Here is a 46,193-nt window from a genome sequence, read left to right as displayed (position 1 = left end):
ACGGCCCGGGACAGCACCTCACCAAGATCTTCATCAGCCTTCTAGGGCTTGTTGCGGAAGTCCGTACGGATGTGTACTTGTCCGCAGTGGTCGATCTCGACGACACGCGGCACTCGGGTGCCGGAACGCGTCCTGGCAGAGCCGGGCATCGCGCCGTCAGTGCCGTCGACTAGGTTCTCTCCGTTCGGCCCGACAGGCGGGCCGCCGAACTGGGAGGACTCGTCGCCGTGAGCATCCACATGCACATGCGCGCCGTCGCGGAATCCGAGATCCGGGACGACCACACCTGGCTTGCAGCGTTCATGTGGGAGGCCTGGGAGAACCACCCCGACGAGTACGCAGCGGGCATCGCCGAGTCGATCGACAAGGTCTGGGGCTCCGTCAATGACCTCTATGCCGCTGCCGGTGTCCTCGATGCGGATGCCGACGACTCTTGGGAGCTGCCGATTTACGGCGGGCGGCCGGTGGCACACAGCGCCGGTGCCGACCCCTCCAACCCGCCCCTGGGGATCCTGGAGCCGCCTGGGGTGTCACAGGCCGCAGGCTTCCTCGCACGTGTCTCGTTCGACGAGCTGTGGAACGTCGCCGGTGCCAAGCTCGTCTGGGCCGGCTGGGACGAGGCGCAGGTCAGGCAGGAGTTCCTTGACTATCACAGGGGCCTCCAAGGGTTCTATGGGCGGGCGGCTGCAGCAGGCCATGCCGTGGTCAGGGCGGTGTGGGCTTGAGACGTGGTCGCGTGCCGGTCACAGCCATTCGTTGATGGCGGCGACCAGCACTGTCGCTTCGTAGCGGACAGCAAGTTTGTCGTATCGCGTGGCGACGGCTCGGTGCCGCTTCAGCCGGTTGATGCCGCACTCGACGGCGTGCCGGGTCTTGTAGTCCTCCGGGTCGAACTTCGGTGGACGGCCGCCGCGGGAGCCGAGCTTCCTTCGGTTGCGGGCCTGGTCGACCTTGTCAGGGATGGTGCAGCGGATTCTACGTCTGCGCAGGTAAGCGCGGTTTTCCGGGAAGCGTACGCCTTGTCGGCCCGCACACGATTGGGGCGGACGCGTGGCCGGCCCGGCCCGATGCGAGGCACGCGGACTTTCTCCAGCACGGGTTCGAACTGCGGGGAGTCTCCACGCTGTCCTGCCGTCACCACAATCGACATGGGCTTCTGACCTTGCTCGACAGCCAGGTGCAGCTTGGTGGTGAACCCGCCACGCGACCTTCCTAGCCCGTGATCACGGGGCTCGGCGAACATGCCACCCGGCGGTTCCTTCTGCAGGTCGCCCTGCTTCCGGGCGCCGGCCGCATGCTGATGGGCGCGGCAGATCGTGGAGTCGACGCTCAGGTCCCATGTGATCGCACCCTTCACGTCGGCCAGGGACTGGAGACGGATGAGGATCCGATGCCAGGTGCCGTTCCGCTGCCATCGGCGGAACAGGTCGTAGACCCGGCCCCATGGCCCGTACTCGATGGGCACGTCCCGCCACGGCACACCGGTACGGACCCGGAACCGTATGCCATCGATCAGTCGCCGCCGAGGCCAGACAGGCGGCCGCCCCGCCCTGGCACCCTTCGGCAACAACGGCTCCAGCACCGCCCACTGCTCGTCCGTGAGATCTCCCCGACCCATGAGACGTGATCATTCACAGCCCAAGATCCACTTTCGATACACGGCCTAGCCCCAATGCCGTGATGCCGTTGGCGATGTACGCGCTGGCTTGGCCGCCTTCAGGTCTGGCCCGTTGCGGGCTGCTGCAACAGGCGGCAGATGCCCGCGCGCAGGGCGAGGGTGCGCTGGCAGGTGCGGCAGGTGCCGGTGCGGGGGTGGTTGCGGCGCCAGGCGCGGCAGCCCTGGCACAGCCAGCTGGTGGTTCGGGTCACGCCCCAGGCCAGGCAGTCGAGGCAGGAGTCCACCTGCTGGGGTGCGTACTTGTGGCAGCGCGCGCACAGTCCCGCCGAGTAGTAGCCGGTCATCGATCCGCATCGGCGGCAGGGCGGCGGGATCAGTGGTCCGCCGGGTGCGCACTGGTGGCAGTAGCGTCTGCGGCTCGGGCTGATGGCCGGCCGCTTCTGGCACCGGGGGCAGGTGGGAGGCCGCATCGGCGGCCGGGGCGGCTGCGCCACGGTGAACAGCGGCGGCTGCACCACCGACCGGCGCCGCCGCGGCGGCGGCCGCCACACGGGCTGGCCCGTGGTCGTCGGCGAGCCGGCCTGCTTGCGGGTGCGGAAGGTGCCCATCTGGGAGGCAATCGACTGGGCGAGGCGTGTCTGCTCTTTGCCCCAGCGGGTCTTCGCCGCGGTCAGGTCCTCACGGAGGCGGGTTTCGACTCGTGCGCACTCGTCTGCGGTCCGGCACTGGAGGTGGGCTTCGGTCAGGCGCTGTTCGACGGCAGGGAAGTGGGTCCGGGCGTCGACGGCGGCCGACTCGTCGAGCAGGGCACGGGCCGCGTCACGGGCGCGGACCGCCGTCTCCATCTCGCCCGAGAGCCGACCCAGAGCCTTGTCTGCCTTCGCACACGCGTCTTCCTTCTCGGCGATCTCCTTGGCGATGTCTTCCAGACGGCGGGAGATCTCGTCAAGGTCCTTCGACGCGGCCTCCAGGCGTTGCTTTTCTTCGTTCAGTTCGGTGATGTGCCGGACGGCGGCCCGCCAGTCGATCTCGCTGTAGTCGTGCATGGCCGCGAGCTGGGCCAGGACCTTGTCGAGGCTGATGCTGTCCTCGTGGGCGGCCGCCAGCGCCTGCTTCTTCTCCGCGAGGCTCCGCTGGGCTGCGTGGACCCGGCCCGCCCGGTCGAGGAGCGCGTCGATCTTCGCCTGGTTCGTCCAGCCCAGCACGTAAGAGCTGCGATCGTCGATGCGGGTGGTGTCGTTCTTCTCGTGGCGGCCGCGTGCACCCTTGATCAGACCCTGACGGGTGATGGCCAGGTCAGCGCGCCGGAAGTCCTCCATCGTCTCAGTGCATTCGTGCGAGGCGAGGCGTTCCAGTTCGCCCGCGAGCCACTGGGCGAAGGGCGAGTCCTGCCTGACCTCGAGCTTGGTGAACAGCGCGGTGGAAGTGGTGTGCTGTGAACGTCGAGGAGGGAGCTTGTCGGGGACGCGGAAGTAGACCAGCTTGGTCCCGAGGTGATGGTCGTTGATCCAGCCGGATACACGGCCGTACTGGTCACCGGGAACGAGGAGGGACAGCGCGAACCCCCGCAGCAGTCGCTCGGCGGCGCCGGCCCATGCCTGCTCGTCCTCGCGGACCTGGATGAGTTCGCCGGCGAAAGGAAGTGTGACTTCTTCGATGCCGAGCTCACGGCACAGGCGAGTGCGCAGCTCCAGCTGCTTCCTGGGGATGTTGCTGCGCCGCGAACGCAGGCTGACCAACTCGTCGTTGAGGTCCTTGGCCTGCTGCCGCAGACGGTCGGATTCGACCGCGTTTTCCTCCAGGGCCTCACGGGTGTCGTGCTTGGCCGTGGCGACGTCTTCCTGCGCACGAGCGATGTCACGACTGGTTTTGAGGGCCAGCGAGGCCGCGGAACGACCGCTGAACGTGACCTGACCTGCGTGAATCTGGACTCAGAAGAGACCGACCTCGGCATGCGAGGCGCCACAGGTCCCCGAAAGAGCAATGGTTAAAGGACCGTTTGCGTTTTGGCATGGACATAAAGTCGCTCACCCGCGTTCGTGCAGGTCAGCGAGTTTGTGCGCCGAGCGCCACCAGTTGGCGGGCCAGGCGCAGGGTGGTCGCCTTGGGTAATCCGGCAAGGGCGGTGAGCGACAGTTCACCGGTGCCCGGACCGAAGCATGCCAGGAGACGGAAGGCACGTTCCAACACGGGCTCACCAGGGGTTCGATACCGAGCCGGGACGTCACGGTGTCCCTCGGCATCGGCGACCTTTGCGCCGTTCATGCCTGAAGACACGGTCGGCGCGACCGGCCCGGTTCCGGGCCGGAGCGTTGTGTGAGATACCCCAAACAGCCACGGACCGCATGGACTACCCGCTGTCAGCGGGCCCCGTGGTGCGGGCGTTGCCGCTCCTCGGCGCGGAACCCGGCGGGGGTAGGCGCAGGTTTCGAGCCGCCCGTACCCGCTCGTCCCGCTGTACCGGGCGGACGGTTCTGCCCGGTAAGCGGGTGGCGGTGCTCGGGGTCCTCAGGGGCTGAGCGGGGACGCTTGGGGCGGTGTCCTGGTCACTTCGCCGTCGCGGCGGCTGACATTGAATCGGCAGTCGGCAGGGTCTCGGAGCCGGCCGCGGAGATCTCGCCGACGTCGGCAGGCAGTGTCTCTTCTTCCGTGTCCGCGGGCAGCGGGTTGTAGATGAGGGCGAGGTGCAGTCCGTAGGCCCAGTGCCAGACGAAGACCGTGAGGATGTAGTTCCAGCCCAGGTCGAGGCTGAGGAATCCGGGGTCCGTGTCCCGGGCGGGGCCGTAGATGCGGGGGGTCATGAACGCCACGCTGATGATCGCGAGCAGCGTGCCGAACACCAGGCCCTTGGCGAGGTTGCCGACGACGGTGTTGCGCCAGGGCAGGAGGGGATGCAGGGCGCAGGCGAAGACGACGGCGAAGACGATGCCGTCCAGGTAGTGGAAGGCGCCGCCGACGGTGAACTTCTCAAGAGGGGAGGCGAAGGGCACATAGACCCAGCCGTTGGCTGTGTTCCAGTCGAGTCGTGTCAGTCCGACGCCGGGGAACCAGTAACCGAAGATCGTCGCTACGTGGGTGGCGATGACACCGCCGACCAGTGCTGCGGCGACGCGGTGGCGGGTGGCCCACAGGCGCCACCAGGCGGTTTCATCGTTGATGCTGCTGAGGTGTGGCATGGGTGCGACTCATTTCTGGGCGTGGGCATGGGCGTGCGCGTGGGCGGTGGTGGGGGGAAGCTGCTGCGGCGGACCAGGCCCGCTGTGTCAGGGCCAAGTCCACGTGAAGGACCGGGCGTGACCGATGCCGGTGCGGTGCTGGGCTGGAATGCGATGGCCGCGTGGTTGCAGGATCGCCGACCAGGTTGATTCCGATTATCGGAGTGCTTATATTGTTTATCGGTATCGACAGTGTGAGTCGGGAGTCCGGCCGCGTCAACACATCGGTAGAACCTTGTTCACGTGGCCGCAATGAGAGCCGTGTTCGTCACGTGGGACCGAAGGGGCGATCTGGTGCCTGAGATTTCCAAGACCGCGGATCAAGCGCTCGCGCTGCTGCTGAGCATTGGTGAGGAGGGCGGGGCGACCGCGGCCGCGTTGGCCGACCGGCTCGGGATGCACCGCACCGTCGCCCACCGGCTTCTGGCGACGCTGGAGATGCGCGGCTTTGTGCGGCGTGTGCCCGACGGTTACGACCTCGGATTTGTGCTGCGGCGTCTCGCGGCGCAGGTGGAGCCGGAGATGCTGCAGGTCGCGCGCGCGATCATGGAAGATCTGAGTGCGGCCACCGGTGAGGCCACGGTGCTCAGCCTCCGTGAAGGGGACGACGCCGTGACGGCCGTCCTGGTCCCGGGCACCCGCCACATGGTGCGCGTCGCGCTGGAACCCGGGTTCCGCCACCCCTTGCACACCGGGGCGGCCGGCCGGGCGATCCTCGCCCACCTGGAGGATCGCGTCCGCCGGCGGATCGTCAAGGCGGGCCCGGATCCCGAAGTCCTGAAGGCGCAGCTTGAGGAGGTCGTGCGCCTGGGGTACGCCCGCTCCCACGACGAATTGCAGGAGGGGCTGTGCGGGATCGCGGCCCCGGTCGTCGGCAAGGGCGGCCTGGTGGCGAGCCTGAGCCTGGTCGTTCCCCTCAGCCGCGCTGATGACCTGCAGTCGTGGGCGGGTGACGTGGTCGAAGCGGCCGCGCGTCTGCGCGACGAGCTGGACGCCGACGCGCAGAACCACTGACGGCACGTGACCGTGTCGGTCGGCTGGGTGCGGCCCGCCAACCGACATGCCACTGCGTTGTCGGCCCCGCGAGCCGCGCACGGCGGGTGCTGCAGTGCGGACTTCGCAGGCCAGCGCTGGCGTCGGCGCCCGTTCCGGGGACGTCCGGTTGCATGACGTGAGAAGAGTCCCGCGGCATCAGGTGAGCGATCCAGACTGCTGAAGTCCGATTATCGGTGTCACTTGTCCTATTAACGAGATCTAGGTACGCTCTCGGGAGAGCCGAGAAGACTTCTTCCCGTGGAAGGGGCACGGCGGACGCGCCCCTTTTTTTGCCCGTACGGGCGGTGCCACCCTCCGCCCAGCAGGCATGAGGGGCGCCGGGCCCGGACCGAGAGACATGCCATGCGGCGACATCCATCGCATGGCCCCGTGACAGCCAACCGGCCACGCGGATCTCGACAGCCCGCTCACCAGGCCAACGCCGCTCGGCGCCTGCCCCGGACTCGCGCCGCACCCCGCGGCGATCATCACTAAGGAACCAGCCATGGCGTACTACCGCCGCATGGGTGCGGTCCCCCCAAAACGGCACACTCAGCACCGTCGCGACGACGGCGGCCTCTCCTACGAGGAGCTGATCGGGGAGGACGGCTTCTTTGCCGACTCCTCGTTGCTCTACCACCAGTTCATTCCGTCGGCGATCGTCGCCAGCAGGCCCTGGGAACCGCCGGAAACCGGGACTGTTCCCAACCACCCCCTCAAGCCACGCCACTTGCGGCTGCATGACCTCTTCCCGGGGCAGGACTGGAAGGCGGCGGACGCGGTGACCGGCCGGCGCCTGTTGTTGGCCAACGAGGACGTGCGCATCTCCTACGTCGCAGCAGGCAGCCCCTCGCCGCTGTACCGCAACGCCATCGGCGACGAGTGCGTGTACGTCGAGAACGGCAGCGCCCTGGTGGAGACGTCGTTCGGCAGTCTGGAGGTCGGGCGGGGTGACTACCTCGTCGTGCCCCGCGCGACCACTCACCGCTGGCTGCCCACGGGCTCCGAGCCGCTGCGCGCGTACTGCATCGAGGCGAACAGCCACATCACCCCGCCGAAGCGGTATCTGTCGCGCCACGGGCAGCTGCTGGAGCACGCCCCCTACTGTGAACGCGATCTGCGGGGACCGGACGGGCCGCTGCGGGTGATCGACGAGGGCGAGAGCGAGGTCCACGTCAAACACCGCGGCCCCGGACCGGGCGGTGTCGCCGGGACCGTCGTCACCATGCCACATCATCCCTTCGACGTCGTGGGCTGGGACGGCTGCCTCTACCCCTACGCCTTCAGCATCGGCGACTTCGAACCGCTCACCGGCCGGATCCACCAGCCGCCGCCCGCCCACCAGGTGTTCGAGGGGCACAACTTCGTGATCTGCAACTTCGTGCCTCGCAAGGTCGATTACCACCCCTTGGCGATCCCGGTGCCGTACTACCACTCGAACGTCGACTCCGACGAGGTCATGTTCTACTGCGGTGGCCAGTACGAAGCCCGGGAGGGGGCCGGAATCGGGCAGGGATCGGTGTCACTGCATCCGGGCGGGCTGCCGCACGGGCCGCAGCCGGGCGCCCACGAGCGCAGCCTGGGCGTGGAGTTCTTCGACGAACTCGCCGTCATGGTGGACACCTTCCGCCCGTTGCAGCTGGGCGCGGCGGCGGCCGACTGCGAGGACCCCGAGTACGCCTGGACATGGCTGGACCAGGGCGCCGAAGGGCGGCGGCGATGACCGCGGCCCCGGCGGCAGTGCCGCTGGTCTACCAACTGGTCGACGATGCGGGGCTGTTCCCGCCGGAAGCCCTCTCCATGGCGGCGGCCACGGCCCGGCACCGCAGGGACCGCGCGGTGCGACATCCCGCGCTCACCCACCGGTTCCTCTGCCCGGCCGACCGCCTGCCCGAACTGGTCGACACTCTCGGCCCCGAGGACCACTTCCGCCTCGGGCTGATCACGCGGCTCGATGCCGCCACGCTCCGTGGTGTGCTGCCCCGGCTGACGGCCGACCCTCGCATCCAACTCGCGGGAGTCGAGGGACCGTTGCCGTCCGGAACGGATCATCCGAGGGCTGCGGCACAGCGGGCACTGGCCGCACTGCGCGAGATACCCGCGCAGGTGCCGGGATATGTCGAGGTGCCGCTCACGGAGGACCGGCCGTCGATGCGCGCTGTTCTGAGCGTGCTCGCCGATGGCGGACGCGCGGCGAAGGTGCGCTGCGGCGGAATCCATGCCGTGCTGTTCCCGAGCAGCGCGTGGCTGGGGGCCTTCGTGCACGCCTGCGCCACTGCCGGCGTCCCCTTCAAGGCGACCGTCGGCCTCCACCAAGCCGTTCGCCATCGCGACCAACGGACCGGCTTCACTCACCACGGATTCCTCAACCTGCTCCTGGCAGTGTGCCGGGTCGTCGACGGCGGCACCGTGGACGACGCGGTGGCGGCGCTTGAATCCACCGACGCGCAGGCGCTGGCCGCCGAGGCACACCAGCTGTCCCCCGGCACGGCCGACGCGGCCCGGGCGCTGTTCGTCGCCTACGGCTCGTGCAGCACCAGCGAGCCGCTCGACGACCTGCGCGCCCTCGGCCTGGCGGAAGGGGAGGGCGCCGTATGACCCGCTCCTGGGTGCCCGTGCCCGACGACAGCGACTTCCCCGTGCACAACCTTCCCTACGGAGTGTTCTCCCGGGCCGGGGACCAGCCGCGGGCGGGCGTGGCCCTCGGCGACTTCGTCGTGGACGTCTCCCGACTGGACCTGCCCCATGCCGCCGATTTCGCCACCACGACCCTCAACGCCTTCATGGCCAGGGGATCCGGCGCCTGGCGCGCGGTGCGCTCCCGGCTCACCGAGCTGCTGACCGATCAGACCCACCGTCACTCGGTGGCGCCCCACCTGATCCCCCGCGCCGAGGTGGCCCTGCACCTGCCCTTCGAGGTGGCCGACTACGTCGACTTCTACGCCTCGGAGCACCACGCCACCAACCTGGGCCGGATCTTCCGGCCCGCGCAGGAGCCCCTCACCGCGAACTGGAAGCACCTGCCCATCGGTTACCACGGCCGGGCGGGCACCGTCGTCGTCTCCGGCACGCCGGTCGTGCGCCCGCGCGGGCAGCACAGGGCCGCCGGCGGGGCCGGTCCCTCCTTCGGGCCGTCGCAGCGACTGGACATCGAGGCCGAGGTCGGATTCGTGGTCGGCACCCCGTCCGCGCTGGGCGCGCCCGTCCCCGGATCGGCCTTCGCCGACCACGTCTTCGGCGTCGTCCTGGTCAACGACTGGAGTGCCCGCGACATCCAGGCGTGGGAATACGTGCCCCTCGGTCCCTTCCTCGGCAAGTCGTTCGCGACCTCCGTCTCCCCCTGGGTGGTGCCCCTCGACGCGCTGGCCGCCGCACGCGTCACCCCGCACCAGGAGCCGACACCGCTGCCGTACCTGACCGAAGGACGGCGCTGGGGCCTGGACATCACGATGGAGGTCCGGCTCAACGGGCACGTGATCTCCCGCCCGCCCTACGGCACCGCCTACTGGACGCCCGATCAGCAACTCGCCCACATGACCGCCAACGGCGCGTCGCTGCGCACCGGTGATCTCTACGCCTCGGGCACCATCTCCGGGCCCCGCCGCGATCAGCGCGGCTCGCTCATCGAGCTGACCTGGAACGGCAGCGAACCCCTCGATCTGCCCGACGGTTCACGCCGCGCGTTCCTCCTGGACGGCGACACCGTGACCATCAGCGCCGTCGCACGCGGGGCGGACGGTACGAGGCTCGGTTTCGGAGACGTGACCGGCACCATTCAGCCGGCCGGCTGACACCTTACGGAGAGCACATGGACAAAGTCGTTTCGTCTCCGGCGGCAGCCGTCGCCGACATCCCCAGCGGAGTCTCGATCGCGGTCGGCGGCTTCGGCCTGTGCGGCATCCCGCGGGAGCTGATCGAGGCCCTGCACAGCACCGGAGTGGATGACCTGCACGTGGTCTCCAACAACTGCGGGGTCGACGACTGGGGTCTGGGTCTGCTGCTGGCCGACCGGCGGATCAGCAGGATGACCAGTTCATACGTGGGCGAGAACAAGGAGTTCGCCCGCCAGTTCCTTGCCGGGGAACTTGAGGTCGAGCTGATCCCGCAGGGCACGCTGGCCGAGAAACTCAGGGCCGGCGGGTGCGGCATACCCGCCTTCTACACCGCATCGGGGGTGGGCACACCCGTCGCCGACGGCGGTGTCCCCTGGAGATACCACGCCGACGGGACATTGGCCACGGCATCGCCGCCCAAGGAGACCCGCCGTTTCGCCTTCGGTGGGAGAACACGGGAGTACCTGCTGGAGGAGTCACTCGTGTGCGACGTCGGCCTGGTGCACGCCGCGGCCGGAGACCGCCACGGCAACCTGGTCTTCCACGCCTCGGCCCGGAACTTCAACCCGCTGTGCGCCATGGCCGGCCGGCTCACCGTCGCACAGGTCGAGGAACTCCTCGAACCCGGCGAGTTGGACCCGGACCAGATACACCTGCCGGGAGTCTTCGTCCAGCGCATGGTGGTGGTCGGCACCGACACCGAAAAGCGGATCGAACGCACCATGGTCCGGCCGCGCGAAACGGCACAGGCCGGAGGAGCCGCATGAAACCGGGCCTGACACGCGAGCAGATGGCGGCCAGAGCGGCCGCCGAACTGGCCGACGGCGCCTACGTGAACCTCGGCATAGGTCTTCCCACCCTCGTGCCCAACCACCTGCCGCCGGGCGTCAACGTGGTGCTGCAGTCGGAGAACGGCATCCTCGGCGTGGGCCCCTACCCCTACCCGGGAGAAGAGGATCCCGACCTGATCAACGCCGGCAAGGAGACGGTCACGACCATGGCCGGAGCCTGCTACTTCGACTCCGCCACCTCCTTCGGAATGATCAGAGGCGGCCACATCGACACCGCCATCCTCGGGGCCCTGCAGGTCTCCGCCGCCGGCGACCTGGCGAACTGGATGATCCCCGGCAAGATGGTCAAGGGCATGGGCGGGGCGATGGACCTCGTCCATGGCGCGACCCGGGTGGTGGTGCTCATGGAGCACACCGCCAAGGACGGTTCCCCCAAGATCGTCAGTGAGTGCACGCTTCCCCGCACCGGCCGCAACGTGGTCCACCGCGTCATCACCGACTTGGCCGTGCTCGACGTCACGCGCGACGGACTGGTCCTGCGCGAACTCGCCCCCGGCGTCAGCGTCGACGACGTACGCGCCGCGAGCGAGCCCGCGCTGCTGCTCCATCCGCGCCTGCAGCAGGTCTGAGCAGACATTCGCGCCGCCACATGTAAGGACGAACATGCGCAACCCTTCCCACTCGGACCCTGCTGAGGCCGCCGCGCTCTACCTCAGCGACCTGGACCATGAATCCCTGTATTCCAACGCCGAGTTGAGCCACGCGATAGCGGAGACGGTGGCCGCGTTCGGCGATCACGAGCAGGTGCTGGGCACCTATGCGGACGCACTGGCAAGCGGCGAAGCGGCCTCCCAGGAAGTGCGCCGGCGGCGGCGTTCCTGGGCGCTGCGCATGGCCGACGAAATCGCCCGCACTACGGCGCCGCGCGCCCGGCCTGGCGTGCCCCGGCCGGGCGACGTGACCGACGCGGTGCTGACGAGAAGGGCCTCATGACCATGGCCGGTGCGCCCCCGTCACCACCCCGCGAGCCCGTCGAAACGTATGCGTACGAGCAGATTCGCGCCACCGGCGAGTACCGGCAGCTGCGCCGGAGGCGCCGCTCGGTCTCGTTCACCGCCACCGCCGTCATCCTCACCGTCTACCTGGGCAATGTCCTGCTGGCCAACGAAGCGCGAGACCTCATGAGCTCCACAGTGGCCGGCCACACCACCGTGGGCCTCGCCCTGGGACTGGCCGTGTGCATGGCTGTACCCCTGGCGGCCTGGTGGTATCAGCGCCGCCTGGCAACCGACCTGGACCCCCTGGCCGACCAACTGGCCGCGGCCCTCAAGTACCTGAGAGGGCACCGTTGAACAGCACCCACGCGCTCACCTCGTCCGAGCAGCCCTATCCGGCGTTCGCCATCTTCGTGGTCTGCGTCGTCTGCGCCCTCCTGCTGTCCGTGTGGTTCAGCCCGCACCGGGACACGACGGAGGACTTCTTCATCAACAACCGCAGACTCACAGCGGCGCAGAGCGGACTCGCCATGTTCGGCGAGTACATCTCCGCCGCGGCACTGCTCGGGGTGCCCGGGTTGATCGCCCTGTCCGGGTACGACGGACTGCTCTACCTACTCGGGCCGATCATCGCCCTGACCATCATCCTCTTCCTGATCGCCGAACCGTTCCACACCTCAGGGCGATTCACCATCGCCGATGCGGTGGCGCGCCGGCTGCGACCACGTCCCGTGCACACGGCCCTGGGCATCTCCACGCTCGCGGCCTCCATGCTGTACCTCATCGCGCAACTGGTCGGAGCGGGGGCGCTGGCCGCTCCCATCCTGGGCCTCGCCGGCCCGGCAGCGCAGCGCGCGCTGGTCGCCTCCCTCGGCATCCTGATGATCCTCTACGTGGTGATCGGCGGCATGAAGGCAGCCACCGTGATGCAGTGCATCAAGGCCGTTGTCCTGCTGGCCGGCAGTGGCCTCCTGGCGATTCTGGTGCTCGCCGAATTCGGCTGGAATCCCGGCGCCCTGCTCACAGCGGCGACACGAATGAGCAGTGCGGGAGACGCACTTCTCCGGCCCGGTCTGCTCTTCAACGACGACCTGACCGGCCAACTCGACGTGTTCAGCCTTCAGTTGGCATTCGTCCTGGGCGCCGCATCCTTGCCCCATCTCCTCACCCGCCTGTGCGCGGTGCCGACAGCACGTACAGCGCGATCCTCCGTCCGCGGAGCGGCCGTCCTCACGTCCGTCTTCGGTCTGATCGTCGTCGTACTGGGCTTCGGCGCGACAGCCATACTGGGAAGCGACGCCATCCCGCACCCCGGTAACACGGCCACTCTGCTACTGGCCGAAGCCCTGGGCGGCCCACTCCTGCTCGCGATGCTGGCCTTCGTCGTATTCGCCACGATTCTGGCGGTGGTGTCCGGCGTCATGCTCGCCGCGGCGACGTCCCTCGCTCACGACATCTACCGTTCGACCATCAAGGCCGGCCGGACATCCGACAAACGGGAACTCTTCGTAGCCCGAAGCGCTGTGGTGCTGATCGGCGGCACGGCCATCACCATGTCCATGTACGTCCAGAACATCAACGCCTCGCTGCTGATCGGACTCTCCTTCGCGGTCGCGGCCTCCGCGAACCTGCCGACGCTTCTCTTCACGTTCTACTGGAAGGGGTTCACCGCGACCGGTGCCGCCTGGAGCGTCTACGGCGGACTGATCTCGTCACTCGGCCTGGCCGTCTTCTCGCCCGCCGTGTCCGGAAATCCAAGGGCCCTTCTGCCAACCGCGAACTTCGCCTACTTCCCACTGCAGAACCCCGGCCTCGTGTCCATCCCGCTCTCCTTCCTCCTCGGCTGGCTCGGATCGACCCTCGGCAGGGAGCGGGCAGACGAGATCAGTTACGCCGAATGGGAAGTCCGCACCCTGACCGACACCAAGGCGACCCGACCGGGTCACTGATCGCCTCCACCGAGCCGAGCGGTCATCGTGAGCACTGCTGTCTCCCTCACCTGGCCGGGGGCGGTATCGCGCAAGTGTCCATCAGTGGCACGTCGGCAAGTCTTCCTTCGCGTAGGCGACTTGGCTGTCAGTTGCTCGGCTCGCGCCGTTCCTCATGCCGAGGAGTGGTGCGTACCCGCGCGCCGCCGGTGCGCTCGGAGAGCCCGCGGGCTGGATCGAAATGGCTAAAACGGGTCTACGACGTGGGCGTTGCCCGCTGTGAAGCCTGTGTGCGGTCATCGCAGTGAGCTGGATCACTGAAGCCGATTTCGCGGTGATGTTCGGCGGTTGGCGCGCGCTGGAATGGTGGGGTCACCTCTGTGACAGGTGTGCCTCACGTGACTTTCTTCTGCGGCTCTTTGCCGGCCTTCTGTGGGGTGGATACGTCGTGAGTCGTCGTACGTCGCATGCGTAGAGACCGCTGAACCTGAAACGACGGGCGTGGCTGACGCTCGGTGCCGTGGTCCTGGGAGGCGGGGGCGTGGTGACGTACGCGGTCGCCAGCCCGTCCGGCGACCCCGGTGCGGCGGGCCGCGCCAAGCGGCCGGTGAAGGTCTACGACCTCGCGCTGAAGGGGTCCACGGGCGACCGGCGGGAGCTGCCGCGCACGGACACCGAGCAGTTCTCGCTGGTCGGCGTCTCCTGGACGGGCGCCGTCAAGCGACTCGACGGCACCGCGCAGGTGCGCACCCGCGCCCTGGAGAGCGGCGAGTGGAGCGCCTGGCAGGACCTCCGAAGTGAACATCGACCCTCCGGAGGACCGGGATGCGCGGCGCGTCCGAGCCGGCCAGCCAACGGCCAGTTACGGTCTGTTGCTGATCAGGTACCCGAGATAGCCTGTTCTGTGCCCTGTACGGCACAACCGGCGACACACGAGGGGGATCGTGGACGGGCGCGACGTGCGCGGGCACTACGAGGGGCTGGCTTCTGAATACGACGAGCACTGGGTCTACGGTCCGGACTACGTTCCCTGGATGTCCGGCAGGATCGCGGAGGTGCTGCGGCTTGTCCCCACGGACCGGATCGCCGACGTCGGCTCCGGTACCGGCCTGTTCGCCAGTGAAGTAGCCCGGCAGCTCCAGCCCCGTCATCCGATTCTGTGCGTTGACCCTTCCGAGGCGATGCTCGGCCAGCTCGGGACGCCGCCCCCGGCCGACCTGACGCCGATCGTTGCTTCCGCCGAGGACATCGCCGAGGCTCGTGCGCGCCTGCCGTACGAGCAGCTCGATGCGATGTGGTTGAAGGAGTCGGTGCATCACGTGGCCGATCCTGCGCACACGCTGCGCGGCCTGGCCGATCGGCTGGCGCCCGGAGGCCGGTTGCTGGTGGTGATGCTTCCGGCCACCATCCAGTACCCGCTGTTCGAGGCGGCCCTTGCGCGCTTCGAGGAGTTGCAGCCGGACCCGGCCCTCATTGAGGGACACCTGCGTGCTGCCGGGCTGGAAGCCGGCCTCAGCTACGTCGAGCATGAGCTGCGCATCGACCGGGACAAGTGCCTCGGCATGGTGCGTGCCCGCTACATGTCCCTGCTCTCCACCTTCAGCGACAGTGAGATCGAGAAGGGCATCGAGGAGATGCGGGCCGCTCATCCGGAGCCAGCCCTGGTGTTTCCGGACCGGTTCGCGTTTGTCCTCGGTCGGCGCGGTGGGGAGTCCGCGTGAGCGCCTTGGTCGATGAACGGCTGCGGCGCCTGCGGAGCGAACTCGACGATCACTCGCGGATCGCCGATCGTCTGGGGCTTGATCTGGAACGGCCGTTACGGTCCCTCAACGACGGCTATCCCGAGAACGCGGTCGCCCTGGTCGGGAAACTGACCGAGAAGCTCCTCAAGGAGCTGTGGCGTCATCACGGTGTCGAGGGTGACCCTTCGACGAAGGCCCTCAACGACCTGGTCAAGCGCTGCCGTCCGTACATCCGCAGCAGCACAGTCGTGGACGCGCTGGAGGACATTCGTCGGCTGCGCAACCGGTCCACGCACGACGGGTACGACATCAGTGACGAGGACGGGCTGCTGGCGGTCCGCAGGCTCGTGGACGTGCTGGTCTGGTTCACCAACACCGGGAGCGCGGCCCTGCTCGGGGGCGAGCCCCATGGTGCCCGAGGTGGCGCGCCGCTGCGAGTTCCTCGCCGGGCTGTACGTCACCCTCGGTTACCGGCAGGCGAAGGGGTTCGGGAGACGATTCACCCGGGTGAAGTCCTCTCCTCTCGGGATCAAGAACCCTGCCGAAGATGCGCGAGAACATCGGCGAGAGCCAGCTCGTACTGGTCCTTGTCCTTTTCCCAGTGCGCCATCACCGAGGCTGCTGCCTCGGCCATCTCGCTCGGGAGCTCTGCCTCCCTGAGCGTGTCAGCGACCTCCTGCATCTCGGGGCCCCATCGCCATGCTCGTGCGGCCACGCTGGGCAGGTACTCCGGATCCGAGAGGATCTGCGACGGCATCCTCCGCGCCTCCTCTGTGAGCAGGTCGGCGACACCGTGGGCATCAGCGAGGGCGTGCGAGACGCCGGCCAGGGTGCGGGCGGACTTCTGGAAGCCCGCGAACGATGCCTTGAGGGCTGCAGCAGAGCCAACGTGTCCGCCTGCGCTGCGCACTTCCACTGCAGATTCCTTGAACAGGGTGCGCATGAGTTCTGAGGCTCCGTCGTCACCGGCGACGTACAGTCGACACGACTGACCTGCCCTGGGTGGAGGACCGAAGATCGCCCCGTCAAGTACGACGGGGGCCGGGCGGATTTCGCTCGCAATTCGTTCCATGCGCTGTGGGCTGATCGCGTTGGGCAGACCATCACCGTGCCGGGCGCCGAGCGGGTCGACGTGCCCGCCGTCGACGACTCCGAACTGCCGCAGGAAGTGAAGACCGCGGCCCGTCTGCAGGAGGACCTCCGGGCCTGGGCGGAGAAGGAGCTGCTGCCCATGCGGATGCAGCAGGCCGAGCGGGTCGCCGTACGCGGTGGCGACACCGTAGCTCGCCGACGGCGGCTCGATGGACGTCCTCGATACGGCCGGACAGCTCGCCGAGCTTCGGCAGCGCACCGATCACCTCCTCGACCGGATCGCGGTCAACTCTCGTCTCACCTCGGCTGGGTTGGGACCCTCGACCCCACCGCTCTGCCATCCGGATACGACCTTGAACTGGCCCTCGGCCCCCTGGACTCCCTGATCGGGGAGATGCGGCTGGTCCGTGACCACAAGTACACGCTCCTGCTGAAGTTCGTCGCCCGCCTCCACCAGGCCGGACGCGTCTGGCCAGTGGGAGAACTCCCGGCCGCCCGGCTGGCGTTCAGTCCGCTCACACCCACCGACCAAGCGGCGGTGCTCGACCTGGTCGTCAAGGCCTACGCGGCCGGGGTCATCTCCCTGGAGACCGCGGTGCGGATGCTGATGGACGCCGGATTCCCCATTGACAGCGCAGCAACCGAGATCGACCTCATCCAGGCCCGCGCGTTCGACGCCGCCGCCCGCCTCGCCGACGCCACCGGAGACAACGCGGCCGTGCGCGAGTACCTCGGCCTTACTGAAGATGCCAGTGAGACCGGGCCCGCGCCCCTCATCCCCACACCACCCCTGGCCGACGCTGCACCAGTCGTGAACCCGGACGACGACACACTGGAGTGATCTGCTGCCCCGCCGTCGGGCCTGGGAGAGTCACGGCACCTGCTCGTGTACCAAGGAGAATCGCGGTGCGCTGCGACACTTCAGAGTGTCAAAGTGGGCGATGGGCACTAAGGAGACGGAGACGGGATGCTCGATTTTGACTCCTCCAGGGCTGTGGTCGGCCTGCCCGAACGGCAGAACCTGATCAAGGCTGTGCTGGGAGCTTCGCCCGCCGATGAGAAGCTGTGGTTGGAGTGGAAGTCGACGCTGGAGCTGAACAAGGCGGCTGGGCGTTTCACGGTGGCGAAGGCGATCTTGGGCTTCGCGAACCGGATGCCGGATGTCGCCTCCCAGTGGGCTGAGGGCCATGCCTATGTCTTGGTGGGCGTCGAACCCGGGAATCTTTGTGGCACCCCTGAGTTTGACCCTGCTGACCTGTTTCCCTGGTTGACCCAATACACGGGGGAGAGACTGCGCTTCGACGTCACGTATGTGCCGTTCGATGCCGGCGCGGGCACCCAGCAGGTGATGCTCGTCGACGTGGTATCGCCACAGTGGGGCGACCCCATCCACGCGCTGCAGAAGACGTACGACACCTTCCAGAGCGGCACGGTGTTTGTCCGGCTGCCCGGGAAGTCGATGCCTGCGCGGCCTGCCGACATCGACGCTCTGTCGGCGAGGCTGCTGCGGGGTGAGCGGCAGATGGACATTGAGCTTGCCCTGATGGACGGCGCCGTAGTGGATCTCTGGGTGAGCGAGTCCGAGTTGGAGGAGCTCTTGGAAGCGCGACGTCGGGAGCTGCTGGCGTCGCTGCCGCAGCCGCGAACACCGGCGCCACGGCGTGCCGATCGCCTGACCATCGGCGATCTTGCCGAGCTCGCTGGCTCGGGACAGCAGTTCTCGTTGGCCCGGGACATGCGAACCCCAGAGCAGTACCGAGCGGAGGTTGAGTTCTATATCAGCAACTGCCGTCAGCAGATACCTGCCGCCATGCAAGGCATGGAGGCACGTCGACATGCGCCTTTGCGATTCCAGCTGCAGAACCGCTCCGATTCCATGCTTCGCCAGGTAGAGGTCATCGCCAAGTTGGCACCCGCCTGCAAAGCCGTGCTGGCCACCTCACGAGACGCAGAGCGCACAGAGGTCCCGTGGCCGAAGCCACCGATTTCCTACGGCAAGAAGACTTACATGTCTGCGGTCGGGGGATTCTCAGACCGCTCGTTCAGCTTGCCAGGGTCGCGGTATATCAGACCATCCGTGCCTCCGACGCCAGAGCGACCGGGGATCCGCTCGACATCCGAGGCTCTCACGATCCGCTTCCCGGCTGTCGATCTCCGCCCTCGTACCCAAGTGCTACTGGACCCCATCACTCTGTACGGCCGCGATCTCCCCTCAGACGTCGCCCTACGGTGGACAGCCACCTGCACTAACCTCGACGGCGTCGTCGCCAAGGACCTCACTATTCCCGTCCGGTACACCACCGTCCCTCTCCGCGCGTGACGGCCTGTGGATAACTGCAACCGCGCCACCGTCCCAGCGGCGTGCTGGGTCGTACAGGCCTTCCCTGCGTGGGAGACGATGCGACTGATCGGGGCCCGCTGGAAGCGGGCCCCGATCAGCGTTCATGGTCAGTGGCCGTCGTCCGCGAACAGGTCCTTGCCCTTGTCCCAGAACCACTTGCCGAGCTTCGACCCGAAGCCCATCGCCGTCCCCCCACGGACCGTAAGAGCGACACGGCGGTCGGCGCAGCAGAACCACGGCCGACGACCGGCGTGAGTATCCCGCTCGCCTACGCCGACCTCGCCGGCGGGCCGCGCTGCCCGGCACGCCGGCGAGGGGGCCAAGACATGCAGGTCGTTCAGTCGCGGCCAGAGCCCGAGCCATAGAGTGCGGCGATGTCTTTGGACGTCGCCCACCGGCTGTAGGTGGGCGACTGGGGCCAGCCCTCGGGCGAGTCCTGCCATTCCTCCTGCCGTCCGTACGGCAGGAGGTCGATCAACGCGAAGCTGTGACTGAGCTGCTCGGTGCCCCGACCGTTGGTGTGCCAGGTGCGATAGACGGTGTCGCCATCGCGCAGGAACACGTTGACCGCGAATCCCCCGTCGGGCGGTGCGCCGACGTCGGCCCCGAATGAGCTGTTGGCCGTGGAGTACCACGTCATCCGGTTGCCGACCCGCTGCCTGTAGGCGAGTGCCTCCTTGATCGGGCCCTGGGTGACGATGACGAATCGCGCATCGTAGTTGTCCAGGAACTCCAGGCGGGTGTACTGCGAGGTGAACCCGGTGCAGCCCGGGCACTGCCATTCCTTGCCTGCGGACCACATGTGGTTGTAGACGATCAGTTGCCTCTTGCCTTCGAAGACGTCAGCGAGCCGAACGGGGCCGCCTTCGCCCTCGAGGGTGTAGTCGGGCATCTCGACCATCGGCAGGCGCCGACGCTCGGCGGCGATGGCGTCAAGCTCCCGCGTCGCGGCCTTCTCCCGGGCTCGCAGCGCCTGGAGTCGGCGCTCCCACGTTGCGGCGTCGACGACGGGTGGTAGTGCGTGGGTGGTCATAGTCCCCTCACAGAACTCGTGCGCAGCTTTGGCGTGTGCAGAGGCAGACCCCACCGGGCCCCGGAACTCATCGGTCGCCACCACCTCACAATGGGTCCCGTGGCCCATGTTCCGATCGCTCGTCATCTGCTGCGCGCCAGGGATCTCGCGGACGCCCGCTACGCCGAGGCACTCACCGTGGCCGACATGGCTGCGGCCGCCGCGCTGTCCCCTGCCCACTTCAGCCGCAGCTTCAAGGCCGTGTTCGGCGAATCGCCGCACCAGTACCTGCTGACCCGTCGCCTGGAGCGGGCCGCCGCCCTGCTGCTCGCGACCGACTGGACGGTGGCCGCAGTCGGCGTCGCCGTCGGTGTGCGCAGCATCGGTTCGTTCACGACGAGTTTCCGGAGGATGTACGGGATGACCCCGCAGGCGTACCGGGCGGCGCACCCGCCCGCCGCACGGCATGCGCGCATCCCCCGCTGTGTGGCGATGACCTACGGACGGCCACGGAACCGCACGTTTCGAGAAGACACGGCGTGGCCGGCTGCTTAGCGTCGATGCCGGCAACCGACCGAGGAGGGGCCATGACGACGATCGACATCGCCAATGCGCAGTTCTGGGTGCACGACCAGGATGCGGCGCTCGACTTCTACACCAAGAAGCTTGGGTGGGAGGTCCGGGCGGATGTGACGATGGAGGCATGGAGCTTCCGGTGGCTGTGCGTCGGCCCGCCCGGCGGGAACGGTCCGGCCCTGGTGCTGATGCCGGTACCGGGACCGCCGATGCTGGACGAGGCGAGCAGTGCCCAGCTGTCTGATCTGGTGGCCAAGGGTGCGGGCGGCACGCTGTTCCTGGAGACCGACGACTGCAAGGCCGCGTATGACGAGCTGTCCGCCCGTGGCGTCGAGTTCAACGACCCGCCGACCGCGCAGCCGTACGGTATCGACACGTCGTTCCGGGACCCGTCGGGCAACAACGTCCGGCTCACGCAGGTGCTGGAGTTCGATCCGGAACGGCACTGACCCGAATCCGCAGGGGATTCAGCGCACCCTGCTCCGCTCAGTCCTCACCGCCGCCCTGGTTGAGAGGGACGAGGCCAGTGCGCTCTGCGTTGGGCACCCACCGCAGGTCACGAGGACCGTTGAAGATGTCGCGAGGGAGAGGGACAGCGGTGGGGCTGATGGTCTCGAAGATCTCAAGGAACACCTCGTCCCCCAAGGGGGCGTCCGTGGCGCTGGCCTCGGCGAACGAGGCCGACAGTGCCGTGACGTCGTCGCCGAAGTCGGCCTGGTGGGTATCGAACCACTGGGCCGCCCAGGCGGCGGCGTGGTCTTCGCGTCGTACGACGGCGACCGCACTGATGTACGGGTGATCGTTGGTGAGTTTGCCGTTGCGGCCGGCGACCGCCTGGAAGTCGCTGAGCGAGCCGTCTGCGAGTACAGGTGCTTCCATCCGGAAGTCTCCGTACATCGCTGAGATGACCATGTGCGGCGAGTCGATCGGGATGGGCCGCCCGGCGGGGTTGTCCAGGACGACCACCAGGGGCCAGCCGCGGTCCTGCAGCCCACGAAGTTGCCCGGCCGCATTGGCGATCTGTCGCCGGATCGGCCGGAGCGCCTCCTTCAGGGACCGAGCCATCAGTTGATTCGGCACCGCATCGGTGAACATGCCGTAAGTCTCGAACGCCTTCACCTCGGCCACCACGGTGTGCCCCGCGGCCGTGACCAGGAAGTCGGGACGCTTGTCGATACCGAGATCGGGCTCGACCGCGAAGGTGTAGCCCCGTTCGTTCAGGTAACGGGCGACACGCGCTTCGGCAGCCGCGCCGGCGTCGAAGGTCTGCACAACCTCATTTTGAGGGGCCCGGAGGGTGCGTGATGCCGCGTAACCTGGGACTGCCTGGCCGGGAGTCTTGGGTCGGCGCTCGGGTGGACGTCGGCTATTCGGGGGGACCGGAGTCCGGGCGTCCGCGGTAGCGGCGGAGGGCCAGAGCCACCAGGAGGAGCAGTCCGAAGATCACCGCCAGTGCCGGCACGCCGATGCGGTCCAGTGATTCGGCGGTCCACCGCTGGACCGTGCCCCCGGCGTCGACCACAGGGTCGGTGACCTGGCCGCCAGGTACCCGCCGACGAACTCGACGGTGCGCACCGCCCGGGTCCAGCCGGAGGACTGCCGGCCGATCCCTCGCACCCAGGTGATGGCCACCGGTGCCATGGACGGCAACATCATGGCCGCCATCATTGTCACCCAGAGCAGGAGGAACAGGGGCAGAGCCATCCTCATGGTGCCGGGCTCGACGCCCATGTCCCGCGCCTGGCCGATGGTGAGCGCCCACGCGGGTGCCGCGATCAGGACGACGAGGAGCCAGGCGGTCGAGAGATCGCGCTTCGGCAGCAGTCCACTGCCGGCTCCCGTCGGCGCGGGCGACCGACTGGGTGCGAAGACGCGGGGCCGGGTGGTGTGCATCGGCGTGTCCTCCTGCGGATACTCTCAGGAGACCATGCCTCCACCCACCGTGCGACCTCCGCCCGGTGTCATCTTCGGTAGTCCGTCGCCCCAATGCGGGGCCTGTGGATTCGAGCAGACCGTGACGATGGCGCTTGGCCGACCTGCGGGTCACCGGAGTCCGAGGCGCTGTGCAGCAAAGACCTTGGTCAAGAAGGCCGTGTAGGTATCCGGCAGGCAGTGCGCCTCTACGATGACAGCCAGCCCGCCCCGGTGGATTCCCCCGTACCACCGGGGCGCGGTTGTACGCGGCGGGCCGCGGGACCTGGTGCTTCCTCCAGGCGCTGAGGTTATCCGGCTTCATCCCTGAGCCTGGCCGGGTCCAGGACAGTGACGCGGCCTCGGGCGAGGCGGATCAGGTGGCGGTCGGCGAAGTCGCGCAGCACCCTGGTGCAGGTCTCGCGTGAGGTGCCCGCGAGGGCGGCGAGCTGTTCGTGGGTGAGGGCGATCGGTGGGTGGCGTGCGCCGGGCCGCAGCGGACCGGCGGGGGGCTGGGCCGTGGTGAGGGTGATCAGCTTGGTGGCGATGCTCCCCCGCAAGCGGGAGGTACCCCCAGGGCGACGGACTTGAAGACGCTGTCGGACAGGCGCTGTTCGAGGTCCGCCAGGCGGTGGCCGAGGATCTCGGTGATCCGGGCGGAAATCCGGGCGTCGGACAGCAGGAACGTGTTCACGTCGACACGACTCATGACGCACACGACCGCGTCGTCGAGGGCTTCGGCGTAGCTGTCGTACATGCGCTGCCCGAGAAGCACCATCTCGCCGAAGATGGTGCCCGGCGTGATGATCGCGGTGGTCAGGGCGCGGCCGTCGGCGGAGACGCGGAAGATGCGGACCCGGCCGCGCTTGAGGATGAAGAGCACTTCGCAGGGCTGGGTGGGCGAGTAGAGCAGTTCCCCGGCCGCGTAGGTCTTCATCGGTGCCGCGGCGGCGATGGCCTCCATCTCCTGCTCGGACAGGTCGCGGAAGATGTCGACCTCGGACATGCACCAGGTGCGGTCCAGGTCGTCGTCGCGCTCGATCGTGCGGTGCGTCTCCTCGCGTCGCCCCGGTGCCCAGGGCGGGGGTGCTGCACCCCAGGGCGGGCTGGCCAGTCTCTGGGTACCGTCAGCCAGACAGTAGGGCAGGACTGCGTCCGCCGGGGTGCCGCCGCGCTGTGCAGCACCCCGTGGCAGGCCGACCGGTCCGTCGGGTGACGCGGGCGGTATCGGCGTCATCGCCCGGGAGAACCGGTCTGCTTGCCCATCGCCTGGGCGATGCCGGAGTAGGTCAGCCCGGCCAGCAGCCCGAAGAGCAGGTGGCCGCCGAGGCTGGAGCTGGTGACGTCATTCCACTCGAAGACCGGCATGCCCATGTTGGCGGGCATGATCCACAGAGCGCCGACGGTCCACCACACCGCGCCGTAGGCCAGTCCGAGCACGACGGCGGGGGCGAGCTTCTGGGCGTACTGGCCCAGCAGGATGCCGAAGCCGACGCCCGCGAAGAGCGCGATGGCCAGGTGGATCAGCCAGCCGACGAAGGCGTTGGTGGAGCCGAGCAGCCCGGCCACCATGGTGATCATGGCGGTGTCCGCCATCGGCCGGGACACCGACATCCAGATGCCGAAGCCGATGCCGCCGACCAGTCCGGCCGCCGCGCCCCACACCGCATGGACCGGGATGACTGCCGTGGTGGGAGATACCCGCAAGGTGGTTGTCATCGTGAGGTCCTCTCCTGCTCTGAGTGTCCTGCTTCCTTTCGATTCCGACGCTAGGAGGGGTGTACATGGCAGGTATGTGAGCGCGCTTACGTACCGGCCGGCAATCCGTCGGTTGTGGTCAGCGTCGCCGATGGGGTTCTGGCTTCGGCCGAGCGATCGCCGTGCGCGTGGCTGCCGCCCGGTCAGTGGGGTGTCGGAGCGGTGACCCAGAACGCGTGCTTGGTGTGCGTGCGCCCGTTGAGCAGGAGCTCCAGCTCATGGCGGCCGGGGCGGATGGTGCGCGTTGTCATCCGCGGGCGGAGCAGGTGCCGCTTCGTGAGCGTGGCCTGCTCGTGTCTTGCCAGGGAGAGTCGCTTGAGCTTGTAGACCTTGCGGCCGGTCAGCCTGCCCTGGGTGTCCGGGTAGTGAAGGACGTAGTCGGCGATCACCTCGGTGTCCTGCTCGGCGCGGATCGTGAAGGAGAACTCGAGCTCTGAGCCGAGCTCGACCCGGTCGGGGAAGCTGAGCTTCGAGACCGTGACGGACGCTTCCACGGGCACGCCCAGCAGCTCCAGTGCACGAGGGCTGCCCTGTTTGATCAGGGATCGTGTGGCGTGACGGACGACGTAATCCATTTCCCTGGCAGCCTGTTGGCCGGACCTTCGCCACCGCTGGAGCGTGTCGACGGCCAGGTCAGGGTCCAGTTTCGAGATGTCGTTGACGTGGTTGGCCACCGAGCGGGTCACAAACCGCGTGGTGTCGACGTACAGGCTGTCCAGAAGCGGCACCGCGTAGTCCACCGGAGTCCCGAGCCTGGTGGCCCAGGGGAGCCTGGGCCGGGTCCCCTCGCTGCACAGACGGCGAACGTGGTAGTGCTCGTCGGCCGTCCACCGGGTGAGGGTCACCAGGGTCTCTTCCGGGAAGGCGTGGATGAAGGACCTTACGGCGAACTCGGCGGAGAATCTGGTGGTGAGCTCGCGGAGTGCGGCGAGGGAGAACACGAGGTCTTCCCGCGTGCAGCCGTGGCGCGCGACGTACTCGGAGTACGGGGCGTAGATGAAGTCTCCGAAGTCGCCGTCGAGCAGCTGTGGGTCACAGGGGGCGGGCAGCGAACGCAGCATGACGTTCACCGCCCGCCGGTAGTCGACCGGCAGATGGGCCTCCAAGCAGTCGGTGATCCACGAGATGCGCTGCTTGAGTTCGAGCTCCGGGAGCCGTGACATCACCGCCTTCTCGAACGAGACGGCGTCGAACGCCCGGTGCGCGCAGCCGAGTTGTGCGGCGATCGTGGCGACCTTGTCCCGGTTGAAGAGCTGGTCCTTGAGCAGAGATTGCCGACGGTACATCACTCGTAGCTCTTGAGGACCTCGAACACGCGGGGCGCGCCGACGTCATCCATGAGCGAGAAGAACGCCGCGCAATCGTCGCTGTTCTGCTCGGCCTCCATGACGCGTTCCATCGCCGCATGGTCCGAGAAGAACACGATGTCGGCATAGCCGCCGTCCGGGACGCGGACCAGGATCCGCCGGTGGATCCCCTCCTGGTTCTGCACGAACGTGTCCTCGAAAGCGTCTGAAGTCTTGAGCAGTGTTTCCTCGCTCACGCCGGGCTTGAGCGTGAACGGCGCCAGTGCGATGTACATGATGCGCCTCTCCCTTCCGTCAGCATCGACGCTACTGGCGTACCTGACACTCACTGACATATTTTGTGCCGGTGGAGGACTCAGGCGGCTCGCGAAGCCGGGCCGGCCGGCTGGAAGCGCTGAAGGGTCTGCTGGCCGAGCGGGACTACACGACCGCCGCGGAGCTGGCGGACGAGCTCGGCGTGAGCGTGCGGACGGTCCACCGGGATCTGGCCTTCCTGCGCGATCTCGGCATGCCCGTGGACAGCGACCGGGGCCGGGGCGGAGGACTGCGCCTGGAGCACGGGTGGTCGCTCGGCCGTGTGCACCTCAGCGAGACCGAGGCCATCGGGCTGCTGCTGAGCCTGACGATCGCGGAGAAGGTGGGCTCTCCGCTGCTGCTGGACGACGTACGCTCGATCGCCCGCAAGATCGCCGCATCGTTCGCCCCGGCACAGGCCCGGCGGATCCTGGCCATCCGCAAGCGGATCCTCGTGGGCGCGAGCGCCTCAGCCCTCGTTCTCTCCTCCTACACCTCGCCGAGCGCGGAAGTCGCCAAGCCCTTGCTGGATGCCTTCGCCAACCGGCAGGTCGCAGTCATCAGTTACGAGGACCAGCATGCCCGGGTCACTGAGCGGGAGATCGAGCTTCAGTACCTCTACTACAACGTCCCTGTCTGGTACGTGCTCGCCTGGGACCGTCTGCGCGACGATGTCCGCTCCTTCAGGATCGACCGCATCAAGACGATCCGGCTGCTCCCGGAGACGTTCCCGCTCCGGCGTGAGGAGCGTTTTCTCACGGCCGGGGAGCCGGACGCCAGGGCGCTGTGAAGCATTTCGTGACCGAACCTCGGCCTCAGCCCCACAGTCAGGGCCTCGGTCGCTCCCCATCCTTTCTCCCGACGGCACGTTCCACACACAACGTCATGAGCCGCACCTAGGCTGCTTGGGAGTTCTCCGCGACGAGAAGGGCGTAGCCGAGGGCGCCGTCGGAAACGGCGGTGCGGGCCGCGTTCAGGACGGCCGGGGCCGCGTCCAGGTCCGAGGATCTCGGTGTACTCGGCCAGGGGGCGGGCGTCGGCGATGCAGGCGATCCGCGGGGCGAGGGTGGTGAGTTTGGGTGGCAGCCTGTCGGGGGCGGCCGTGACGTCGGTGATGCCGAGTCGGCCGCCGGGTTTGAGGACCCGGGCGAACTCGGCGGCGGCCTTGGCCTTGTCGGGGAAGGTGCACAGGGCGCACTCGCACACCACCGCGTCGAACGTGCCGTCCGGGTAGGGCAGTTGATCGGAATCCCCGGTGGTGAAGGCGACCTGCTCGGTGAGACCCGTGGCCGCGGCGGTGCCCTGGGCGAGGGCGGTGTTGGCCGGGGAGTAGTCCACGCCGTCCACCCGTACGCCGTAGGCGTCGGCGAGGAGCAGCGCGGTGGTGCCGCGGCCGGAGGCGACGTCCAGCACTCGGCCACTCGCGGCCAGGCCGAGGGCGTCGGCGAGGCGGCGGGTGAGGGTGGTGCCGCCGGGGTGGCAGGAGTCGCCGAGGAGCAAAGCGACCACGTCCGAGGAGTACGCCGCCGCGCAGCACGCCTTGAGGTCGTCGTCGCGAGCCATCATGCACTCCCTTCGGTGCGCATGGTCTTGGAGCTATAGGGGGTGTCGGCCAGGCGGTCGGCGAGGGGCAGCGCGTTCGGGGCGACGTCGGCGACCGGGACTCCGGACATCGCCGCCCGGATCTGCTCGCGGTAGCCGACTGAGTTGTACGCGCAGAACGGGATGAGACGGCCGTCCGGGGTGATCTCCTCGACGCAGCACTTCATCAGCTGCTTGACGTTGAGGGTGTAGGGGTCCTGGAAGTCCTGGACGACGATCATGAACGCCTTGTCGTTCAGATCCTTCACCGCTTCGGGCAGGTCGATACCGCAGGCGTCCGCGCAGTCGAGGGCCTCCGCCGTGGCGCGCAGTTTCTCCTCGGTCGTGGCGGTGCCCATGAACGCGGAGGCGGACCAGAGCTTCTCCAGGGCCTCGCGGATGCCGGCGTCGGGCAGGACGCGATTGGAGACGTAATCGAGGTAGTCCTCCACGTTCAGCAGGCGCGGGACGGGGATGACGGTGCGGTTGCCGGGTTCCCCGTCCACGAGGAGGTAGGTGACGGAGCGGCAGGTGGGGAAGCAGCAGGGCACGGGGAAGAAGTCGCCCTTGGCGAACCACTGCGGGCGCTGGGCGTTGATGAGCCGGATGACGTCGGGGTTGGTGAGCCGCTGGAGGGGGTCGAACTCCAGGTGCCGCCCCGAGTGGGTGACCGGCTGGAACGCCACCGAGCGCACGGCGGGTGGTCGATGCCGTATTCGATGATGTCGCCCAACTCGTGTTCGTTCAGGCCGCGTTCGACAACGGCGACCAGGGTCACGGTCAGTCCGGCCTCGGCGCAGTTGTCCAGCGCCCGCTGCTTGATCGTCCGCAGGTCCCGGCCGCGGATCTCCAGGTGGGTGCGCTCCTCGAAGCCGTCGAACTGCAGGTAGATGTTCACCGAGCGGCCGGGCGTCTGGTTGCGCTTGCCGAGTTCGGAGACGAAGCGGTGCTCGGTGGCCAGGCGGATGCCGTTGGTGTTGAGGGTGACGTTCTGGATCGGGCGGGCCTGGGCGAGGTCGATGAAGTCGAGGATGTGCTTGTGGATGGTGGGCTCTCCGCCGGAGAACATCACCACCTCCGCCTCGCCCTCGGAGGCGACGAAGGTGTCGAGCATGGTCGCGCACTGCTCGTGGGTGATGGCGTAGCCGTCCGGCTGGTGGCCGGAGTCGGCGAAGCAGATCGGGCAGTCCAGGTTGCAGCCGGTGTTGACCTCGATGATGCCCAGACAGGCGTGCTGCTTGTGCTCCGGGCACAGCCCGCAGTCGCTCGGGCAGCCGTCCTTCACCTCGGTCTGGAAGGTGAGGGGGATGGTGCCTGGCTTGTTGAACCGTGAGGAGGACAGGTTCTCCTCGGCGTCTCCATAGACCTGGGCTTCGAACTCGCCCTGCTCGCGGCACTGCTTACGCAGGTAGAACTTGTTCTCGCGGATGTTGACTTGCGCATCGACCGGGGTCTTGCACATCGGGCAGATCGACTTGGTGAACTCCACGAACACCTCCTCCCGGTCCTGCTTCGCTGGAGCGCCGTCTGCCGCTGCCGACGGGGCCGGTCGCACCGGATGGTTCACCGTCATCGTCTCCTCGCCTTCGCTTCGCCGTGGTCGTACGCGTGGTCACCGATGCTCTTGCGCTGGGCGGGCCAGGTACCGGACCGGCGGGTGCCACGCAGCAGCACGGCGGCATACAGCAGGGTCAGCGCGTCCTGGACCAGCACGAACCAGGTGAGCCGCTGGGTGAGGTACACGCCGAAGCAGCCGCAGTTGTCCACCGCCGGCCCGCGCACGTACGCCTGCACCGCCAGCCCGCTCCACACCAGCGATACGGCCGTGTACACCCACACCGGCGCGAGCGCCGTCGACCTCGGCCGGGCCAGGAACCACGCACCGCACACCGACTCGCCGACGATCAGCAACACGCTCAGCACGGTCGCGGCGGCGCCGTGCACGAGGCCGTACGCGCCGAGGATGACCGGCATCTCGCCCAGGGAGACGAGCTGACCGATCCCCATCGCTGTGTAGATCGCACCCAGTGCGAGCCGGAGCGCCATGCCCACGACGCTACGGCCGTACCGCGGCCGAGAACTGTAAGCGCGCTCACCGAGACTGCCGGGTGTCAGGAGCTGGCGACCGTGGCCTCCTGCGGCGCGCGTGGTGAGGACGACGCCGCTTGCGCTGCCGACGGCGCCTGCCGCGCCCGGCACCGCTGGCCACGTGGGGTATCCCTCTGGCCTCCTGAGTCGGATGCCGCGCCGGATCCCAACGGAGCGCGCCCGCCGACGATCACGGCCATGCTGGAGGCGACACAGCACCGGCCGAAGCCGGAACCTGAGGCACGAACGCACGAGCACGAGGCGGTGACGCGATGGCGATCGATGTGACGGTGCGGCGGGTGATTCCGCTGCCGCCCGAGCGGGTGGCGGGCTACGCCATGGACTGGCGCCACGACGCCGAGTGGACGCAGGGCATCCGTAGGGCGGAGCTGACGCGGCAGGCGGACGAGGGCGGGTTCGGGACGGGCGCCGAGGTCACTCGCACCGCTCGTTTCCTCGGCCGGCGCATCGACTACGTCCTGCGGGTGGCCGCGTACGAGCCGCCGCGGCTGCTGGACATGGTCTCCGTGGCTGCGCCGATGCCGATGCATGTCACGTACTCCTTCGAGCCGCACCCGCGCGGTACGCTCGCCGCCATCCGCGTCCGGGGCGGACCCGGCGGCCTCCTCCGCCTGGCCGCGCCCCTGTTCTCCCGCCAGGTCCGCTCCTCCCTCAGCAAGGACCTGCGCGACCTCGAACGCAGGCTTACCGAGCAGCATGGAGGCGTCTGATGGCGTACGACGAGGGACTGGCTGAGCGGATCCGCGAGCGGCTCGGCGTGGATCCCGGCTTCACGGAGAAGCGCATGTTCGGCGGGATCGCCTTCCTGTACCAGGGCAACATGGCCGTCGGCGTGACCGGCGACGATCTCATGGTCCGTGTCGGCCCCGATGCCACTGACGCGGCGCTGGCCCGGCCGGGGGCGCGGATCTTCGACATGACGGGCCGCCCGATGCGCGGCTGGGTCGTGGTCGAGGGCACGGCCGTCGCCGAGGACGACGCCCTTGGCGCGTGGATCGACGAGGGACACGCCTTCGCGGCAACCCTGCCGCCCAAGTAGGAGCCGTTTCGCTGAGCTGTGGGGGGATCATCCGCCTGGTTTCGCCGCCGTCTTGGGCGGCAAGGCGCGGGCGTGGGCGACGGCCCGGGCAACCCAGTCGTCGAGTGCCGATCCGGCCAGCGCCTCGGACGTCACGAACACCATGGACTTCACCGGTCGGCCGGTGAAGTCCATCGGGCGCACGCCCGGGAGCTGCAGAGCCTCGACGGCTCCTTCCTCGCCGAGTCGGACCATGAGCTCGTCGCGGACGACACCGCAGAACATGTGGCCGCCGAGCAGAAAGGCCAGTCCGCCGAACATCTTGCGTTCGCCGAGGTCGGGGGCCGGTGGCAGGGCTTCCCTGACCCGCTGGGCGAGGGTTTCGTCGTAGGGCATTCATGCCTCCCGTGCGTCCATGTCGGAAAGGTGATCGGGCAGACCGAAGAGGCGGAAGAGGTCGGGGTCGGTGAAGCCGGTGATCTCGGCGATCGTCTCGCCGTGCACGGTGAGGACCATGATCCCGTAGGCGGTCGCCCGTGACCCGTCCGGCTCGCGCACATAGGCGGCCAGGGCGGGCTGGAAGTTCGCCCGGGTGGGCACCAAGTTGATTTGAGTCAGGTCGCCGCCGGCGGGGACCGTGGTGAAGAAGGTGGCGATCGCCGGCCGGCTTCGGTAGGCCATCGGGTAGGGCGGCATCGTCAGCAGCGCGTCATGGCTGAGCAGCTCCACCAGCGCGCCGACGTCTCCCGCCTGCCAGGCCGCGGTGAACCGCTCGGCCAGCGCGGCCTGCTGGGCGTACGTCGTCACCGCACCGTCACCGCGCAGACGTCCGCTCGCCCGCTGCCGGTCCAGTGTCGCGCGGGCCCGCTGCAGCGCGCTGTTCACCGAGGCGACGCTCGTGTCCAGCAACCCGCTGGTCTCGGCGGCGGAGAAGCCGAGCACGTCGCGCATCAGCAGGACCGCGCGCTGTCGCGCCGGAAGGAGCTGAAGGGCTGCGAGGAAGGCCAGTTGGACGCTCTCGCGCAGCTCATAGCGTGCCGAGGGATCATGGCGGTCGTCCAGCGGGGCGAGCAGCTCGTCGGGGCAGGGTTCCAGGGCTGAGACCTCCACGCCGTCGGCGTTGGAGGGCGGCACGTCCTGTGGCGGCTGCACGAGGGGTCGGCTTTCGGCCCGGGTGCGGGCGGTGAGGCACCGGTTGGTGGCGATGCGGTACAGCCAGCCGCGTACCGACGAGCGTCCCTGGAAGGCGTCCAGATGGCGCCACGCGCGCAACAGAACCTCCTGCATGACGTCCTCCGCGTCCTGCACCGAGCCGAGCATCCGGTAGCAGTGCACGTGCAGCTCTCGCAGGTAGGGGTCGACCAGGGCGCGGAAGGCGTCCTCGTCACCCGTGCGGGCCGCCACCAGCAGCTCGTCCTCGGACAGGGCGCCGTTGAGCGGCGGCTCGCGTCTCACGGCGTCCATCCGGTCAAGCTACGCCTCAGGCGCGGCGCCCTGGGCCAGGGCAGCGCGGAGCGGCTCGGCGTCGTAGATCAAATCGCCGCGGACGATCCTGCCGTCCTCGATCTCAAGGATCTCCGCGGAGGTCATGGGCGGCACCGGCAGGTTCATCTCCCAGTCGATGATCGAGCACACCCGTGTCCCGTCCACGAACTGGTGCCGGATCGCGAAACGGGTGACCAGCGGGCCCGCCTGGGCGGCCATCGCCCGGTACCCGTCGGCCGACTCGAAGTCGGCCACCGGACCCCGGAAGACGAAGTCGTCCGCCAACGGCACCCCGCTGAAGTCGCCCTTACCGCCGCTCCACGCCGCGTAGTACGCGTCCACGGCTTCCTGGACTCTCATGATCCCTCCACGTTGCCGGAGTCGAAGGTCGCGGGACCACGCAACAGGCCCCTACCCATACAGACCCTGGGCGCCCCTCCCGACTCATCGGCCGGGGGAGAGAACTCAAAGGACGGAGACAAATACGCGGCCAGAATCCAGGGCGGCCGCACGGAACCGGGAAGTGTAAGCGCGCTCACTGAACAGATTCCCGCCACGCGGGACGATCGGCTGTGGACAACCGTGTCGTCGAAGCGGGTGATGCACGGTGAGCGATACCGGTCCGGGACAGCCGAGACGAGACCGCCGACAGGCCGTGAAGGGTGCCGGGGTGATCGGAGGCGTCGTAGTCCTGCTCGTGGGCGGGGGCGTCATCGGCTGGCAGGCTGTCTCGGACCGCTCGTCCGACCCGGTCGCCGCGGTGCAGCCGGGGCAGGACCCCTCACTGGAGGCGCTGGCCGAGGCTACGGTCTCCGGCGGACCCGGCAAGGACGGCATTCCCTCCATCGACCGGCCGCGGTTCGTGTCCGCGCGTGGGGCCACATTCCTCGCCGACGACGAGCCGGTGTTCGGCCTGGAGCACCGGGGCGAGGTGCGGGCGTACCCGCAGCAGGTGCTGGTGTGGCACGAGATCGTCAACGACACCGTGGCCGGCGAGCCGCTCGCGGTCACCTACTGCCCGCTCACCGGCACGGTGGTCGGGTTCTCCGCGCCGCCCGGCACGCCTGAGCTGACCTTCGGCACCACCGGCAGGCTCGTGAACTCCAACCTGCTGATGTACGACCGGCAGACCGGCTCCGAATGGCCCCAGCTGCTCGGTACCGCGATCAACGGCCCGCTCAAGGGCACGACACTGGACACGGTTCCCTTGGTGTGGACGACCTGGAAGCAGTGGCGGACCGCCCATCCCGACACCGAGGTGCTGTCCACCGCCACCGGTGCGCTGCGCAGCTATGGCAGCGATCCGTACGGCTCCTACGACGCCTATCCGGACCGCGGCGGCTACTACGCCAAGGGCGGCCCCCTCTTCCCGGTGCTGGCGACCTCCGACCGGTTCCCCGACAAGGAGGTCGTGATCGGCGTCCGGGACGGTCAGGAGCAGCTCGCGATCCGCAAGGAACTGGTCCGCAAGGAGGGCGCCGTGCAGGCCACCGTGGCGGGCACGCGGATCGAAGCGCGCTGGGACGAACCGTTGGGCACCGTCCGCGTTCTGCAGCGCACCGGCGACCGGTGGCAGCCCGCCGACCACCTCGATGCCATGTGGTTCGCCTGGTATGCGTTCCACCCGAACACCCAGGTACGGCAATGAACCGGCTGCTGACGGGCCTGGCGAGGACCGGAGATGCCTGGGACGCCATGACCGCCGCTGCCATGGCCACCCCTCACCGCCTGCGTGCCGCCCTCACCGTGCCCCGCCACCGCAGGACGGGACTGATCGCCGCCGCCGTCGTGCTGGTGGTGTACCTGTTCTCCATCGGCGACCTCGCGGTCTCGGCCTCCGGCCGGTTCACCGGCGTCCCGATGTTCCAGACCGCCTGGGAGCGGGTGTTCCACGTCAGGGCGCCCTACCTGTTCGAGCCCGTCGTGGCGGTGCATCCGTCGGCCCACCTGGCGGTGTTCGTCAGCCCGCTCAACCTCCTGCTCGGAGGGATCGTCGCCGCCCTGGTCGGCTGCAACATCGCGGTCGCCGGACTTGCCGCCCGGCAGGCGGCGGCCTGCCGGACGACCAGTCGCCGAAAGCGGAGGGGATACGCACGGCTTCTTGGGATGCTCCCGGCGTTCCTGCTCGGCTTCGCCTGTTGCGCACCGACCATCCTGCTCATCCTCGGTACCGGCACCGCCGCAGCGCTGCTACCGGTGCTGATCCCGTTGCGGCCGGTCTTCTACCCGCTCACGCTCGTGCTGCTGACCGCCGCCCTGGTGGGTCAGTCCAGGGAGCCGAGGGTGGCGAGGATGTCGGCCGGTTCGGCGCGGCGGGTGTAGTCGGCGTCGACGAAGGCCCAGCGGATGGTGCCGTCCCGGTCGATGACGTAGGTGGCGGGCAGCGGGAGGGTGCGCGGGTGGCCGCCGTTGACGCGCTGCAGGTCGAAGCCGAGCTTGTTGTAGACGGCGGCCAGGTCGTCGGGGAGGTCGAAGGCCAGATCGTACCGCTTGGCGGTGTCGGAGCCGAGGTCGCTCAAGACGTCGAAGGCAAGGTGGTGCTTCTCGGAAGCCGGGGAGCCAGGCAGGTCAGGGCCGGGCACTCGCCCTCATGCACGCTGCGGCGGCCTGTCCCTGAGCCGGCGCAGCGCGATCAAGGCCTGCATTGCGGCGGCCGGGCGCAGCACTACCGGGCGCGGCGCCTGCGCCATGCGGCCCCGGGTCAGGCTGCACGCCGTGACGGTGACCACCGGTGCCGCCCATACGGCCAGGGCCGCGGCACGCAGATAGCGGTTGGGCTCGTGCCGCATGACCAGCCAGGTCCAGAACGCGGCATCCGCCAGGTGGTCGGCATACGTGCCGAACGGGCAGACGGCGTGTCGGCGGCGGGCAAGGCGGCCGTCGGCCACGTCGGTGGCGATCGCCACGATGCCGATCCAGCGAACGTGCCGGGTGCCCAGCACGGGGAGACTGGCGCGGCACAGTGTCAGCACATCCGCCACCGACAGACGGCTGCGCTGCTCCAGCATGCCCAGGTGGGCGGCGGCGAGGGCCCAGCTGACGGTGATCCAACGGCGGCCCTGCCCGCGGGTCAGGAGGAGGACCGCGCCGTGCAGGGCGGTGACCTCGGTAAGGGCTCGGGGGCGCCGCGCGGCCTGGACGGCCGAGCGGCGTGCGGCCCGCCCCAGGAACCGGGCCCAGCCCGCCGGGCGCCAGCCGTCCTCGCGCAGCGCGGTCAGCAGCGCATCGGTGGCTTCCCGGCTGCCCATGGTCACCACGGGATCCTCCGGTCGGCTGGGCAGCTGACGCCGCGGAATCATGCGCTCGTCGGTGGCTGCGCGCCGGAGCCCGCATCGCCGCCGTCGGTGTGGAGCAGCGTCTCGCCGAACGCGCGCAGCCGCACGACGGCCTCGTCGGAAAGTGCCTCGTGCCGGATGAGCGACTGCTTGATCTCCCGGTACACGGCCACCTCCAGACCGCAACGGCGGCAGTCCTCCAGATGTGCCGCCACCCGCCGAGCGGTGATCTCGTCGGTCTCCCCGTCCAGGTAGGACTGCAGCACCCGAGCCACCTGCATACAACTCATCCGGCGCCGCGCGGCTTCACGGCGCCGCCAAGGCCACCTGCTCACATCACACCCCGCTTCGGTGCCAGCCCCGCCGCCAGACGGTCCCTGATCCGCCTGCGGGCCCGGTGCAGCCTGCTCATCACGGTCCCCTCCGGCACGCCGAGCAGCTCGGCCGCCTCCGCATACGACAGCCCGTCCACATCGACCAGCCGCACCACATGCTGGTGCTTGACCGGCAGCGCGGCCAGCGCGCCGTCGACCACCGCGTCGAAGCACGCGCCGACCACGATGTCCTCCGGACTCGCCCCGCCACCGGACGCGGGCCCGGCCAGCCGGTCGAGATCCGCATCCGGGGCGTCCAGCAGCTGCGGCCTGCGCCGCCGGTGCCGGTTCACCTCGGCCCGGCGCATGATCGTCAGGAGCCAGGCACGCGGATGCCGTCCGTCGAAGCGGTCCACGGCCCGATACGCCCGCAGCAGGGTGTCCTGGACGAGGTCCTCGGCATCGGCGGGCTGGGCGGTCAGCGTCATCGCCACCCGCAGCAGCACCTCCACCTCGGGCAGCACATACTCGGCGAACGCCTTGTCCCGTGCCGTGCCGACATCCGGCGATGGTTCGTCCACGGCGAGGAAACCCTCCTCCCGCAATCAGACATTCCAGAAATGTTCCCCGTAGGTGACCGGGTTCCCCAGTCATGGCAAGCACCAGGACATGCGTATCCCCGCCGCGGCCAGGGGGACGGTGGCTGCGGCGCATGGTCGCCGACTGCCGGGAGAAGCGCCGGCACCTGCGGCTGCGTGGCTGGATCGAGGCGTACGTGGACAACCAGCTCACCGCTGATGGCAGGCATGGTGACGGTTGGGGCGGTACCTCCGTGCCGCCCCAACCATCACGGCGTTGCGATCAGGCGGTGGTGCGGAAGGGGCCGGTGACCTCGTAGGTGATGCCGCCGGAGGAGCTGCCGGTGGTGCCGCGCTGGCTGGAGAAGTACAGCCGCTTGCCGTCGGGGGAGAAGGCGGGGCCGCAGATCTCCGAGCTGGACTGGCCGGTGATGCGCAGGAAGGGGGCGACGATGTCGTCGGGGGTGATGATGCAGATCTCCATGTTGCCGCCGTCCTCGGCGACGAACAGGTCGCCGGAGGAGCTGCCGGTGACGTTGTCGACGCCGGTCAGGGGTGCGGTGCCGTTGGTGACCAGGTTGTCGTCGTAGGCGAGTTCGTAGGTGCTGTTGAGCAGGTTGAGCTGCCAGACGCGGTTGTCGCCCTTGGTGGTGAACCAGACGGTGTCGCTCGCGTAGTGGCAGCCTTCACCGCCGTTGAAGATCTTGGCGTCGGCAACCTGGTCGCGGGTCACGATGGGGGAGCCGTCGGGGTCGGGCACATTCGTCCAGGTGAAGGAGCCGGAGGTGCCGGTGCCGGCGACCAGTACCTGGAGGGTGCCGGAGGACAGGTTGCCCCAGGTGGTGGGGATGAAGCGGTAGAAGCAGCCGTCGGACTCGTCCTCGGTCAGGTAGATGACCTTGCGGACCGGGTCGGCTGCAGCGGCCTCGTGCTTGAAGCGGCCCATGGCGGCGCGGCGGACGGCGGCGTTCACGCCCCAGGGGTCGGTCTCGTAGACGTAGCCGAGGGACACCTCTTCGCAGGACAGCCAGGTGTTCCACGGGGTGGCGCCGCCCGCGCAGTTGCGGTTGGTGTTGGACAGGATGCGGTAGGCGCCGGTGACGGTGCCCGAGGAGTTGAACTTGACGGCGCTCGCGCCGCCGGTGGAGGAGATCTCCGAGTTGGAGACGTAGATCCAGCCGGTGCCGTCGGCGAAGCAGGCGCCGCCGTCGGGGGCGTTGTGCCAGGTGTAGGAGGTGCCGGGGACCGTCTGGCTGGAGCGGGCGATGACTCTGCTGGTGAAGCCGGACGGCAGCATGATGCCGTTGGCGTCGGCGGCCAGCAGGCCGCCGTACGGGCTGGTGCCGTTCTGGGCCGGGGCCGCGTAGGCGGCGCCGCGCATGAGGGTGCCGCCGAAGACGGCGGCCGAGGTGCCGATCACCGCACCGCGCAGGAAGTTGCGACGTTCCACAGGTACTCCTTCGTCAAAGAAGGGCGAACGAGGACTGGTTGAGCGCCGCCGACTGGTCACAGGGAACGTAAAGCCCGCTGACAGCGAGGGTAAGGCTCCCCTTGACCAACTCTTCCCGACCGACTGGTGAGTAGATGTCGTGCAGAAACGATTGGCGTGCCACCAAATGAACGCCCCGGGCGTCCACCGCAAACTGCTGGATACACGTCGTTCGGAGATGAACCAATGGCCCTCGACAGGGCGGACAGGGCGGACAGGGCTTCAGGCCGGCGAAGCGGTGCTGACTGCCGCTGACATCCGAGACGAGGCAGCCGGAGAGACGCGTACGCCTCGTGCCGCAGCCGGATCCAGGATCGGCCGAACGGCTCGAAGATCTCGCGGCAGCGGGCTGAGCGACGTGTGCCGGCGTGTTGTCAGGCTGGTTCCCGGCCCAGCAGCGTCGCACGCCGGTAGTACTCGTACAGCCCGTCGAAGACCGGCTTGGTGACGGCCATGGTGTGTTCGTCGTCGCCGATCATGGACAGTCCGCGCAGGACGACGTCGAGGCCGGGAGCCTCGGGGGCGTCGAAGCGTTCGTCGTCGAGGTCGGCTTCGTGGATGATCTCGGCGATGCGTTGCAGGGCGGGGTCGGCGGTCAGGTCGTAGCGGCGCAGGATGGTTTCGAAGCTGCAGTCGCCGTGGTGGTGGCCGAGTTCGACGCCGCGCATGTCGAAGGGCGTGGCGTCGGCGGGGACTTCGGCCGGGTCGGTGACGAAGAGGAACTCTGCCTGGGGGTCGACGAACCGGCGGATCAGCCAGACGCAGGCGGCGCGGTTGATGTGGATGCCGGCGCGGGTGGCCCACTTCATGCGGAGTTCTCCTCGGAGGAAGGCGAGTACGTGTTGACCGGGCGCAGGGCCGCCACCGCGGCCTCTGCGGCGCGGCGCTGCGGCGGGGGGAAGTAGTCGCGGCGCTGGACGCGGCGCAGTTCGGCGCGGAGTCGGCGAACGGTTCGTTGTCGTTCGTCGTCCGGCTGGTCGCGGGCGGCTTCTTCGGCCTGCGCCCGTAGCGCCTCGTACTCTGCGGCGCGGGCGTCGGCCATGGCCTGGGCGAGGCGGCGTTCCTCGGCGATCGCGGCCGGGTGGGCGATCCAGAGGGTGGCGTTGCCGCCGAAGTCGGTGATCTCCTCGGCGATCCACTCCAGTTGCTCGCGGGTGCGGGCGTCGGCGGGCAGCGCGACCAGGCCGTCGCTGATCTGCGCGACGCCGAGGCGCTTGAGCTTGCGCCAGACGGTGATGCGCGGGGTGGAGGGCTCGCGGGGGAGGCGGTAGGAGAGCAGCACCCACTGGCCGGGGCCGTTGGGTGTCGCAGGTGGCTGCAACGAACTCTTCATCTTCGCGGGTTCCTCGCTCCCTTCCTTCTCCGGGCATCCTGATGTAACCATGGTTGCACTTTCGCAAGCCACTCGTGCACTCAGGGACGGAGCCCCCAGCGGATGACCGCCACCGATCGCCCGGCCTCGCAGCAGGTGCAGACCGAGCCCGACCGGGGCGATCTCATACCGTTCCGTGAGGCCCTGCGGACCTGGTTCGCGATCTCGCTGCAGACTTTCGGCGGCCCGGCCGGTCAGATCGCCGTCATGCAGCGGGCCCTCGTGGAGGAGAAGCGCTGGATCGGCCAGCAGCGCTTCAACCACGCCCTGAGCTACTGCATGCTGCTGCCCGGCCCTGAGGCCCAGCAACTGGCCATCTACACCGGCTGGTTGCTCAACGGCACCCGGGGCGGTCTGGCCGCCGGCACCCTGTTCGTGCTGCCGGGCGTCGTGGCGTTGCTCGCGCTGTCCGCGCTATACGTCGGCTTCGGTACGACCGTGGCGGTCACCGGGCTGTTCGCCGGGCTCGCTCCTGCCGTGGTGGCCATCGTCGCGCAGGCCGTGTGGCGGGTCGGCCGCCGTTCGCTCACGCACCCGCTGCTGGTCGGTCTCGCGGTGGCGTCCTTCGCCGCGCTGGCTCTGTTCCAGGTGCCGTTCCCTGTCGTGATCGCCGTCGCTGGGGTGGCCGGATGGCTGATCGCCCGTTGGGCGCCCGGCGTCTTCAAGCCCGCCGCGCACGGTTCGGGAGACGGCGGACCAGCCCCACTGATCCCCGATGACGCGCTGCACCATGAGCGCCCGAGCCGCCGCCGTACAGCGCGGATCCTGCTGGTCGGCCTGCTGTTGTGGGGCCTCCCGGTGGCTGCCGTCGCGGCCCTCACCGGCACTGGGAGTGTCTTCACCACCCAGGGCTTGTTCTTCTCCGGCACCGCGCTCGTCACCTTCGGCGGCGCCTACGCCGTCCTCGCCTACGTCGCCCAGCAGGCCGTGCAGACGTACGGCTGGCTGAGCGCGGGGGAGATGGTGCGTGGACTGGCGCTGGCCGAGACCACGCCGGGGCCGCTGATCATGGTGGTGCAGTTCGTCGCGTTCCTCGGTGCCTACCGGGACGCGGGTTCCCTCGACCCGTGGGCGGCCGCTCTGCTCGGCGCGCTGTTGACCACCTGGGTCACCTTCGTGCCGTGCTTCCTGTTCATCTTCCTCGGCGCCCCGTACATCGAGCGTCTGCGCGGCAACAAGCACGTCTCCGCCGTACTGAGCGGCATCACCGCGGCCGTCGTCGGTGTCATCGCCAACCTCGCGCTCTACTTCGCCGAGCACACCCTCTTCACCACTGTGGACGACCGCACGTTCGGCCTCCTGCACCTCGCAGTGCCGGATCTCGCGACCTTCCGTCCCGTTGCCCTCGGGATCGCGCTCGTCGCCGTCGTTCTGATCTTCCGGGTGCGCTGGAGCGTTCTGCGCACGTTGGGCGTGTGCGCCGGCCTCGGCCTGGTGGCCCCACTGGCCGGGCTGACCGGAAGCTGATCCGTGTCGATCTCCGGCGGGCCGAGCCCTGTCCTCGTCCTGGAGGGGGTGACCGTACGGCGCTCCTCCGCGCTGTTGCTCGACGGCGTGACCTGCCGGGTGCCTGCCGGTGCGTGCACGATGCTGGTCGGGCCGTCAGGGGCGGGTAAATCCACGCTGCTGCGGCTCCTGAACCGTTTTGAGGAGCCCACCGCCGGGGCCGTGAGCTATCAGGGGCGCCCGCTGCCGGCCTGGGACGTGCTCGCACTTCGGCGCGAGGTCGCGCTCGTCGCGCAGCGGCCGGTCGTGCTCACCGACCGAGTGCTGGACGAACTGCGGATCGGACGCCCCGACTTGGACGAGGACGCGGCAGCCGCACTGCTCGGGCGTCTGGGTCTGCCCTCGGGTGCGGTCGGCCGGGCGACGTCCGGTCTCTCGGGTGGTGAGGCGCAACGGGTGTGTCTGGCGCGGGCCTTGGCCGTCGAGCCCCATGTCCTGCTGGTGGACGAGCCCACCTCCGCACTGGACGCGCATGCCACGAAGGCGGTGGAGAGAGTGATCGGTGAACTTGTGGCCGACGGGATGACCGTGGTCGTCGTCAGCCACGACGCTGCGCAGGTGCGGCGGATCGCCGACCAGGTCCTCGTGCTGGAGGACGGACGGCTGATCGCTTCCGGCACCGCTGACCGGATCGCCTCTCTCCAGGAGGGGGTGTGAACGCGGCAGTACCCGGCTGGGCGGGGGTGCTCGCCTCGGTGTCCCTCGTCGCGCTCACCGTGGTCGTGGCCTGGCGCCGTCGCCTGCGGCTGGGGCGCGAGATCACCTTCGCGGCCGTACGCGCCGGGCTCCAACTGGCCGCGGTCGGGGCGATTTTGCTGGTGGTCTTCAAGCACACCGGACTGGTCGGCGCCTTCGGATGGCTCGCCGCGATGACGCTCATCGCCGGGCAGGTCGCCGGCCGCCGCGCCCGCGGCCTCCCGGGCGCGACTGTCACCGCCACCACGGCCGTCGCGGTCGGTACCGCGGCCACGCTGGGGGTGCTCCTCGTCCTGGAGGTGATCGAGGCCCGGCCCAGGGTCGTCATCCCCGCGGGCGGCATGGTGGTTTCCGGTGCGATGCAGTTCACCGCCGTGGTCCTGATACGGCTGCGGGACGAGGCCCGTACCGCGCGGCTCCAGGTCGAGGCACGTCTCGCGCTCGGTCTGTCCGCCGCCGACGCCTTCGCCCCGCACCTGCGGTCAGCGCTGCGCACCGCGCTCATCCCCGTGATCGACTCCACCAAGACCGTCGGCCTGATCAGCCTGCCCGGCGCGATGACGGGTCTCATCCTGGCCGGAGTCGACCCGTTCACGGCGATTCGCTACCAGATCGTCGTGATGTACATGCTGCTGGCCGCCTCGGCCCTCGCCGTGCTGACCGCGGCCCGCCTGACCGAACGGGTCCTCTTCGACGAGGCCCACCGCTTGCGCCCGCTCCCCGATCAGTCGCCGATCTGACGGCTTCCGTGTAGCTTTTTTCATGTGCGTTGAGGAATGCTCCCTTGCAGTTCCTCCGAATCGTTGACGGCCCCCACTTTGAGGATTAAACCGATGGGCCAGGCGCGTCGTTGAGCGCCATTCCCGCATAAGGATGGCGAAAGTCCTGCAGTGACCATGGCTCCAGCGACTCTTCCGCCGGTAAAAAATGCTGCCCGCGAACAGAAGGGATCGATCATGGCGACCAGCGTTGCTCCACAGCCCACCGACTTCTCCCTGGATGTGATGGGCCGATACGTCTGCAACGGCCTCGACGAGGCTCTGGCCAGCACTGATACGGCCAAGCATGCGGATGCGCGACCCTTCGACCTGATCGTGCTGGGCGGTGGCAGTTTCGGCGCCGTGCTCGCAAGTCATCTCTTCTTCAACGACACCTCCCGCACCCACCGAACCCTTGTTCTGGAAGCCGGACCCATGGTCCTCCCGGAACACACGCAGAATCTTCCACCTCAGTTGAATCCTGGAGAAGTCTGGGGCGTTCCCTGGAATTCCGACAGCCCACAGACGTGGAATCAGCGATTCCCCGGCCTCGCGTTCTGTCCGGGCGGACGGTCGTTGTTCTGGGGCGGCTGGTCGCCGTACTTCATCGACACCGAACTGGACGGCTGGCCCAAGGCCGTCACCGACGACCTCACCACCCCGGCCGTACCGGCCCACAACCCCACACGTTCCTACCTGGATGCGGCCGCCGAGCAGATCGGCACGAGCCAGACCAACGACTTCGTCTACGGCCCGCTCCACGAGGCCCTGCGCAGCAGGCTGTACGATGGCCTGCGCTCCCGTGCCGGCGCAGGCCAGACCGCTCTCGTCGGCAACCGGGGTACGCCGATGACCGCGACCCAGCCGAAGGAGCAGCTGCTGCGGGAACTCGACGCCCCGCTGGCCGTGCAGTCGGCGTCCCCACGCCCGGGGTTCTTCCCGTTCAACAAGTTCAACGGGATCCAGTTGCTGATCCGCGCGGCCCGGCTGGCCCAGACGGAGGCCGAGCAGAGCGTGGTGGGCGGGCCCGCCGAGCGGGACGTGAAGAAGCGCCTGATGCTCGTCGACAACACCAAGGTCATCAGGCTGGAGCGCCAGGGCGGACACATCACCAAGGTGGTCACCAACAAGGGCACGGTCGACGTCCCCGCCGGCGGGCACGTCTTCCTCGCCTGCGGGACGGTGGAGAGCACCCGGCTCGCCCTGGCCACCCTCCCCAACGCACACGGTCTGATCGGCCGCAACCTCATGGCGCACATGCGCTCCAACCTCACGATCCGGCTGCCCCGCGCCTCCCTGGGCAAGGCCCTCGCGGGCATCCAGGAGCTGGCCGTCTCCACGCTGTTCGTCAAGGGCGTCCACACCCACACCGACCACAGCACCGGGCACTTCCACCTCCAGATCACCGCCTCCGGCGTGGGCGCGATGGGCATCGACTCCGAAGCCGAGTTGTTCAAGAAGATCCCCGACCTCGACACCCTCGACCGCTTCCGCGATCTGACCGACGAATGGGTTGTCGTCACCCTGCGCGGCATCGGCGAAATGACCGGCGACAAGACCTCGGCCGACCCCCGCAACCGGATCGCGCTGGACCACCAGGGCCCGCAGGGCCCGTTCGACTACGGGCAGCCCAGGGCGCTGGTCCGGCTGGAGGCGCAGGATCCGGCCGACCCGGCCGGTCGCAACCTGGCGCTGTGGGAGGCCATGGACCAGGCCACCGACGAGATCGCGCTGATGCTCGCGAACGGCGGACCGATCCAGTACCTGGGCAGCGGCGGCTGGCAGAACACCCCGCCCGGCCCGAACGCCCGCCGTGACACCCTCTCCTCCACCCACCACGAGAGCGGCACGCTGTGGATGGGCGAGGACCCGTCCTCCTCGGTCACGGACGTCTGGGGCCGCCTGCACGAGAGCGACAACCTGCACGCCGTCGGTCCCGCCGTGCTCCCCACCATCGGCTCGCCGAATCCCATGCTGTCGGGCGTCGCCCTCGCCCGGCGCACCGGCGACCACCTCGTGCCCCAGCCTCTGCCCCCGGCCCCGGAGGCCGAGTTCCGGTACCTCTTCGACGGCACCGACAAGTCCTTCAGCCTCTGGCGCGGTGTCGGCGGCGGCGCCTTCGCCCTGATCGACGGGGCGATCGTCCCCCAGCCGGTCGGCGGCGAACTCGGACTGCTCTACTACGCCCGCCAGTCCTTCAGCGACTTCATCCTGCGCCTGCAACTCCGTGCCGGATCCGTCCAGGACAACTCCGGGATCTTCGTACGCTCCCGGGACCCCCGCCGCCCCGTCCCCGACCGGACCGACCCGACCAAGCTGCACGCGTACGTGAACCAGGCATGGGTCGCCGTCCACACCGGCTTCGAGATCCAGATCGACGACACCGCGGCACCCGACGGACTGGACAAGCATCGCACCGGCGCGATCTACGACATCGACACCGGAGGCGTCCCCGGAGGCCAGTCCTACCAGCGGCCCGCCGCGCTGGTGCCCGGCCACTGGACGGACTGCGAGATCGAGGTCCGCGGCGACACCTACACGGTGCGGATGAACGGCGCTCAGACCACGGTGTTCACCAACACCGATCCCTGGCGCGGCAAGCCCGCGAACGCCGACCCGGCATCGGGCTACATCGGACTGCAGGCCCACACCGGGATGGTCGGGTTCAGGAACATCAGGATCAAGGAACTGTGATCAAGCGGCTCTGAGCAGAAGCGTGTCCCCGCCGGGCGACGACCTGGCGGGGCCACGCGGCGGCATCGGCTCAGGAATCGGTCAGCGCGTCCAACGTCATGGCCACCAACTGACCCTCCAGCTCCGCCTGTTCGGGCATGAACGCCGCCCGGAAGGTACGGGCGTGCAGCAGGGACATCAGCCACCAGGCCGCGGCGTGCGGGTGGAGGTCCCGGCGCAGCGTGCCCGCCCTGGGCTACGACGGCTCGGGTAGCCGCCCGGTCCCGGACTGCGCCCCACCGAGCGGCTGCCCGATCCGCAGGTTCCAGCGCCCGGACCGTCCGCTGAACTCCGTCGAGGTCAGCGGTGGCACGTCGATCCGCCAGAAGGCCGACTCCGGCGCCCCGAGAGCCCGCACCACCGCGGCCCGTACGGCCTCAGGATCCACCACGACGACAGTCCGGCCCGCAAGCCGCTCGGCCGACTCGACAATCCGGTCGCAGAAGTCCCGTACCGACTCCCCACCGTGCGGCGCGGACGCCGGATCCGCCATCCACAGGGCAAGGCCCGGTCCACAGCGGTGAGTGTGCCGGCCGCAGTCCGCGCGAGCCGAAGTCCGGTGCCGTCCTGCTCGCGACGGCGCCGGACTACTCCTGTGCGTGCCGGATGGCGTCCAGCACGATGTGGGCGATGTGTTCGTCGGTGAGGTGGTATCGGATCTCGCGGGCCTGGCGGCGGGTCGTCACGATGCGGGAGTTGCGCAGGATCCGCAGGTGCTGCGAGACCAGCGGCTGGCTCACCCCGAGGGCGGTGACCAGTTCGTGGACGTACTTTCCGCCCTCGGACAGCTCGCGCACGATGCCGAGACGGACGGGGGAGGCCAGCGCCTTCAGCAGGTCACTGGCGGCCTCCAGGGCACGTAGCGGTTCGTCCGCCGGAGCTGTCGGGGAGGGAGGTGTCATTGCCACATACATACATTAGCAAGTGACAATGATTCCAGGTCCGGCTCAAGTTGCCGGGCGCTGGTCCGGGTCAGTGGTCGTCCCAGTGGCCGTCGTGCGCAGCGTGACGGTGGCCGTCGTGCACGTAGTCCACGTGGTCCTCGTGCGGCACGGCCACATGCCCGCAGCCCTGGCCGTGCTGGTGGTCGTGGCCCTCGTGGGTGGTGTGGCCGGCGCTTGCGCACTCGTCGACGTGGCCTTCGTGAGCCTTGTGGAGGTGGCCGTCGTGCGCGTAGTCGGTGTGGTCGCCGTGCGGGATGGCGACGTGGCCGCAGCCCTCGCCGTGGGTGTGCGTGTGGTCGTCGTGCCTGCGGTGCTCGGTGGCGGTGGTCATGTGGTGCTCCTCGTGGTGCTCTCCGGTCGCCTGCGGCTCGTACTCCGCAGGCAGTGCGTGGCCACATTAACATATGGCAATTCACGCATATGTTCAGGGAAGTCCACCCGCTGTGGGCGCAGTTGACCCCCCGTGGGCCGGGCCGTGCCGGTCGCCGACCAGGTCGTCAGCCGGGATCCCGCACGCCGAGCCGCAGGTGTTCGATGTGGTGGACGGCCTGGTCGAGGAGTTGGGCGACGTGGTCGTCGTAGAGGCGGTAGACGATACGGCGGCCGTCGCGCCGCCCGGTGACCAGGCCCAGGGTGCGCAGCAGCCGCAGTTGGTGGGAGACCGCGGACTGCTCCATCCCCACAGCGGTGGCGAGTTCGGTGACCGAGTACGCGGACTGGCGCAGGGCGGTGAGGATCAGTAGTCGGGAGGGTGTGGCCAGTGCCTGGAGGGTGGCGGCCACCGAGACGGCGGTCGACTCGTCGAGGCGGGCGGCCGCGATGACGTCGCGGCCGCCCACGGCGTCGCCGGGAGGCACCGGCTCACCGGCGTGCACGGAGCCGGGCCT

56 protein-coding genes and 3 pseudogenes (1 of these 59 running past the window's edge) are annotated in these 46,193 nt (G+C 69.0%); 25 read left to right on the top strand and 34 right to left on the bottom strand.

Features of this window, described 5'->3' with window-relative positions:
* Window positions 1–227 precede the first annotated feature (227 nt).
* Window positions 228–725, top strand: a complete 498-nt coding sequence (locus H4N64_RS25265; RefSeq protein ID WP_186284693.1) for a DUF1877 family protein — start codon at window positions 228–230, stop codon at window positions 723–725.
* A gap of 18 nt (window positions 726–743) precedes the next feature.
* On the opposite strand, the gene H4N64_RS25260 is transcribed toward H4N64_RS25265, so the two are convergent.
* From H4N64_RS25260 to H4N64_RS25245, 4 genes are all read right to left on the bottom strand, one after another.
* A protein-coding gene (locus tag H4N64_RS25260) for an IS5 family transposase (RefSeq protein WP_186284692.1) occupies window positions 744–1,618 on the bottom strand; the annotation gives its coding sequence in 2 pieces (ribosomal slippage) (window positions 744–1,003 and window positions 1,003–1,618; 876 coding nt in all).
* Between the two features lie 98 nt (window positions 1,619–1,716).
* Complete coding sequence (locus H4N64_RS25255) at window positions 1,717–3,357, bottom strand: hypothetical protein (RefSeq protein ID WP_186284691.1); 1,641 nt, start codon at window positions 3,355–3,357, stop codon at window positions 1,717–1,719.
* 307 nt (window positions 3,358–3,664) lie between these two features.
* On the bottom strand, window positions 3,665–3,808 hold the full coding sequence (locus H4N64_RS45520) for a helix-turn-helix domain-containing protein (protein ID WP_336246800.1): 144 nt from the start codon (window positions 3,806–3,808) through the stop codon (window positions 3,665–3,667).
* Window positions 3,809–4,164: 356 nt separating this feature from the next.
* Window positions 4,165–4,794: a DUF6789 family protein gene (locus H4N64_RS25245; protein ID WP_186284689.1), complete on the bottom strand. Its 630-nt coding sequence runs from the start codon at window positions 4,792–4,794 to the stop codon at window positions 4,165–4,167.
* A gap of 300 nt (window positions 4,795–5,094) precedes the next feature.
* Between H4N64_RS25245 and H4N64_RS25240 the strand changes: the two genes are divergently transcribed.
* The 11 genes from H4N64_RS25240 (at window position 5,095) to H4N64_RS25190 (ending at window position 15,136) form a co-directional block, all read left to right on the top strand.
* A complete protein-coding gene (locus tag H4N64_RS25240) occupies window positions 5,095–5,847 on the top strand; it encodes an IclR family transcriptional regulator domain-containing protein (protein ID WP_186284688.1) in 753 nt (250 codons plus the stop codon).
* A gap of 526 nt (window positions 5,848–6,373) precedes the next feature.
* Window positions 6,374–7,591, top strand: a complete 1,218-nt coding sequence (locus H4N64_RS25235; RefSeq protein ID WP_186284687.1) for a homogentisate 1,2-dioxygenase — start codon at window positions 6,374–6,376, stop codon at window positions 7,589–7,591.
* Complete coding sequence (locus H4N64_RS25230; RefSeq protein ID WP_186284686.1) at window positions 7,588–8,466, top strand: hypothetical protein; 879 nt, start codon at window positions 7,588–7,590, stop codon at window positions 8,464–8,466. The genes H4N64_RS25235 and H4N64_RS25230 overlap by 4 nt, the downstream gene beginning before the upstream one ends.
* Window positions 8,463–9,659: a fumarylacetoacetase gene (fahA, locus tag H4N64_RS25225; protein ID WP_186284685.1), complete on the top strand. Its 1,197-nt coding sequence runs from the start codon at window positions 8,463–8,465 to the stop codon at window positions 9,657–9,659. Before H4N64_RS25230 ends, fahA begins: the two co-directional genes overlap by 4 nt.
* 17 nt (window positions 9,660–9,676) lie before the next feature.
* Window positions 9,677–10,468, top strand: a complete 792-nt coding sequence (locus H4N64_RS25220; protein ID WP_186284684.1) for a CoA transferase subunit A — start codon at window positions 9,677–9,679, stop codon at window positions 10,466–10,468.
* Window positions 10,465–11,121 carry a CoA transferase subunit B gene (locus H4N64_RS25215; protein WP_186284683.1) on the top strand — a complete coding sequence of 219 codons (657 nt, stop codon included), beginning with the start codon at window positions 10,465–10,467 and terminating at the stop codon, window positions 11,119–11,121. Before H4N64_RS25220 ends, H4N64_RS25215 begins: the two co-directional genes overlap by 4 nt.
* Window positions 11,122–11,155: 34 nt before the next feature.
* Window positions 11,156–11,485 (top strand): hypothetical protein, encoded by a 330-nt coding sequence (locus tag H4N64_RS25210; RefSeq protein ID WP_186284682.1) that lies wholly within the window; start codon window positions 11,156–11,158, stop codon window positions 11,483–11,485.
* Window positions 11,482–11,844, top strand: a complete 363-nt coding sequence (locus H4N64_RS25205; protein ID WP_186284681.1) for a DUF485 domain-containing protein — start codon at window positions 11,482–11,484, stop codon at window positions 11,842–11,844. Before H4N64_RS25210 ends, H4N64_RS25205 begins: the two co-directional genes overlap by 4 nt.
* The gene (locus H4N64_RS25200; protein ID WP_186284680.1) at window positions 11,841–13,436 is read left to right on the top strand and encodes a solute symporter family protein; all 1,596 of its coding nucleotides are present in this window, start codon (window positions 11,841–11,843) and stop codon (window positions 13,434–13,436) included. Before H4N64_RS25205 ends, H4N64_RS25200 begins: the two co-directional genes overlap by 4 nt.
* Window positions 13,437–13,935: 499 nt before the next feature.
* Window positions 13,936–14,406: a hypothetical protein gene (locus tag H4N64_RS45515; RefSeq protein WP_260859963.1), complete on the top strand. Its 471-nt coding sequence runs from the start codon at window positions 13,936–13,938 to the stop codon at window positions 14,404–14,406.
* Window positions 14,360–15,136, top strand: a complete 777-nt coding sequence (locus H4N64_RS25190) for a methyltransferase (protein ID WP_186284679.1) — start codon at window positions 14,360–14,362, stop codon at window positions 15,134–15,136. The genes H4N64_RS45515 and H4N64_RS25190 overlap by 47 nt, the downstream gene beginning before the upstream one ends.
* 95 nt (window positions 15,137–15,231) lie before the next feature.
* On the opposite strand, the gene H4N64_RS25185 is transcribed toward H4N64_RS25190, so the two are convergent.
* Both H4N64_RS25185 and H4N64_RS25180 read right to left on the bottom strand, forming a co-directional pair.
* A complete protein-coding gene (locus H4N64_RS25185; RefSeq protein WP_186284678.1) occupies window positions 15,232–15,567 on the bottom strand; it encodes a hypothetical protein in 336 nt (111 codons plus the stop codon).
* Window positions 15,568–15,686: 119 nt separating this feature from the next.
* Window positions 15,687–16,100 (bottom strand): DUF1932 domain-containing protein, encoded by a 414-nt coding sequence (locus H4N64_RS25180; protein WP_260859962.1) that lies wholly within the window; start codon window positions 16,098–16,100, stop codon window positions 15,687–15,689.
* 165 nt (window positions 16,101–16,265) lie between these two features.
* On the opposite strand from H4N64_RS25180, the gene H4N64_RS25175 reads away from it, so the two are divergent.
* Together H4N64_RS25175 and H4N64_RS25170 are read left to right on the top strand one after the other, a co-directional pair.
* Window positions 16,266–17,090 (top strand): hypothetical protein, encoded by an 825-nt coding sequence (locus tag H4N64_RS25175; protein ID WP_186284676.1) that lies wholly within the window; start codon window positions 16,266–16,268, stop codon window positions 17,088–17,090.
* A 126-nt stretch (window positions 17,091–17,216) separates the two neighbouring features.
* On the top strand, window positions 17,217–18,569 hold the full coding sequence (locus H4N64_RS25170; protein WP_186284675.1) for an AlbA family DNA-binding domain-containing protein: 1,353 nt from the start codon (window positions 17,217–17,219) through the stop codon (window positions 18,567–18,569).
* A 128-nt stretch (window positions 18,570–18,697) separates the two neighbouring features.
* Here H4N64_RS25170 and H4N64_RS25165 read toward each other — a convergent pair whose 3' ends face one another.
* Window positions 18,698–18,913 (bottom strand): hypothetical protein, encoded by a 216-nt coding sequence (locus tag H4N64_RS25165; protein WP_186284674.1) that lies wholly within the window; start codon window positions 18,911–18,913, stop codon window positions 18,698–18,700.
* Between the two features lie 14 nt (window positions 18,914–18,927).
* Window positions 18,928–19,623 (bottom strand): DUF899 domain-containing protein, encoded by a 696-nt coding sequence (locus tag H4N64_RS25160; protein WP_186284673.1) that lies wholly within the window; start codon window positions 19,621–19,623, stop codon window positions 18,928–18,930.
* A gap of 90 nt (window positions 19,624–19,713) precedes the next feature.
* Here H4N64_RS25160 and H4N64_RS25155 point away from each other — a divergent pair, with 90 nt between their 5' ends.
* Together H4N64_RS25155 and H4N64_RS25150 are read left to right on the top strand one after the other, a co-directional pair.
* Window positions 19,714–20,157: a helix-turn-helix domain-containing protein gene (locus tag H4N64_RS25155; RefSeq protein ID WP_186284672.1), complete on the top strand. Its 444-nt coding sequence runs from the start codon at window positions 19,714–19,716 to the stop codon at window positions 20,155–20,157.
* Window positions 20,158–20,189: 32 nt separating this feature from the next.
* Window positions 20,190–20,627, top strand: a complete 438-nt coding sequence (locus tag H4N64_RS25150; protein WP_186284671.1) for a VOC family protein — start codon at window positions 20,190–20,192, stop codon at window positions 20,625–20,627.
* A gap of 37 nt (window positions 20,628–20,664) precedes the next feature.
* Here H4N64_RS25150 and H4N64_RS25145 read toward each other — a convergent pair whose 3' ends face one another.
* The 7 genes and pseudogenes from H4N64_RS25145 to H4N64_RS25120 all read right to left on the bottom strand — a co-directional run bounded on the left by H4N64_RS25145 (window position 20,665) and on the right by H4N64_RS25120 (window position 25,429).
* Window positions 20,665–21,450 (bottom strand): hypothetical protein, encoded by a 786-nt coding sequence (locus H4N64_RS25145; protein WP_186284670.1) that lies wholly within the window; start codon window positions 21,448–21,450, stop codon window positions 20,665–20,667.
* Window positions 21,451–21,720: 270 nt separating this feature from the next.
* Window positions 21,721–22,071: pseudogene (locus H4N64_RS25140) on the bottom strand (copper chaperone); the annotation flags it as partial.
* Between the two features lie 329 nt (window positions 22,072–22,400).
* Window positions 22,401–22,649 carry a helix-turn-helix domain-containing protein gene (locus tag H4N64_RS45510; protein WP_260859961.1) on the bottom strand — a complete coding sequence of 83 codons (249 nt, stop codon included), beginning with the start codon at window positions 22,647–22,649 and terminating at the stop codon, window positions 22,401–22,403.
* Window positions 22,622–23,326, bottom strand: coding sequence for a Crp/Fnr family transcriptional regulator (locus tag H4N64_RS25135; RefSeq protein ID WP_260859960.1), 705 nt, complete (start codon window positions 23,324–23,326; stop codon window positions 22,622–22,624). Before H4N64_RS25135 ends, H4N64_RS45510 begins: the two co-directional genes overlap by 28 nt.
* On the bottom strand, window positions 23,323–23,808 hold the full coding sequence (locus tag H4N64_RS25130; RefSeq protein ID WP_186284669.1) for a hypothetical protein: 486 nt from the start codon (window positions 23,806–23,808) through the stop codon (window positions 23,323–23,325). The genes H4N64_RS25135 and H4N64_RS25130 overlap by 4 nt, the downstream gene beginning before the upstream one ends.
* A gap of 182 nt (window positions 23,809–23,990) precedes the next feature.
* The gene (locus H4N64_RS25125) at window positions 23,991–25,133 is read right to left on the bottom strand and encodes a hypothetical protein (protein ID WP_222109372.1); all 1,143 of its coding nucleotides are present in this window, start codon (window positions 25,131–25,133) and stop codon (window positions 23,991–23,993) included.
* Window positions 25,133–25,429, bottom strand: coding sequence for a hypothetical protein (locus tag H4N64_RS25120; RefSeq protein WP_186284668.1), 297 nt, complete (start codon window positions 25,427–25,429; stop codon window positions 25,133–25,135). The genes H4N64_RS25125 and H4N64_RS25120 overlap by 1 nt, the downstream gene beginning before the upstream one ends.
* A 71-nt stretch (window positions 25,430–25,500) precedes the next feature.
* Here H4N64_RS25120 and H4N64_RS25115 point away from each other — a divergent pair, with 71 nt between their 5' ends.
* Complete coding sequence (locus tag H4N64_RS25115; protein ID WP_186284667.1) at window positions 25,501–26,238, top strand: HTH domain-containing protein; 738 nt, start codon at window positions 25,501–25,503, stop codon at window positions 26,236–26,238.
* Window positions 26,239–26,582: 344 nt separating this feature from the next.
* On the opposite strand, the pseudogene H4N64_RS46435 reads toward H4N64_RS25115, so the two are convergent.
* The 4 genes and pseudogenes from H4N64_RS46435 to H4N64_RS25100 form a co-directional block, all read right to left on the bottom strand.
* Window positions 26,583–27,011 (bottom strand): annotated as a pseudogene (locus tag H4N64_RS46435) (class I SAM-dependent methyltransferase); the annotation flags it as partial.
* On the bottom strand, window positions 27,011–27,535 hold the full coding sequence (locus H4N64_RS45505) for a hypothetical protein (protein WP_260859958.1): 525 nt from the start codon (window positions 27,533–27,535) through the stop codon (window positions 27,011–27,013). The pseudogene H4N64_RS46435 and the gene H4N64_RS45505, both read right to left, overlap by 1 nt.
* Window positions 27,484–28,602 carry a radical SAM protein gene (locus H4N64_RS25105; protein WP_260859957.1) on the bottom strand — a complete coding sequence of 373 codons (1,119 nt, stop codon included), beginning with the start codon at window positions 28,600–28,602 and terminating at the stop codon, window positions 27,484–27,486. Before H4N64_RS25105 ends, H4N64_RS45505 begins: the two co-directional genes overlap by 52 nt.
* The gene (locus H4N64_RS25100; RefSeq protein ID WP_186284666.1) at window positions 28,599–29,075 is read right to left on the bottom strand and encodes a MauE/DoxX family redox-associated membrane protein; all 477 of its coding nucleotides are present in this window, start codon (window positions 29,073–29,075) and stop codon (window positions 28,599–28,601) included. Before H4N64_RS25100 ends, H4N64_RS25105 begins: the two co-directional genes overlap by 4 nt.
* 314 nt (window positions 29,076–29,389) lie before the next feature.
* Here H4N64_RS25100 and H4N64_RS25095 point away from each other — a divergent pair, with 314 nt between their 5' ends.
* Both H4N64_RS25095 and H4N64_RS25090 read left to right on the top strand, forming a co-directional pair.
* Entirely contained in the window at window positions 29,390–29,848 is a 459-nt protein-coding gene (locus H4N64_RS25095; protein ID WP_186284665.1) for an SRPBCC family protein, read from the top strand.
* The gene (locus tag H4N64_RS25090; RefSeq protein WP_186284664.1) at window positions 29,848–30,177 is read left to right on the top strand and encodes a TfoX/Sxy family protein; all 330 of its coding nucleotides are present in this window, start codon (window positions 29,848–29,850) and stop codon (window positions 30,175–30,177) included. Before H4N64_RS25095 ends, H4N64_RS25090 begins: the two co-directional genes overlap by 1 nt.
* Before the next feature lie 27 nt (window positions 30,178–30,204).
* Here the strand turns inward: H4N64_RS25090 and H4N64_RS25085 are convergent, their stop codons facing one another.
* The 3 genes from H4N64_RS25085 to H4N64_RS25075 are packed head-to-tail and all read right to left on the bottom strand — an operon-like array spanning window position 30,205 to window position 32,001.
* The gene (locus H4N64_RS25085) at window positions 30,205–30,552 is read right to left on the bottom strand and encodes a TfoX/Sxy family protein (protein ID WP_186284663.1); all 348 of its coding nucleotides are present in this window, start codon (window positions 30,550–30,552) and stop codon (window positions 30,205–30,207) included.
* Window positions 30,553–31,620 carry an RNA polymerase subunit sigma-70 gene (locus tag H4N64_RS25080; RefSeq protein ID WP_186284662.1) on the bottom strand — a complete coding sequence of 356 codons (1,068 nt, stop codon included), beginning with the start codon at window positions 31,618–31,620 and terminating at the stop codon, window positions 30,553–30,555.
* A gap of 9 nt (window positions 31,621–31,629) precedes the next feature.
* The gene (locus H4N64_RS25075; protein WP_186284661.1) at window positions 31,630–32,001 is read right to left on the bottom strand and encodes a nuclear transport factor 2 family protein; all 372 of its coding nucleotides are present in this window, start codon (window positions 31,999–32,001) and stop codon (window positions 31,630–31,632) included.
* Between the two features lie 310 nt (window positions 32,002–32,311).
* On the opposite strand from H4N64_RS25075, the gene H4N64_RS25070 reads away from it, so the two are divergent.
* Together H4N64_RS25070 and H4N64_RS25065 are read left to right on the top strand one after the other, a co-directional pair.
* Window positions 32,312–33,289, top strand: a complete 978-nt coding sequence (locus H4N64_RS25070; protein WP_336246799.1) for a DUF3179 domain-containing protein — start codon at window positions 32,312–32,314, stop codon at window positions 33,287–33,289.
* The gene (locus H4N64_RS25065) at window positions 33,286–33,963 is read left to right on the top strand and encodes a hypothetical protein (protein ID WP_186284660.1); all 678 of its coding nucleotides are present in this window, start codon (window positions 33,286–33,288) and stop codon (window positions 33,961–33,963) included. Before H4N64_RS25070 ends, H4N64_RS25065 begins: the two co-directional genes overlap by 4 nt.
* Here the strand turns inward: H4N64_RS25065 and H4N64_RS25060 are convergent.
* From H4N64_RS25060 to H4N64_RS25030, 7 genes and pseudogenes are all read right to left on the bottom strand, one after another.
* Window positions 33,906–34,190 (bottom strand): annotated as a pseudogene (locus tag H4N64_RS25060) (redoxin domain-containing protein); the annotation flags it as partial. The gene H4N64_RS25065 and the pseudogene H4N64_RS25060 overlap by 58 nt on opposite strands.
* Window positions 34,191–34,229: 39 nt before the next feature.
* Complete coding sequence (locus H4N64_RS25055) at window positions 34,230–34,940, bottom strand: CDP-alcohol phosphatidyltransferase family protein (RefSeq protein WP_222109371.1); 711 nt, start codon at window positions 34,938–34,940, stop codon at window positions 34,230–34,232.
* Window positions 34,937–35,197: an anti-sigma factor family protein gene (locus H4N64_RS25050; protein WP_260859956.1), complete on the bottom strand. Its 261-nt coding sequence runs from the start codon at window positions 35,195–35,197 to the stop codon at window positions 34,937–34,939. Before H4N64_RS25050 ends, H4N64_RS25055 begins: the two co-directional genes overlap by 4 nt.
* Window positions 35,198–35,247: 50 nt before the next feature.
* Window positions 35,248–35,811, bottom strand: coding sequence for a sigma-70 family RNA polymerase sigma factor (locus H4N64_RS25045; RefSeq protein ID WP_186284659.1), 564 nt, complete (start codon window positions 35,809–35,811; stop codon window positions 35,248–35,250).
* Window positions 35,812–36,091: 280 nt separating this feature from the next.
* Window positions 36,092–37,258 (bottom strand): alkaline phosphatase PhoX, encoded by a 1,167-nt coding sequence (locus tag H4N64_RS25040; protein ID WP_186284658.1) that lies wholly within the window; start codon window positions 37,256–37,258, stop codon window positions 36,092–36,094.
* Window positions 37,259–37,671: 413 nt separating this feature from the next.
* Window positions 37,672–38,106 carry a chromate resistance protein ChrB domain-containing protein gene (locus H4N64_RS25035; protein ID WP_186284657.1) on the bottom strand — a complete coding sequence of 145 codons (435 nt, stop codon included), beginning with the start codon at window positions 38,104–38,106 and terminating at the stop codon, window positions 37,672–37,674.
* Window positions 38,103–38,630, bottom strand: coding sequence for a Chromate resistance protein ChrB (locus H4N64_RS25030; protein WP_186284656.1), 528 nt, complete (start codon window positions 38,628–38,630; stop codon window positions 38,103–38,105). The genes H4N64_RS25035 and H4N64_RS25030 overlap by 4 nt, the downstream gene beginning before the upstream one ends.
* Window positions 38,631–38,732: 102 nt before the next feature.
* On the opposite strand from H4N64_RS25030, the gene chrA reads away from it, so the two are divergent.
* The 4 genes from chrA to H4N64_RS25010 all read left to right on the top strand — a co-directional run bounded on the left by chrA (window position 38,733) and on the right by H4N64_RS25010 (window position 44,323).
* Complete coding sequence (chrA, locus tag H4N64_RS25025) at window positions 38,733–40,136, top strand: chromate efflux transporter (RefSeq protein ID WP_186284655.1); 1,404 nt, start codon at window positions 38,733–38,735, stop codon at window positions 40,134–40,136.
* Window positions 40,137–40,139: 3 nt separating this feature from the next.
* Window positions 40,140–40,832: an ATP-binding cassette domain-containing protein gene (locus H4N64_RS25020; protein ID WP_186284654.1), complete on the top strand. Its 693-nt coding sequence runs from the start codon at window positions 40,140–40,142 to the stop codon at window positions 40,830–40,832.
* The gene (locus H4N64_RS25015; RefSeq protein WP_186284653.1) at window positions 40,829–41,611 is read left to right on the top strand and encodes an ABC transporter permease; all 783 of its coding nucleotides are present in this window, start codon (window positions 40,829–40,831) and stop codon (window positions 41,609–41,611) included. Before H4N64_RS25020 ends, H4N64_RS25015 begins: the two co-directional genes overlap by 4 nt.
* A gap of 216 nt (window positions 41,612–41,827) precedes the next feature.
* Window positions 41,828–44,323, top strand: coding sequence for a 3-keto-alpha-glucoside-1,2-lyase-like domain-containing protein (locus H4N64_RS25010; RefSeq protein WP_186284652.1), 2,496 nt, complete (start codon window positions 41,828–41,830; stop codon window positions 44,321–44,323).
* 235 nt (window positions 44,324–44,558) lie between these two features.
* Here the strand turns inward: H4N64_RS25010 and H4N64_RS25005 are convergent, their stop codons facing one another.
* The 5 genes from H4N64_RS25005 to H4N64_RS24985 form a co-directional block, all read right to left on the bottom strand.
* The gene (locus tag H4N64_RS25005; protein WP_186284651.1) at window positions 44,559–44,855 is read right to left on the bottom strand and encodes a histidine phosphatase family protein; all 297 of its coding nucleotides are present in this window, start codon (window positions 44,853–44,855) and stop codon (window positions 44,559–44,561) included.
* A 94-nt stretch (window positions 44,856–44,949) separates the two neighbouring features.
* Window positions 44,950–45,264, bottom strand: coding sequence for an ArsR/SmtB family transcription factor (locus tag H4N64_RS25000; RefSeq protein ID WP_186284650.1), 315 nt, complete (start codon window positions 45,262–45,264; stop codon window positions 44,950–44,952).
* Between the two features lie 70 nt (window positions 45,265–45,334).
* Complete coding sequence (locus H4N64_RS24995; RefSeq protein ID WP_186284649.1) at window positions 45,335–45,637, bottom strand: hypothetical protein; 303 nt, start codon at window positions 45,635–45,637, stop codon at window positions 45,335–45,337.
* A 166-nt stretch (window positions 45,638–45,803) separates the two neighbouring features.
* Entirely contained in the window at window positions 45,804–46,145 is a 342-nt protein-coding gene (locus H4N64_RS45500; protein ID WP_186284701.1) for a metalloregulator ArsR/SmtB family transcription factor, read from the bottom strand.
* A 22-nt stretch (window positions 46,146–46,167) separates the two neighbouring features.
* Window positions 46,168–46,193, bottom strand: the end of a protein-coding gene (locus H4N64_RS24985; RefSeq protein WP_418896292.1) for a (2Fe-2S) ferredoxin domain-containing protein. It continues 412 nt past the right edge of the window; 26 of the gene's 438 nt are visible here — the last part of the coding sequence; the start codon falls outside the window, past its right edge — the gene reads right to left on this strand; its stop codon occupies window positions 46,168–46,170.

Source organism: Streptomyces cupreus, assembly GCF_014257025.1.
In the GTDB taxonomy this organism is placed as follows: Bacteria; Actinomycetota; Actinomycetes; order Streptomycetales; family Streptomycetaceae; genus Streptomyces; species Streptomyces cupreus.
Note: the sequence above shows the minus strand (reverse complement) of the source record. Positions and strands in the feature narration are given on the sequence as shown.

Coding starts and splice junctions, on each gene's coding strand:
- H4N64_RS25245 (WP_186284689.1), bottom strand. CDS start 4,794: ATGCCACACCTCAGCAGCATCAACGATGAAACCGCCTGGTGGCGCCTG.
- H4N64_RS25235 (WP_186284687.1), top strand. CDS start 6,374: ATGGCGTACTACCGCCGCATGGGTGCGGTCCCCCCAAAACGGCACACT.
- H4N64_RS25230 (WP_186284686.1), top strand. CDS start 7,588: ATGACCGCGGCCCCGGCGGCAGTGCCGCTGGTCTACCAACTGGTCGAC.
- fahA (WP_186284685.1), top strand. CDS start 8,463: ATGACCCGCTCCTGGGTGCCCGTGCCCGACGACAGCGACTTCCCCGTG.
- H4N64_RS25220 (WP_186284684.1), top strand. CDS start 9,677: ATGGACAAAGTCGTTTCGTCTCCGGCGGCAGCCGTCGCCGACATCCCC.
- H4N64_RS25215 (WP_186284683.1), top strand. CDS start 10,465: ATGAAACCGGGCCTGACACGCGAGCAGATGGCGGCCAGAGCGGCCGCC.
- H4N64_RS25210 (WP_186284682.1), top strand. CDS start 11,156: ATGCGCAACCCTTCCCACTCGGACCCTGCTGAGGCCGCCGCGCTCTAC.
- H4N64_RS25205 (WP_186284681.1), top strand. CDS start 11,482: ATGACCATGGCCGGTGCGCCCCCGTCACCACCCCGCGAGCCCGTCGAA.
- H4N64_RS25185 (WP_186284678.1), bottom strand. CDS start 15,567: ATGGGGCTCGCCCCCGAGCAGGGCCGCGCTCCCGGTGTTGGTGAACCA.
- H4N64_RS25180 (WP_260859962.1), bottom strand. CDS start 16,100: ATGCGCACCCTGTTCAAGGAATCTGCAGTGGAAGTGCGCAGCGCAGGC.
- H4N64_RS25170 (WP_186284675.1), top strand. CDS start 17,217: ATGCTCGATTTTGACTCCTCCAGGGCTGTGGTCGGCCTGCCCGAACGG.
- H4N64_RS25160 (WP_186284673.1), bottom strand. CDS start 19,623: ATGACCACCCACGCACTACCACCCGTCGTCGACGCCGCAACGTGGGAG.
- H4N64_RS25155 (WP_186284672.1), top strand. CDS start 19,714: ATGGGTCCCGTGGCCCATGTTCCGATCGCTCGTCATCTGCTGCGCGCC.
- H4N64_RS25150 (WP_186284671.1), top strand. CDS start 20,190: ATGACGACGATCGACATCGCCAATGCGCAGTTCTGGGTGCACGACCAG.
- H4N64_RS25135 (WP_260859960.1), bottom strand. CDS start 23,326: ATGACGCCGATACCGCCCGCGTCACCCGACGGACCGGTCGGCCTGCCA.
- H4N64_RS25130 (WP_186284669.1), bottom strand. CDS start 23,808: ATGACAACCACCTTGCGGGTATCTCCCACCACGGCAGTCATCCCGGTC.
- H4N64_RS25125 (WP_222109372.1), bottom strand. CDS start 25,133: ATGTACCGTCGGCAATCTCTGCTCAAGGACCAGCTCTTCAACCGGGAC.
- H4N64_RS25120 (WP_186284668.1), bottom strand. CDS start 25,429: ATGTACATCGCACTGGCGCCGTTCACGCTCAAGCCCGGCGTGAGCGAG.
- H4N64_RS25105 (WP_260859957.1), bottom strand. CDS start 28,602: ATGACGGTGAACCATCCGGTGCGACCGGCCCCGTCGGCAGCGGCAGAC.
- H4N64_RS25100 (WP_186284666.1), bottom strand. CDS start 29,075: ATGGCGCTCCGGCTCGCACTGGGTGCGATCTACACAGCGATGGGGATC.
- H4N64_RS25095 (WP_186284665.1), top strand. CDS start 29,390: ATGGCGATCGATGTGACGGTGCGGCGGGTGATTCCGCTGCCGCCCGAG.
- H4N64_RS25090 (WP_186284664.1), top strand. CDS start 29,848: ATGGCGTACGACGAGGGACTGGCTGAGCGGATCCGCGAGCGGCTCGGC.
- H4N64_RS25085 (WP_186284663.1), bottom strand. CDS start 30,552: ATGCCCTACGACGAAACCCTCGCCCAGCGGGTCAGGGAAGCCCTGCCA.
- H4N64_RS25080 (WP_186284662.1), bottom strand. CDS start 31,620: ATGGACGCCGTGAGACGCGAGCCGCCGCTCAACGGCGCCCTGTCCGAG.
- H4N64_RS25075 (WP_186284661.1), bottom strand. CDS start 32,001: ATGAGAGTCCAGGAAGCCGTGGACGCGTACTACGCGGCGTGGAGCGGC.
- H4N64_RS25065 (WP_186284660.1), top strand. CDS start 33,286: ATGAACCGGCTGCTGACGGGCCTGGCGAGGACCGGAGATGCCTGGGAC.
- H4N64_RS25055 (WP_222109371.1), bottom strand. CDS start 34,940: ATGATTCCGCGGCGTCAGCTGCCCAGCCGACCGGAGGATCCCGTGGTG.
- H4N64_RS25050 (WP_260859956.1), bottom strand. CDS start 35,197: ATGCAGGTGGCTCGGGTGCTGCAGTCCTACCTGGACGGGGAGACCGAC.
- H4N64_RS25035 (WP_186284657.1), bottom strand. CDS start 38,106: ATGAAGTGGGCCACCCGCGCCGGCATCCACATCAACCGCGCCGCCTGC.
- H4N64_RS25030 (WP_186284656.1), bottom strand. CDS start 38,630: ATGAAGAGTTCGTTGCAGCCACCTGCGACACCCAACGGCCCCGGCCAG.
- chrA (WP_186284655.1), top strand. CDS start 38,733: ATGACCGCCACCGATCGCCCGGCCTCGCAGCAGGTGCAGACCGAGCCC.
- H4N64_RS25010 (WP_186284652.1), top strand. CDS start 41,828: ATGGCGACCAGCGTTGCTCCACAGCCCACCGACTTCTCCCTGGATGTG.
- H4N64_RS25005 (WP_186284651.1), bottom strand. CDS start 44,855: ATGGCGGATCCGGCGTCCGCGCCGCACGGTGGGGAGTCGGTACGGGAC.
- H4N64_RS25000 (WP_186284650.1), bottom strand. CDS start 45,264: ATGACACCTCCCTCCCCGACAGCTCCGGCGGACGAACCGCTACGTGCC.
- H4N64_RS24995 (WP_186284649.1), bottom strand. CDS start 45,637: ATGACCACCGCCACCGAGCACCGCAGGCACGACGACCACACGCACACC.